53 protein-coding genes and 2 tRNA genes (2 of these 55 only partly in view) are annotated in these 57671 nt (G+C 36.0%); 30 read left to right on the plus strand and 25 right to left on the minus strand.

Annotated features, from left to right (window positions below):
* The 7 genes from IEW94_RS02015 to IEW94_RS02045 all read right to left on the minus strand — a co-directional run.
* Window positions 1-942: the 5' portion of a cytochrome c oxidase subunit II gene (locus IEW94_RS02015; protein ID WP_188649593.1), read on the minus strand. It extends 126 nt beyond the left edge of the window; only the first 942 of its 1068 coding nucleotides appear in the window; it begins with the start codon at window positions 940-942; the stop codon falls past the left edge of the window.
* Between the two features lie 30 nt (window positions 943-972).
* The gene (locus IEW94_RS02020; RefSeq protein ID WP_188649594.1) at window positions 973-2343 is read right to left on the minus strand and encodes a VIT1/CCC1 transporter family protein; all 1371 of its coding nucleotides are present in this window, start codon (window positions 2341-2343) and stop codon (window positions 973-975) included.
* Window positions 2344-2464: 121 nt separating this feature from the next.
* Window positions 2465-3031 (minus strand): c-type cytochrome, encoded by a 567-nt coding sequence (locus IEW94_RS02025; RefSeq protein WP_188649595.1) that lies wholly within the window; start codon window positions 3029-3031, stop codon window positions 2465-2467.
* Between the two features lie 8 nt (window positions 3032-3039).
* On the minus strand, window positions 3040-3573 hold the full coding sequence (locus IEW94_RS02030) for a DUF3341 domain-containing protein (protein ID WP_188649596.1): 534 nt from the start codon (window positions 3571-3573) through the stop codon (window positions 3040-3042).
* 4 nt (window positions 3574-3577) lie between these two features.
* Window positions 3578-5305 (minus strand): NrfD/PsrC family molybdoenzyme membrane anchor subunit, encoded by a 1728-nt coding sequence (gene nrfD, locus IEW94_RS02035; RefSeq protein ID WP_188649597.1) that lies wholly within the window; start codon window positions 5303-5305, stop codon window positions 3578-3580.
* A gap of 30 nt (window positions 5306-5335) precedes the next feature.
* Window positions 5336-8419: a TAT-variant-translocated molybdopterin oxidoreductase gene (locus IEW94_RS02040; protein WP_188649598.1), complete on the minus strand. Its 3084-nt coding sequence runs from the start codon at window positions 8417-8419 to the stop codon at window positions 5336-5338.
* 27 nt (window positions 8420-8446) lie between these two features.
* Complete coding sequence (locus IEW94_RS02045) at window positions 8447-9736, minus strand: cytochrome c3 family protein (protein WP_188649599.1); 1290 nt, start codon at window positions 9734-9736, stop codon at window positions 8447-8449.
* Between the two features lie 211 nt (window positions 9737-9947).
* Between IEW94_RS02045 and IEW94_RS02050 the strand changes: the two genes are divergently transcribed.
* A complete protein-coding gene (locus IEW94_RS02050) occupies window positions 9948-10340 on the plus strand; it encodes an SPOR domain-containing protein (RefSeq protein WP_188649600.1) in 393 nt (130 codons plus the stop codon).
* Window positions 10341-10413: 73 nt separating this feature from the next.
* On the opposite strand, the gene infB is transcribed toward IEW94_RS02050, so the two are convergent.
* Genes infB through rimP form a run of 3 tightly spaced genes read right to left on the minus strand, consistent with a single transcriptional unit; the run spans window position 10414 to window position 14914 of the window.
* Window positions 10414-13158 (minus strand): translation initiation factor IF-2, encoded by a 2745-nt coding sequence (infB, locus tag IEW94_RS02055; RefSeq protein WP_188649601.1) that lies wholly within the window; start codon window positions 13156-13158, stop codon window positions 10414-10416.
* 48 nt (window positions 13159-13206) lie between these two features.
* Complete coding sequence (nusA, locus tag IEW94_RS02060; protein WP_188649602.1) at window positions 13207-14439, minus strand: transcription termination factor NusA; 1233 nt, start codon at window positions 14437-14439, stop codon at window positions 13207-13209.
* A gap of 13 nt (window positions 14440-14452) precedes the next feature.
* Window positions 14453-14914 (minus strand): ribosome assembly cofactor RimP, encoded by a 462-nt coding sequence (gene rimP, locus IEW94_RS02065; RefSeq protein ID WP_188649603.1) that lies wholly within the window; start codon window positions 14912-14914, stop codon window positions 14453-14455.
* Between the two features lie 134 nt (window positions 14915-15048).
* Between rimP and IEW94_RS02070 the strand changes: the two genes are divergently transcribed.
* A complete protein-coding gene (locus IEW94_RS02070) occupies window positions 15049-15876 on the plus strand; it encodes a universal stress protein (protein WP_188649604.1) in 828 nt (275 codons plus the stop codon).
* A gap of 67 nt (window positions 15877-15943) precedes the next feature.
* On the opposite strand, the gene IEW94_RS02075 is transcribed toward IEW94_RS02070, so the two are convergent.
* Window positions 15944-16016 (minus strand) — tRNA-Gln (locus tag IEW94_RS02075).
* Window positions 16017-16254: 238 nt separating this feature from the next.
* Between IEW94_RS02075 and IEW94_RS02080 the strand changes: the two genes are divergently transcribed.
* Entirely contained in the window at window positions 16255-19575 is a 3321-nt protein-coding gene (locus IEW94_RS02080; protein WP_188649605.1) for a glycosyltransferase family 117 protein, read from the plus strand.
* Window positions 19576-19611: 36 nt separating this feature from the next.
* The gene (locus tag IEW94_RS02085; RefSeq protein WP_188649606.1) at window positions 19612-20274 is read left to right on the plus strand and encodes a polysaccharide deacetylase family protein; all 663 of its coding nucleotides are present in this window, start codon (window positions 19612-19614) and stop codon (window positions 20272-20274) included.
* On the opposite strand, the gene IEW94_RS02090 is transcribed toward IEW94_RS02085, so the two are convergent.
* Both IEW94_RS02090 and IEW94_RS02095 read right to left on the minus strand, forming a co-directional pair.
* Window positions 20271-20567, minus strand: coding sequence for a thioredoxin family protein (locus tag IEW94_RS02090; protein ID WP_188649607.1), 297 nt, complete (start codon window positions 20565-20567; stop codon window positions 20271-20273). The two genes, IEW94_RS02085 and IEW94_RS02090, sit on opposite strands and share 4 nt — an antisense overlap.
* 145 nt (window positions 20568-20712) lie before the next feature.
* Complete coding sequence (locus tag IEW94_RS02095; protein ID WP_188649608.1) at window positions 20713-21948, minus strand: metallophosphoesterase; 1236 nt, start codon at window positions 21946-21948, stop codon at window positions 20713-20715.
* Between the two features lie 227 nt (window positions 21949-22175).
* Between IEW94_RS02095 and polA the strand changes: the two genes are divergently transcribed.
* The 10 genes from polA to IEW94_RS02145 all read left to right on the plus strand — a co-directional run bounded on the left by polA (window position 22176) and on the right by IEW94_RS02145 (window position 31264).
* On the plus strand, window positions 22176-25031 hold the full coding sequence (gene polA, locus IEW94_RS02100) for a DNA polymerase I (RefSeq protein WP_188649609.1): 2856 nt from the start codon (window positions 22176-22178) through the stop codon (window positions 25029-25031).
* A 122-nt stretch (window positions 25032-25153) separates the two neighbouring features.
* Entirely contained in the window at window positions 25154-25981 is an 828-nt protein-coding gene (locus IEW94_RS02105) for a T9SS type A sorting domain-containing protein (protein WP_188649610.1), read from the plus strand.
* Window positions 25982-26076: 95 nt separating this feature from the next.
* Complete coding sequence (locus IEW94_RS02110) at window positions 26077-26193, plus strand: tyrosine-type recombinase/integrase (protein ID WP_373286588.1); 117 nt, start codon at window positions 26077-26079, stop codon at window positions 26191-26193.
* A gap of 321 nt (window positions 26194-26514) precedes the next feature.
* Complete coding sequence (locus IEW94_RS02115) at window positions 26515-27120, plus strand: hypothetical protein (protein WP_229669418.1); 606 nt, start codon at window positions 26515-26517, stop codon at window positions 27118-27120.
* 160 nt (window positions 27121-27280) lie between these two features.
* On the plus strand, window positions 27281-27637 hold the full coding sequence (locus tag IEW94_RS02120) for a hypothetical protein (protein WP_188649612.1): 357 nt from the start codon (window positions 27281-27283) through the stop codon (window positions 27635-27637).
* Window positions 27638-27789: 152 nt separating this feature from the next.
* A complete protein-coding gene (locus tag IEW94_RS02125) occupies window positions 27790-28557 on the plus strand; it encodes a DUF6090 family protein (protein WP_188649613.1) in 768 nt (255 codons plus the stop codon).
* 159 nt (window positions 28558-28716) lie between these two features.
* Window positions 28717-29268 carry a dihydrofolate reductase family protein gene (locus IEW94_RS02130; RefSeq protein WP_188649614.1) on the plus strand — a complete coding sequence of 184 codons (552 nt, stop codon included), beginning with the start codon at window positions 28717-28719 and terminating at the stop codon, window positions 29266-29268.
* Window positions 29265-29750 carry a GNAT family N-acetyltransferase gene (locus IEW94_RS02135; protein WP_188649615.1) on the plus strand — a complete coding sequence of 162 codons (486 nt, stop codon included), beginning with the start codon at window positions 29265-29267 and terminating at the stop codon, window positions 29748-29750. The genes IEW94_RS02130 and IEW94_RS02135 overlap by 4 nt, the downstream gene beginning before the upstream one ends.
* Before the next feature lie 161 nt (window positions 29751-29911).
* Window positions 29912-30652 carry a DUF6090 family protein gene (locus tag IEW94_RS02140; RefSeq protein ID WP_188649616.1) on the plus strand — a complete coding sequence of 247 codons (741 nt, stop codon included), beginning with the start codon at window positions 29912-29914 and terminating at the stop codon, window positions 30650-30652.
* A 237-nt stretch (window positions 30653-30889) separates the two neighbouring features.
* Window positions 30890-31264, plus strand: coding sequence for an iron chaperone (locus IEW94_RS02145; protein WP_188649617.1), 375 nt, complete (start codon window positions 30890-30892; stop codon window positions 31262-31264).
* Window positions 31265-31427: 163 nt separating this feature from the next.
* Here IEW94_RS02145 and IEW94_RS02150 read toward each other — a convergent pair whose 3' ends face one another.
* On the minus strand, window positions 31428-31988 hold the full coding sequence (locus IEW94_RS02150; RefSeq protein WP_188649618.1) for a type 1 glutamine amidotransferase domain-containing protein: 561 nt from the start codon (window positions 31986-31988) through the stop codon (window positions 31428-31430).
* Window positions 31989-32319: 331 nt separating this feature from the next.
* On the opposite strand from IEW94_RS02150, the gene rplM reads away from it, so the two are divergent.
* The 11 genes from rplM (at window position 32320) to IEW94_RS02210 (ending at window position 44411) form a co-directional block, all read left to right on the plus strand.
* Complete coding sequence (rplM, locus tag IEW94_RS02155; RefSeq protein ID WP_188649619.1) at window positions 32320-32775, plus strand: 50S ribosomal protein L13; 456 nt, start codon at window positions 32320-32322, stop codon at window positions 32773-32775.
* On the plus strand, window positions 32776-33162 hold the full coding sequence (gene rpsI / locus IEW94_RS02160; protein WP_188649620.1) for a 30S ribosomal protein S9: 387 nt from the start codon (window positions 32776-32778) through the stop codon (window positions 33160-33162).
* Between the two features lie 175 nt (window positions 33163-33337).
* Window positions 33338-34129 carry a 30S ribosomal protein S2 gene (gene rpsB, locus IEW94_RS02165; RefSeq protein WP_188649621.1) on the plus strand — a complete coding sequence of 264 codons (792 nt, stop codon included), beginning with the start codon at window positions 33338-33340 and terminating at the stop codon, window positions 34127-34129.
* A gap of 92 nt (window positions 34130-34221) precedes the next feature.
* A complete protein-coding gene (tsf, locus tag IEW94_RS02170) occupies window positions 34222-35046 on the plus strand; it encodes a translation elongation factor Ts (protein WP_188649622.1) in 825 nt (274 codons plus the stop codon).
* 108 nt (window positions 35047-35154) lie between these two features.
* Window positions 35155-35862 carry a UMP kinase gene (pyrH, locus tag IEW94_RS02175; RefSeq protein WP_188649623.1) on the plus strand — a complete coding sequence of 236 codons (708 nt, stop codon included), beginning with the start codon at window positions 35155-35157 and terminating at the stop codon, window positions 35860-35862.
* 41 nt (window positions 35863-35903) lie between these two features.
* A complete protein-coding gene (gene frr, locus IEW94_RS02180) occupies window positions 35904-36461 on the plus strand; it encodes a ribosome recycling factor (RefSeq protein ID WP_188649624.1) in 558 nt (185 codons plus the stop codon).
* A gap of 54 nt (window positions 36462-36515) precedes the next feature.
* A complete protein-coding gene (locus IEW94_RS02185; RefSeq protein ID WP_188649625.1) occupies window positions 36516-37787 on the plus strand; it encodes a DUF5686 family C-terminal domain-containing protein in 1272 nt (423 codons plus the stop codon).
* 60 nt (window positions 37788-37847) lie between these two features.
* On the plus strand, window positions 37848-40244 hold the full coding sequence (locus IEW94_RS02190; protein ID WP_188649626.1) for an efflux RND transporter permease subunit: 2397 nt from the start codon (window positions 37848-37850) through the stop codon (window positions 40242-40244).
* A gap of 90 nt (window positions 40245-40334) precedes the next feature.
* Window positions 40335-42236, plus strand: a complete 1902-nt coding sequence (gene asnS / locus IEW94_RS17010; RefSeq protein ID WP_373286585.1) for an asparagine--tRNA ligase — start codon at window positions 40335-40337, stop codon at window positions 42234-42236.
* A gap of 109 nt (window positions 42237-42345) precedes the next feature.
* Window positions 42346-43806 (plus strand): RNA polymerase factor sigma-54, encoded by a 1461-nt coding sequence (rpoN, locus tag IEW94_RS02205; protein ID WP_188649627.1) that lies wholly within the window; start codon window positions 42346-42348, stop codon window positions 43804-43806.
* Window positions 43806-44411 carry a hypothetical protein gene (locus IEW94_RS02210; protein WP_188649628.1) on the plus strand — a complete coding sequence of 202 codons (606 nt, stop codon included), beginning with the start codon at window positions 43806-43808 and terminating at the stop codon, window positions 44409-44411. The genes rpoN and IEW94_RS02210 overlap by 1 nt, the downstream gene beginning before the upstream one ends.
* Here the strand turns inward: IEW94_RS02210 and IEW94_RS02215 are convergent.
* The 8 genes from IEW94_RS02215 to IEW94_RS02250 all read right to left on the minus strand — a co-directional run bounded on the left by IEW94_RS02215 (window position 44406) and on the right by IEW94_RS02250 (window position 49642).
* A complete protein-coding gene (locus IEW94_RS02215; RefSeq protein WP_188649629.1) occupies window positions 44406-45098 on the minus strand; it encodes a porin family protein in 693 nt (230 codons plus the stop codon). The two genes, IEW94_RS02210 and IEW94_RS02215, sit on opposite strands and share 6 nt — an antisense overlap.
* Window positions 45099-45273: 175 nt before the next feature.
* Window positions 45274-45747, minus strand: a complete 474-nt coding sequence (locus tag IEW94_RS02220; RefSeq protein ID WP_188649630.1) for an ExbD/TolR family protein — start codon at window positions 45745-45747, stop codon at window positions 45274-45276.
* Between the two features lie 27 nt (window positions 45748-45774).
* On the minus strand, window positions 45775-46362 hold the full coding sequence (locus IEW94_RS02225) for an ExbD/TolR family protein (protein ID WP_188649631.1): 588 nt from the start codon (window positions 46360-46362) through the stop codon (window positions 45775-45777).
* A 4-nt stretch (window positions 46363-46366) separates the two neighbouring features.
* Window positions 46367-46810, minus strand: coding sequence for a hypothetical protein (locus IEW94_RS02230; protein WP_188649632.1), 444 nt, complete (start codon window positions 46808-46810; stop codon window positions 46367-46369).
* Window positions 46811-46831: 21 nt separating this feature from the next.
* Complete coding sequence (locus IEW94_RS02235) at window positions 46832-47602, minus strand: MotA/TolQ/ExbB proton channel family protein (RefSeq protein ID WP_188649633.1); 771 nt, start codon at window positions 47600-47602, stop codon at window positions 46832-46834.
* A gap of 73 nt (window positions 47603-47675) precedes the next feature.
* Window positions 47676-47763 (minus strand) — tRNA-Ser (locus tag IEW94_RS02240).
* Between the two features lie 76 nt (window positions 47764-47839).
* Entirely contained in the window at window positions 47840-48871 is a 1032-nt protein-coding gene (locus tag IEW94_RS02245) for an asparaginase (RefSeq protein ID WP_188649634.1), read from the minus strand.
* Between the two features lie 3 nt (window positions 48872-48874).
* The gene (locus tag IEW94_RS02250) at window positions 48875-49642 is read right to left on the minus strand and encodes a TatD family hydrolase (protein ID WP_188649635.1); all 768 of its coding nucleotides are present in this window, start codon (window positions 49640-49642) and stop codon (window positions 48875-48877) included.
* An 84-nt stretch (window positions 49643-49726) separates the two neighbouring features.
* On the opposite strand from IEW94_RS02250, the gene IEW94_RS02255 reads away from it, so the two are divergent.
* Together IEW94_RS02255 and IEW94_RS02260 are read left to right on the plus strand one after the other, a co-directional pair.
* Window positions 49727-50167 carry a retropepsin-like aspartic protease family protein gene (locus IEW94_RS02255; protein ID WP_188649636.1) on the plus strand — a complete coding sequence of 147 codons (441 nt, stop codon included), beginning with the start codon at window positions 49727-49729 and terminating at the stop codon, window positions 50165-50167.
* Between the two features lie 48 nt (window positions 50168-50215).
* Window positions 50216-50839 carry a response regulator gene (locus IEW94_RS02260; protein WP_308423677.1) on the plus strand — a complete coding sequence of 208 codons (624 nt, stop codon included), beginning with the start codon at window positions 50216-50218 and terminating at the stop codon, window positions 50837-50839.
* A gap of 351 nt (window positions 50840-51190) precedes the next feature.
* Here IEW94_RS02260 and odhB read toward each other — a convergent pair whose 3' ends face one another.
* Entirely contained in the window at window positions 51191-52408 is a 1218-nt protein-coding gene (gene odhB, locus IEW94_RS02265) for a 2-oxoglutarate dehydrogenase complex dihydrolipoyllysine-residue succinyltransferase (protein WP_188649637.1), read from the minus strand.
* 58 nt (window positions 52409-52466) lie between these two features.
* Window positions 52467-55208 (minus strand): 2-oxoglutarate dehydrogenase E1 component, encoded by a 2742-nt coding sequence (locus IEW94_RS02270; protein WP_188649638.1) that lies wholly within the window; start codon window positions 55206-55208, stop codon window positions 52467-52469.
* A 200-nt stretch (window positions 55209-55408) separates the two neighbouring features.
* On the opposite strand from IEW94_RS02270, the gene IEW94_RS02275 reads away from it, so the two are divergent.
* Window positions 55409-55906: a c-type cytochrome gene (locus IEW94_RS02275; protein ID WP_188649639.1), complete on the plus strand. Its 498-nt coding sequence runs from the start codon at window positions 55409-55411 to the stop codon at window positions 55904-55906.
* A 16-nt stretch (window positions 55907-55922) separates the two neighbouring features.
* Here IEW94_RS02275 and IEW94_RS02280 read toward each other — a convergent pair whose 3' ends face one another.
* Window positions 55923-56354 (minus strand): RrF2 family transcriptional regulator, encoded by a 432-nt coding sequence (locus tag IEW94_RS02280; protein WP_188649640.1) that lies wholly within the window; start codon window positions 56352-56354, stop codon window positions 55923-55925.
* A 151-nt stretch (window positions 56355-56505) separates the two neighbouring features.
* On the opposite strand from IEW94_RS02280, the gene IEW94_RS02285 reads away from it, so the two are divergent.
* Together IEW94_RS02285 and nosZ are read left to right on the plus strand one after the other, a co-directional pair.
* Window positions 56506-57000 (plus strand): c-type cytochrome, encoded by a 495-nt coding sequence (locus IEW94_RS02285; protein ID WP_188649641.1) that lies wholly within the window; start codon window positions 56506-56508, stop codon window positions 56998-57000.
* Window positions 57001-57017: 17 nt separating this feature from the next.
* A protein-coding gene (nosZ, locus tag IEW94_RS02290; protein ID WP_188649642.1) for a Sec-dependent nitrous-oxide reductase crosses the window boundary here: on the plus strand, window positions 57018-57671 show its 5' portion. It continues 1308 nt past the right edge of the window; only the first 654 of its 1962 coding nucleotides appear in the window; the start codon lies at window positions 57018-57020; the stop codon falls past the right edge of the window.

Here is a 57671-nt window from a genome sequence, read left to right on the forward strand (position 1 = left end):
TAGTAAGTAGTTAAATTCATAGCGATCTAAAGGTTGTTCTCCTTTTGCTACTAATTCTTTACTTTTTTCAACTCTAATTTCATTAATATGAGCAACTTTTTCTTGTATTTCTGGTCTTTGGCGCATTTCAGCAGTTGTTACTGTTGGCGTAAAACCAAATTGGGTAATCATACCAGGAACACAGTTCATTTGAGCCCTAAAATGTGGCATGTAAGCTGAGTGCAACACATCTTGCGAACGCATTTTAAATAGTATTGGTCTACCTACCGGTAAATGCAATTCTTTGGTAATGACATCATCTTGTCCATAAGGATCTGCTTCATCAATTCCCAGAACGTTTGCACGATCAATATCAATTAAACGCACATTGGATTTTCCCAAGGTATTATCTTCACCGGCATATCGAGCTGTCCAGTTGAATTGCTGAGCATATAGCTCAATAACCATAGGGTCATCATCTTGATTGACGCCCATAATACTTATCCAAGTATTTAAACCATAAATAATGAGTCCTGCTAATACAATTACAGGTATAATTGTCCAAATAGCTTCCAATTTATTGTTATCAGCAAAAAACAATGCTTTTTTACCTTTTTCACCTTTGTATTTATAGGCAAAATAATACAGTAAAAATTGAGTGACTGTTTGTACAATGAAAATAAGCACCAAAGAGATAATCATTAAATTATCAATTTGAGGACCATGTTCTGATGCAGAATTGGACAATAATGGCAAGTCCCCCCATTTAACGAATGACACTATTGTAATACCATAAATGAACAATAAGAAGCCCATCATTAGATATCCATTTATTTTGTTGTCCTTATCGGTGGCAACTTGTGCATTTTCTACTTTAGCTTGGGCCAGATCAAAAATCTTAACCATTTGCCAGATGGCAACTAAAATAAATACTAAAACTATAATTGTTAATAAAGCAGTCATTGTTATCGTTCGTCTTTATTTAAATCTTAATTAATAATGGTAATGTTCACTTTCCTTAATAAAAGGGTTTCCTTCAGGACGTAAGTTTACTTTTGAAAGACCTGTTCCTACAACATAAATAAACAGTCCTAAGAAAAAGGCTATACTTGCTATTTCAGTAATTCCAAAAGAGTAATTAACCCCAACTGTAGATGGCATTACCAATAAGTATATATCAATATAATGTCCTACTAAAATGGCTATTCCGGCAATAACAATAAACCAAGGCACCCGTTTAAAGTCGCTGTTCATGAGTATCAATATTGGGAATACAAAATTAAGCACTAACATTCCAAAGAACAATAGGTTATATTCTTGTATACGCATGACAAAGTAAACCACTTCCTCGGGCATGTTAGCGTACCAAATAAGCATGAATTGGTCAAACCATAAATACGTCCAGAAAATACTAAAGGCAAACATGAATTTTCCCAAATCGTGCAAATGGCTATCGTTTATAAAACTAACAAGGCCTTTGCTTTTTAGGTATATGGTCACTAATGCTATAACTGTTATGGCAGACACAAACATACTGGCAAAAACATACCAAGCAAATAAGGTACTATACCAATGTGGTGTCATGGACATAAACCAATCCCAAGACATTAACGATTCTGTAATGATAAAAAATATTAAGAAAAATACGGATATCTTGAAGTTTTTGCGGTATGGGTTTAAATCTGTAGCCGACTCGTTCAAAGAGTTTTTTCTAGAGAAATAACGGTATAAGTTCCATCCTAACAAGTATACTATGGCCCTGATTACAAAGAACGGAAAATTAAGGAATCCTGATTTTCCTTGTAAAATTTTATCTTCGGCAACCAACTCGTGATTTTGCCAAGGATAAAAATGAGTGCCTGCTAAGATAACAAGTAAGACAACTATAATTGAACCTGGCAGTAAATAGGAAGTAATCCCTTCCATTACCCTAAACAGTACAGGAGACCAACCAGCTTGTGCTGCATATTGTATGGCATAAAATACCAAGGCTCCTAAAGCTATCATAAAAAAGAAAAACGCTGAAACTAATGTAGCAGACCATGGTTTGGTTTGCAATTGATGTAAAACATGTTCTAAATGGTTACCATGATGTTCTTGGTCCATTTGTGCCTCATGCTGTTCCATTGCTGCTGCTGCATAACCTTCTTCGCCTCGGGCTTGATCTACAAATGCTTCTTTATGCGTCTCGTCGTTTTCAGATAAGGCTGATTCACCCTCGTGGTGGCTATTTTGAGCCGCCAAAATTTCCTTTACATCGTCAACCGTTTTCGGTGTATTTAAAAACCCATAAGTTAAGCCTACAAGTCCTAACACCATAAGAACGATAGAAAATAATTTTAATTTACCAGATAGCTTGTACATACTAAAAATATATAATGCAGGTTATTTCTTTATTCTTTTGAAACATCTTTTTAAACCCTCTTTTAATGAGTTGTTTTATGCAATGTTTCGTTATTAGTTATCAATTTCAATTATTAAAAGGCTACTTAGCCGATCCTTCAAGCTTTTGTTTTAAATCCAACACATAGGATACAACTTCCCAACGTTCTTTTTCACTAAGCTGATTTTTGTAAGATCCCATGGCATTTTTGCCGTAGTATATCACATGATAAATACTTCCTTCTGTGATTGCTCTTGCAGGATCATCATATCTTGGAACACCTAAGATTTTTTCTCGCTTTACCAAGTTTCCTTGTCCGTCACCTTTTACACCATGGCATATTGCACAGTAGATATCAAAAAGTACTTTAGTTTTTTCCAAATCAACTTGAGTTGAATCCAGTGGACTTTTCAATGTTTCTTTAGCTAAGTTGTATCCCTCAGTAGTGTTTTCATATTCAAATAGGCTATGGCCCCTTGCTATGGTCCCTTCTGGAGACACTTGCGCTTCAATACCGTTGGCAAATGCTTTTGATTCACTATATGCTTCATACCCAACTGGGGCATACATATTTGGCATGTACTGATAGTTAGGCACAGAGTCTTTTTTGCAAGATGCAAAAGACGTTAAAATAACTGTCAATACTAATATTTTAATTAAGCTTTTCATAGTATTCATTAATGGGCTTTATCAACTAAATTAACTTCTACGGCTCCTGTCCCGTTAAGCAACTTTAACAGTTCGCTTTCATTTCCATCTACAGCTACTTCCATTAAGAAGTGGTCGTCTGTTGTTCTTGGATCTGGATTTTGTGGCTTTCTAAATGGCCATATTTTACTTCTTAGATAAAATGTGATAACCATTAAATGGGCCGCGAAAAATACCGTCAATTCAAACATAATAGGAATAAAAGCTGGCATGTTGTGAAAATAGCTAAAACTTGGCTTTCCACCTATATTTTGTGGCCAATCCTCAATCATCATATAGTTCATCATCAAGATAGCCACGGTAAGACCTGTTAATCCATATAGAAAAGAGGCAATGGCAATACGTGTTGGAGCTAACCCCATGGCTTTGTCCAATCCATGTACAGGAAAAGGTGTAAAGACCTCTTCAATATGATATTTTTCAGCTTTAACTTTCTTAACAGCTGACATCAATGTATCATCATCAGTATAAATAGCGTGTACAACTTTTGAAGATTCTTCCATACTACTATTTGTTTATTAATTTTTTAGCCTGTCCTGCCCAATCATCACGTTCTGCTCTTCCACGCAACGAACCCGAAATGGAATCAAACAAGTCATATTCTCTTTTGGTCATTTTACTTATTTGCTGATAAGAATAAATCCCTATATCATTTAAATGCAATTCTGTTTTTGGACCGATACCATTAATTTCTTGTAAGTGATCCTTTTTCTGTGTTGTTGGATCAAATTCACCAACATTTTCCAATAACAGCATAATCTCACCAGAATGCTTTTCGTGCTCTATGGCATCAAAAGAATCTTTTTGTGATGTTCTTTTATCTGTTGCAGTTCCTTCTAAACTTTTTCCTGCTTCTCTTAATCTCTTATAGCGTTCTCCTGAAGATTTCAATATGGTTTTAACTTCAGCTTGAGCAATCACAGGGAAGGTTCTTGCATACAGTAGGAACAACACAAAGAAAAATCCAATGGTTCCCATAAATATTCCAATATCAACAAATGTTGGAGAGAACATGGTCCATCCTGATGGTGTTCTACCTTTACTTAAATCAACCACGATAATATTGAAACGTTCAAACCACATCCCAATGTTAATAACCAAGGCCACAACAAATGTCCACATAATATTACGTCTCCATTTCTTAACCCATAAAGTCAATGGCACGATAAAGTTACAGGTAATCAAGGCCCAAAATGCCCACCAATATGGTCCTGTGGCAGCGCCATAAGACAAGTATGTGTAATTTTCATAAGAGCTACCGGAATACCAACCTATAAAGTATTCAGTGATATAAGCGATACTTACTATACCTCCGGTTAATATGATAACCTTATTCATGTACTCTATATGCAGCAATGTAATATAATCTTCAAGATTAGATACTTTACGCATGACGATCAATAATGTTTGTACCATGGCAAATCCCGAGAAAATAGCTCCTGCCACAAAGTAAGGAGGGAAAATGGTACTATGCCATCCAGGAACAACCGAAGTAGCGAAGTCAAACGATACAATGGTGTGTACAGATAGTACTAATGGTGTTGCCAATCCTGCCAAAACCAATGATACTTCTTCAAATCGTTGCCAATCTTTGGCTCGACCAGACCATCCAAAACTTAATAAGGTATATATTTTCTTTTGAAACGGTTTAACGGCACGATCACGAATCATGGCGAAATCAGGCAATAATCCTGTCCACCAGAATACCAATGATACCGATAGATATGTTGAGATTGCGAACACGTCCCAAAGCAATGGTGAGTTAAAGTTAACCCAAAGCGATCCGAATTGGTTTGGAATTGGCAATACCCAATACGCCAACCATGGACGCCCCATGTGAATGATTGGGAATAACCCGGCTTGAACCACCGCAAAAATAGTCATGGCCTCAGCAGAACGGTTTACTGCCATTCTCCACTTTTGACGGAACAATAATAGTACTGCAGAAATAAGCGTACCGGCGTGACCAATACCTACCCACCATACAAAGTTGGTGATATCCCAAGCCCATCCAATGGTTTTGTTTAATCCCCAAACTCCAATACCTGTAGATATGGTGTAAATAATACATCCTAATCCCCATAAAAAGGCAACTAGTGCAATAGAGAATACAATCCACCAAGATTTATTGGCTTTTCCCAAAACAGGCGCTCCAACATCAACACTAATGTCATGATAGGACTTTTCCCCAGTAACTAAAGGTTCTCTTATAGGTGCTTCGTAATGTGACGACATATTTATAAATAATTATCTTAATTCAAACGTTTATGATTCTGTTGTGTTTTTTACTTTAACCTGATACATAACATTAGGTTTGGTTCCTACGCTTTCCAATAGATGGTACATTCTATCGTCTTGAACCATTTCCACTATTTTAGAATCTTTATTATTAACATCTCCAAATACCATGGCACCATTGTTACAAGCAGCAGAACATGCTGTTTGGAACTCGCCATCTTTGACTTCGCGTCCGTCTCGTTTGGCATCTAAAATGGTTTTTTGTGTCATTTGGATACACATAGAGCATTTTTCCATAACACCACGAGAACGTACTACAACATCTGGATTTAAAACCATACGGCCTAAATCATCATTCATGTAGTAATCAAACTCATCATTCTCGTTATATAAGAACCAGTTGAAACGACGTACTTTGTAAGGGCAGTTATTGGCACAGTAACGCGTTCCTACGCAACGGTTATACGCCATATGGTTTTGGCCTTGTCTACCATGAGACGTAGCCGCAACCGGACATACCGTTTCGCAAGGCGCATGGTTACAGTGTTGACACATAACTGGTTGAAAAGCAACCTCTGGATTTTCATAGGATTGTCTTTCTACTTTTGAATACGGTTCAAAAGCTCCTAAGTTTTCAAGATCTTCCTGCTCTTCCTTAAAAGTATCATTTGATGAATAGTATCGGTCAATACGCAACCAGTGCATATCCCTAAATTTGCGTACTTCACGTTTTCCAACTACTGGTACGTTGTTTTCTGAATGGCAAGCAATCACACAAGCACCACAACCTGTACAGGCATTTAAATCTATTGATAAATTAAAGTGGTGTCCAATACTGGTGTCGTATCCTACCCAAATATCAGCATTTTTATCGCTGGTTGGAATTTCTTGATGGTCATAACTTACACCTTCTTTTTCGTTCCAGTGCTCTTTGTCTTTGGTGTTAAATATTTCTAGTGTAGTTTCCTTAATGATATCAGCCCTACCAGCCATTGTGTTTTGTAACTGAATACAAGCAAATTCATGTTCACCCGAAGCCAGCTCAACAGTAACGTCTTGAATAGGATTAAAGTTTTGATATAACTTATACGCATTAACACCTGTTTTCATTTCATCCTTGATACCTTTGGCTGTTCTACCATAACCAAGCGCCAATCCTACCGATCCTTTTGCTTGACCAGGTTGAATAATCACTGGTACTTTAAGAGTTGTTCCGTTGACGGTTACATTGGCATAACTACCATTTAAAGCACCATTGGAAACATGGGTATTGACCAAATCCAAGGCATCAGCATCAAATTTAGAAACCGTCAAATAGTTGTCCCAAGAAGTTCTTGTGATTGGGTCTGGGAATTCTTGTAACCAAGGGTTGTTGGCTTGTTGACCATCTCCCATTCCTATTTTGGTATAAAGTGTCAATTCTAAGGCGCTAGGTTTTACAGACGCGGCCAAAGCTCTAGCCGCATCTCCTGAAGGCATTTCTGCATTTTCTATTGCTGCTGTAGTATCCTCAGTTTCTGTAGCAATGGCACCTACAAATACACCATCATGCAAGGCTTGGTTAAATGAACTTCCATTTAAAATACCGGTTCCCCAAGTATCTTTAATGTAATCATGGTAAGACATGTCGTTACCAGTCCATTTTAACAAGGCCTCTTGAAATTGTCTTGTATTGAATAACGGACGAATAGTAGGTTGTGTTAAACTATAATGTCCTTTTTTGATTTCGGCATCACCCCAAGATTCTAAATAATGAGGAGCTGCTGCGATATATTGTGTTTCAGAAGATGTTTCATCTTCTTTCATTGAAAACGCAACAGATAATTCTGTATTCTTTAAGCCTTCAGCAAAATCAGACGCATTTGGCAATGTGTAGATTGGGTTAACACCACTCATGATAATGGCTCCAATTTTTCCTGCTTTCATATCAGAAATTAAGTCCATCACCGCCTTGTCACTACCTTGTCTAGATTTGATTGGTGTTGATTTATCAAAAACCTGACTGTTTAAATAGTCATTGATTTCAAGAACAACAGTTTGTGCATTGACATCTTGAATACCTGTAACCACAACACCTTTGCTTCCAGCTCTTTTTAATTGAGAAGCCGCCTTTTTAACAGCCTCATCAATAGCTTCTGGTAAACTTCCAGAAACAGAACCTCCAACAACATAGCTATATAATTTGGCCAATGCCATTTTTTGTTCGCTTGGCGTTAACGGCACACGTTTGTCTGCATTAGCACCTGTTAAAGACATATTAGATTCAAACTGAATATGTCTTGACATTTTGCCATTTTGTGGTACCCTGCTTTTTGAATATCCAGAATCAAAACCACCACCTTGCCAGTTTCCTAAGAAATCGGCACCAATAGACACAATGGTTTCAGCCTTTGAAAAATCATAATTTGGTAAAGCACGCTCGCCGTATTTTGCTTGATAAGCATCTAATGTCGCAGACTCAGAAACAGCATCATAAACAACATGGCGCACATTTCCGTATTTTTCTTTGAATTCAGCAATCAATCTGCTTGTTGAAGGACTGGCAAAAGTTTGTGTCAACAAAACAACATCTTTACCTGAATCTTTTAAGCTATTCAGTTTTTGAATAACATCAGCATCCAATTCTTCCCAAGAAATAGGACTTCCTTCTTTTCTAGGGCTTTGTACCCGCAAGCTGTCATATAATCCTAAAACCGATGCGTTTACTCTTGCATTGGCACCACCGTTAGCTTTAGCTAAAGTGTTTCTTTGGATTTTAATTGGACGACCTTCACGGGTTTTTACTAAAACACTCGCAAAATCATACCCATCTGCAATAGTAGTTGCATAATAGTTTGCCACACCAGGAATAATTTCCTCTGGTTGCACAACATAAGGGATGGATTTGATGACAGGTCCTTCACATGCGGCCAATGTAGCTGCCGCCGTACTAAACCCAACATATTTTAAGAAATCGCGACGGGTTGTTGAAGACGCACCCAAATCTTTATTGCCTAAAAATTCATCGGTTGGTATTTCTTCTACAAACTCGTTTTGTTTTAGCGCCTCAACAATAGAGCTGTTTTCGTTAAGCTCCTCAACACTTTTCCAGTATTTCTTGTTTGATGACATATTATAATTGAATTACTTCTTAATAAATTAATAATGACACTTACCACATTCCAAACCACCCATTTGCGCTTCGGTCAGTTCTTCAACACCATACTTTTTAGATAACTCTTCGTGTATTTTTTTGTAATAGCCGTTATCTTTCATGTTTACGTTTGTTGTTCTGTGACAGTTAATACACCAACCCATAGTTAATGGCGCAAACTGGCTCACAACTTCCATTTCTTGAACAGGGCCATGACATGTTTGGCATTCTACACCAGCAACCGTAACGTGCTGTGAATGGTTAAAGTAAACAAAGTCTGGTAGATTATGGATTCTGACCCATTTTACAGGTTGCGATTCACCTGTATATTTTTGTTGCGCATCATCCCATCCTGCTGCTGCATATAATTTTTTGATTTCACCATCATAAAACTCTTTGGTGTATTCCAAAGATGTTTCCCCTTTGTATTCATAAATTGATTTATGACAGTTCATACACACATTTAATGATGGAATTCCTGATGTTTTACTGACCCTTGCAGAAGAGTGACAGTATTTACAATCTATACCATTATCTCCGGCATGAATTTTATGTGAAAAATGTATTGGCTGAACAGGCTGGTATCCTTGGTCAACACCTATTTGCATCATATATCCATATACATAATAAGCACTGGCCAACATAAGAAAAATAACGGTAACCAATACTAAAAATTGATTTTGTGCAAATGCTTTCCAAAGTGGAGTACGCTGTGTTTCTGGTAGCTCAATGTCTTTTGCTGCAGCAAAACGACGCAATGTTTTGTTAACCAAGTACAATCCAGAAGCCAACAATAAAAATAAAATAGCAAGTGCCCCTAAAATAATATTATTTGAAATACTTGATCCGTCTGTCTTTTGTGTTGTTGTGGTAGCCGTAGTTTGAGCTACAGCTGGCGCTGGCTTCTCTTGAGCTGTATAGGCTAAAATGTCATCAATATCCGCGTTGGATAATTGAGGAAATGCCGTCATGGCAGTTTGCCCATTCTCATTGTAAATTTTATTGGCATAGGCATCACCAGATTTAATGACACCCGCACTATTGTGAACCCAATCATAAATCCATTCCCTACCTAAACCGGCATCATTTGCTATGCGCTCTTCAATATTACGCAAGGCTGGCCCAGTCATCTTTTTATCTAACTGGTGGCAAGCTGCACAATTGGCATTAAATAATGTTTTTCCTTTTGCTGGATCTCCTTCCTGAGCTGAAAGTGAGGTTGAGAACGCTAATAAAATAATTAAACCTAAACACAAAATACTTGTGTTTAATCTACAGTGAGTCACCTGTCTCATATTATTGGTTGAATTAACATCTAAACTTTGGTATGATTTTTTCTATATAAAAGAAAAAAACACAGTTACAAAAACGTACGCAAAAGTAATATTTAATGTCGATTTGAGAAACGCCGTTAAGCGATAATTAATAATTTAGAGAGATTCTAAATAATAAATTGCAGGACATTTAAGTTAATAACTTTTACATTTGTAACAAATATAATTAAAAATGAAAACATTGAATTTGAAAATTAGCCTGTTAGCTTTATTTTGTTATGGTGCATTTGCAACCTATGGTTATGCACAACAAGGAATCGTTACCATAAATCAAGATAAAAATATTGAGACATTGTTGAACCTGAAAAAGGAAATTAACAAAAACTCAACAGATCGCTACAAAATACAAGTGTATTCTGGTAATCGATCCGAAGCGGAAACGACCCAATCCAAATTTAACTCTAGCTATCCCGATTGGCGTTCAACCATTGTTTATGAATATCCTAATTTTAAAATTTGGGCCGGCAGTTTTACAACACGATTAGAAGCAGACAGAGCCTTAAAAGAAGTCAAACACACATTTCCGGGCGCTTTTATTTTCAAACCCAAAAAAGACTTCAAATAATTTTCTTAGCTCATTATATTTCAAAAAAAATCCTCAATGCTATTGAGGATTTTTTTATCTATTAATTTAAACTCTATTTCAGTTTCTTTTTAACTTCAACTTCATGGAAGGCTTCTATAATATCACCTTCTTTAATGTCGTTGTAGTTTTTGATTTGCATACCGCAGTCATATCCTTTGGCCACTTCTTTAACATCATCTTTAAATCGTTTTAAAGAAGCCAACTCTCCGGTAAAGACAACCACACCATCTCTAATTAAACGAATGCCAGAATTTCTGAATATTTTTCCATTGGTTACCATACATCCTGCAATGGTACCAACTTTTGACACTTTAAAGATTTCCCTGATTTCAGCAGTACCCGTAATTTCTTCCTTGAGCTCTGGCGATAACATACCTTCCATAGCATCTTTAAGGTCGTTAATGGCATCATAGATAATGGAGTAAGTCCTAATGTCTATTTCTTCCTTATCAGCAATTGCCCTGGCATTTCCAACAGGACGCACATTGAATCCTACAATAATGGCATCTGAAGCTGAAGCCAGCAATACATCGCTTTCTGTAATGGCTCCAACACCTTTGTGTAAAATATTGACTTGTATTTCTTCGGTTGATAATTTCTGGAACGAGTCTGTCAACGCTTCAACAGAACCATCCACATCACCTTTAAGAATGATATTAAGCTCTTGGAAATCTCCTAGCGCAATACGTCGTCCAATTTCATCAAGGGTAATATGCCGTTGTGTACGTACGGATTGCTCACGTTGTAATTGGGCCCGTTTGGCAGCGATTTGTTTGGCTTCACGTTCATCTTGGAACACGTTAAACTTATCGCCCGCTTGTGGTGCGCCATCCAAACCTAAAATAGATACCGGTGTAGAAGGTCCAGCTTCGGCAACATTATTACCACGTTCATCTTGCATGGCTTTTACTTTACCGCTATTCTTACCTGCTAGCACATAATCGCCAATTCTAAGCGTTCCCGCTTGAACCAATATGGTAGAAATATAACCGCGTCCTTTATCTAAATAAGCCTCAACTACAGTACCACTTGCTGGTTTATCAGGATTTGCTTTAAGCTCTAACAACTCAGCCTCAAGCAACACTTTTTCAAGTAGTTCCTTAACGCCTGTTCCTTGTTTTGCTGAAATATCATGTGATTGGATTTTTCCGCCCCAATCCTCTACCAATAAATTCATTTGCGCCAATCCTTCTTTGATCTTATCAGGATTTGCATCAGGTTTGTCAATTTTATTGATAGCGAAAACAATTGGCACACTGGCAGCTTGCGCATGTGCAATGGCCTCTTTGGTTTGCGGCATAATATCATCATCTGCGGCAACCACAATAATGGCCAAATCGGTTACTTGGGCACCACGGGCACGCATAGCAGTAAACGCCTCGTGACCTGGTGTATCCAAAAATGCTATTTTTTGTCCGTTATCAAGTTCCACACCATAGGCACCAATGTGCTGGGTGATACCTCCTGATTCTCCGGCTATCACATTTTCTTTACGAATATAATCCAGAAGTGATGTTTTCCCATGATCTACGTGTCCCATAACGGTAACAATAGGTGCACGGGGTTTTAAATCTTCTTCTCTATCTTCCTCTTCTTCAATGGATTCTTCAATGTCGGCAGTAACAAACTCCACCTGATAACCAAACTCATCGGCTACAATGCTTAATGTTTCAGCATCTAAACGTTGGTTCATGGTTACCATCATACCCAGTGACATACAAGCCGAAATGATTTGCGTAACAGGTACGTCCATCATAGTTGCAACTTCACTAGCAGTAACAAATTCGGTTACTTTAAGGATTTTACTATCAGCTGCTTCTGCTTGAAGGTCTTTTTCTGTTTGCTCTCTATGGTGTTCGCGTTTTTCTCTTCGGTATTTTGCCCCTTTGCCTTTGCTGGATTTTCCTTGAAGTTTTTCAAGGGTCTCCCTTACTTGCTTTTGAACATCTTCCTCACTAGGCTCTTCTTTTATAATTGGACGCCTTCCGCCTCCTTTGTTTCCTTTAAACCTATCATTACCACGATTTGGTCCGTCAGATTTTGGAGAACCTGGTTTGTCGCTTCCCGGTTGGGCACCTCCAACTTTGCTGATACGACGACGTTTTCTTTTGTTGGTATTATCAGATGGTTTCCCATCTGCTTTCTTGTCCTCTTTCTTTTTCTTTGGCCTATTGAATTGTGATAAATCAATTTTATCTCCAGAAATTTTAGGCCCAGACAGTTTTTGATATTTAGTCTCTACCTTTTCTTCAGGAATTTGAACGCCATCGTCATTAACTATATTAGGCTCTGAAGGTTTTTTGCTTTCTTCAGTAGGCTTGTCTTGTTTGCTTACTTTAGGTTCCGGAGCAACAACATCTTCTTTAGGCTTAGCGTCATCTTGTATTTTTGCGACTTCCTCTTGAACCTCTTCTTTTTTTTCTGGAATTTTGGCTTCGGCTTTTTTTGGCTCTAAATCTATTTTCCCAACTTGCTTTGGTTTTGATATTGTCTTTGAAGCCTTTATGATTTCCTCTTTTTTTGCCTCCTCTTTCTGTTTTTCCTCAAGCTCTCGTTCACGTTGTTCACGTAGAATCTCTTTCTCTTTTTGTTTGGCTTCACCTACCTCTTTAGACGCCACTTTTTTACTGGCATCCGTTTCAAATTCATTGGACAGTATATCGTATACTTCCTCAGAAATTTTTGTAGTAGGTCGCTTATCGATTTCAATACCTTTGGATTCCAAAAAATCCACAGCACGATCGATAGAGATGTTTAATTCACGTAATACTTTATTTAATCTAATTGTTTCAGCCATAAATTGCCTTTAATATATCAAATATAAGCGTTATTCCAAATATATGTCTTATTCTTCAAATTCTTCTCTCAGAATTCTTATAACGTCTTTTATTGTTTCTTCTTCTAAATCTGTTCTTTTTACTAAATCATCCACATCCTGTTCCAAAATACTTTTTGCAGTATCAAGGCCAGCCTTGCTAAATTCTTCTATAATCCAACCTTCTATTTCATCGGTGAATTCTGATAATTCAACATCCTCTTCGGCGCCTTCTCTAAACACATCAATTTCGTATCCTGTCAATTGGCCTGCCAAACGAATGTTATGACCGCCTCTACCAATGGCCTTACTAACTTCTTCTGGTTTTAAAATAACCTCAGCACGTTTGGTGTCTTCATTGATTTTTATGGAAGTCACTCTCGCTGGGCTCAAAGCTCTTGTGATGTACAATTGCAAATTGTTGGTATAATTAATAACATCAATGTTTTCATTGCCCAATTCGCGAACAATACCATGAATTCTAGATCCTTTCATCCCTACACAAGCACCGACAGGGTCTATTCTATCATCATAAGAGTCTACGGCTACTTTTGCTTTTTCACCGGGAATTCTTACCACGTTTTTAATAGTAATCAATCCATCAAAAACTTCTGGGATTTCTTGTTCAAACAGTTTCTCTAAAAACACAGGGGAGCTTCTTGACATGATGATAGCCGGTTTGGCTCCTTTAAGTTCCACACTGTCAATAACACCTCTTACGTTGTCTCCTTTTCTGAAAAAGTCTGACGGGATTTGTTTGTCTTTTGGCAAGATAATCTCATTGCCCTCATCGTCCAACAAAATAACTGCTCTATGACGAATATGGTGAACCTCTGCGGTGTAAATCTCTCCTACTAAATCCTTAAATTGTTTGTAGATTATGGTATTGTCGTGTTCGTGGATTTTAGAGATCAAATTTTGACGCAACGCTAAAATAGCACGTCGCCCTAAATCAGCCAGTTTCACTTCTTCAGACACATCTTCGCCAACTTCAAAATCAGGCTCTATTTTACGTGCTTCAGACAATGAAATTTCTTGATTGGGCTCTTCAACTTCACCATCAGCAACCACAACACGGTTTCTCCAAATTTCTAAATCGCCTTTATCTGGATTTACAATAATATCAAAATTATCATCATCGCCAAACTTCTTTTTTAGGGCACTTCTAAAGACATCCTCTAAAATAGCCATTAACGTTACACGATCAATTAACTTATCGTCTTTGAATTCTGAAAACGATTCAATTAACGCAATATTCTCCATAACTCTTTTTGAATTAAAATTTAATCATCACTTTTGCTTCTACAATATCACTGTAAGCTATCACAGCTTCCTTTTTCACGGTTACCTTACCTTTACCTACAGGTTTTGGCTCCCTAACTTTCCATTCCAATGAAATACCTTCATCTGAGGTATCTTTAAGGATTCCTTCTATGTTATCTGAAGTTGTTTTTACTTCAAGGGTTCTTCCTATATTTTTGTTGTACTGTCTGTTATTGACTATTGGCGAGGTTGCTCCTGCTGAGGCCACTTCTAGGGCAAAATCTGTTTCTTCCCTGTCCAGATTGTGCTCAATGGCTCTACTTACAAACATACAGTCCTCAACACTTACGCCTTTGTCTCCGTCAATAATAATTTTTATTCGGTTGTCTTCAGAAATGGTCATTTCTATCAGAAACAAATCGGTTCGTTCTTCCAGTGCCTTATTGAGTAACTCTTTTACTGTGGTTTTAAACATTTTTATTATGAAAAGAGGGGACTTTTTGTCCCCTCATATTTCTTTTTTGCCTTACAACGCCGCAAATATATAAAATTTTTAATTGATTTTTAAAGTAATATTCATAAATTTATGATTGATATACCACGAAAAATATGAAAAAAATACTTGTCCCAACAGATTTTTCCGAACAAGCCGAAAACGCCTTGAAAGTGGCCGCTCAATTGGCAATAAAGCACAAATGTGATCTTTATTTGCTTCATACATTAGAAATGCCTTTACACAAAGTTGACCCTTTGAGCTCCTATCAAAATCTGCCAGAAGCCATGTACTTTATGAAACTGGCCCATAAACATTTTGAAGGCTTATTAGCAAAAGACTATCTTAAAGGCATCAATGTCCATGAAATTGTAGAGTTTCACGAACCCTTTAAAGGTGTATATCAAGTATGCAAAAAGCACAAAATTGATTTAATTGTCATGGGGTCTCACGGTGCCAACGGGTTTAGGGAATTGCTCATCGGCTCCAATACTGAAAAAGTAGTACGTACCTCAGAAGTCCCTGTACTGGTCATTAAAAAGGAACATCCTGTTTTTAATGTTGACCATTTTGTGTTTGCATCCAATTTTAAGGACAAGTACAAAGCTCCTTTTGAAAAAGCAATAGCCATTTCAAAACTATTAAACGCTAAAATACATTTGCTCTTTGTGAACACGGCTAGTGATTTTATGACCACAGAAGAAGCAGAAACCCTAATAAAAACATTTGTAAAAGGTTTTGGTTTTGAAAACTACACAGTTAACATATACAATGACATTAGCGTAGAAAAAGGGATTATGAATTTCTCACAAGGTATAGCCGCAGATTTAATTGGCATGTGCACCCATGGCAGACAAGGTCTGTCCCATTTTTTTAATGGCAGCATAAGCGAGGATTTGGTTAACCATGCCAAACGCCCTGTAATAACCTTTAAAATTGAATGATTTTTGAATTAATTTATAATAAAACAAAAAGTCTCAACTCCAAAAATGAAGAATTGAGACTTTTTTGTTGGCCTACTAGGGCTCGAACCTAGACTCTTCTGGACCAAAACCAGACGTGTTGCCAGTTACACCATAGGCCAATGTGTAATTGAGGGTGCAAATTTAGCACAAAGTTTTATTTGCACAAGTATTTTTTTGAAAATAATTATGCGAATCATGGGGTTTTCTTGAAAAACCAAAGGGGGTTATTAGGCACCTGCTTGCCAATTAGGCAATAAACAATGTTCTATTTCTGTTCAATTATGTTAACACAAACTAAATACTTATACCTCATTTCATATTTATTGTTAAATTCGCCATTGTAAAAAACATGAACAGATGACATATTTCAACTTTAAAAAATGGAACACCTTAACGGGGTGGTTCACTTTTTTAATAGCTTTTATAGTATATGGCTCAACTATTGAACCTACAGTGAGTTTTTGGGACTGTGGAGAGTTTATTGTTACCTCCTCGAAATTAGAGGTTGGCCATCCACCTGGAGCACCATTGTTTCAAATGTTTGGGGCGTTTTTCTCGTTATTTGCTTTTGGCAACAATCAACTCATTGCCACAATGATCAACCTAATGAGTGCAATGGCCAGCGCCTTTACCATCATGTTTATGTTTTGGTCCATTACCTTATTATTAAAAAAATTGGTCATTCAAAAAAAGGAATTGACCCAACAAAAAGCATTGGCTATCCTTGGTAGCGGTTTAGTAGGCAGTTTAGCGTTTACATTTACAGATTCTTTTTGGTTTAATGCTGTTGAGGCCGAAGTGTATGCCATGGCCACTTTAATTATGGCCGTACTATTTTGGGCTGCATTACGCTGGGAACAAGATATGAACAAACCAAGGGGAAACCGGTGGCTTATTTTCATTTCCTTTATCATTGGTTTGTCATTTGGCGTCCATTTTATGGGATTGTTGACCATTCCGGCTATTGGACTTATTTACTTCTTTAAAAATTACAAGACCATTACCGTTAAAAACTTCATTATCGCCAATGTGGTTTCTGTGGCCATTCTATTGTTTATTTTTAAGTTATTGGCTCCAAACTTATTGCGCTATTTTAGTGCGTTTGAAATCTTTTTTGTGAATTCCATTGGGCTTCCTTTTAATTCAGGTTCCATTATCGCAGGATTGCTTTTGGTTGCCCTTATTTACTACGGAATAAAATATACTCGCAAAAAAAATTATGTACATCTCAATACTGCCATTCTTTGTATTACCTTCATTATAATAGGATTTTCTTCTTGGACGCTATTGCCCATTCGTGCCAATGCCAATGTAGTGATTAATGAAAATAATCCGTCCAGTGCCCGGGAATTGTTAGCGTATTACAATTTAGAGCAATATCCCGAAACCCATTTGTTTTATGGTCCTTTGTTCACTGATCAATATGCGTATCTAGATGAAAAAAATCCGTATGTTGATGATAAACCCAAATATGAAAAAGACGAGAAAAAAGGGGAATACGTTATTGTAAACGATTATAAAAACGCCAAACAAAATTACAACTCCAAGCAGTCGGCCATTCTTCCGCGTATGTGGAGCACGGAACATGCTGCCAATTACATGATGTTTTCTGGGTATTTGGATTTTAAATTAAAACCGGAATATCAAATGCAGAATGAGCTTAGAACAGCCGTTTCGCAATTTAAAAACGATGTTGCCAAAGGCAATGTGGATTATGACGATTATAATAATTTTTTAAAGCGCTACAAAAACTACATCGATGTTGAAAAACCGTCACTTGGCAGTAATATAGCCTTTATGTTGGAATACCAATTGGGATATATGTACTGGCGTTATTTTATGTGGAATTTTGTAGGCCGTCAAGATGATATACAAGGGCGGATGGACAACCACGGCAATTGGATAAGCGGCATCAAACCCATTGATGAATGGCATTTGGGACTCTCCCAAGATAATTTGCCAAGCGATGTTAAAAACAACAAGGCCAGGAACACCTATTACTTTTTACCACTTATTCTTGGTTTGATCGGTTTGTTCTTTTTGTTTAACAAAGACAAAAAACTATTTTGGACCATGTTGGTGTTCTTCCTGTTTACAGGACTTGCCATACAGTTTTACACCAATGTCCGTCCATTTGAACCACGTGAACGGGATTACTCAGTGGTAGGCTCCTTTTATGTGTTTGCCCTTTGGATAGGGTTTGGGGTTTATGCCATTTTTGACAGTTTAAAAAAATACACCTCAACAAAAATGTTGGCGCCAGCCATAACCATTGTTTGTTTGGTATTAGTACCGGGAATTTTAGCGGCCAATAACTGGGATGACCATGACCGATCTGATAAATATACCGCCAAATCCATGGCAAAAATGTATCTAGACTCCTGTGCTAAAGACGGCATTTTATTTTCCATAGGTGATAATGATACCTTCGCGCTCTGGTATGCCCAAGAAATTGAAGGCTACAGAACCGATGTAAGGGTGGTTAATACCAGCTTGTTCCAAACCGATTGGTATATTGACCAAATGAAACGCAAGTCTTACGATAGCGACCCTATTCCTTCGCAACTCACACATGACCAATACAAATATGGAACACGGGATTATATTATCAAAGAACCTATTGTTAAGGATACTATTGACGTCAAGGAGTTTTTAAATTTTATTACTAGCGATAATCCCAGAACAAAATATAAATATGTGTTGGAGCAACAAGGCGTTGATGTTAGTTCCATTAGGAGACAAGATTTAAATGCCAATTATCTGCCTACAGAAAATGTGCGGATTCCAGTTAATAAAGAAAATGCTTTAGAATCTGGTATTGTAAAACCTAAAGATGCCGACAAAATCGTGCCTTACATTGATATCAAAATTAAAGAAGGCGCGCTCTACAAAAACCGATTACTCATGTTGGATATAGTAGCCAATAACGATTGGAAACGCCCTATATATTTCACTGGGGGAAGCTTTGGGGATGACGATTATCTGTGGATGAAAGATTACTTACAGTTGGATGGTATGTGCTATAAATTGGTGCCCATTAAAACACCTGTTGACAAAGCCAATCCATTTGATATGGGCCGCGTAGACTCAGACCTTATGTACAACAAAGTCATCCATTGGGATTGGGGCAACAGCGGAAAAGACATTTATCATGATCCTGAAACACGCAAAAACTCCATTTCTTACAGAGGTAATCTTGCTAGATTAATGGAGCAGTTAATCAATGAGAAGAAACTTGATAAAGCTGAAGAAATTGCTGATATAGCCATGAAAAACATGCCTGTAGATTACTATGGTTACTACACACTTTTAGAACCTTATATCAGTGCCTATTATGAAGTGGGTGCTAAAGAAAAAGCCCAGGCATTATTTAAAGATGTGGCTAAAAAATATCAAGAAAACCTAACGTATTACAGCGGTTTGACAAAAGATAATCAAGAACGATTGTTTGAAGATATTTATACCGATATACAACGCTATAAAAGTTTAGTGGATGTCCTTATAGAATATGATAGGGACTTTGCCAAAACCGAAAGCGAAGTGTTTAATAATTATTTAAGATTATTCAGACATTTTTATGATAGTGAAGGCTCGGATGAAGAACAGGTAGACAAAGACATTCCAGATACAACTACCATTATGCCAGACGCTGGTTTGATGCCTGAAAATGGGCAATAATCTTAAAACTGTGTTAGTTAAGCGATAGAACAAAACATGAGTTTAGTTCCTGTAAAAACCCCTTTGATGGTTAAAAAAATGTTCCCAAACTATGTTTGGGACATCAACACTCATGACAAGGTTATTTACCTGACTTTTGATGACGGTCCCACACCGGACATTACAGAATGGACCCTTGAGACCTTAAAAAAGTATGATGCCAAAGCCACTTTTTTTTGTATAGGCAATAATATAGAAAATCACCCAAATATTGTCCGAGAAATCGTAAAAGAAGGGCATTCCATAGGCAACCATACTTATAACCATTTAAAAGGCTGGAAAACCAAAACTTCAGACTATTTAAGCAATGTTAACCTTTGCCAGTCTGTTCTCAAATCCCAAATCTCAAATCCTAAAAACCACCATTCAACAACTGTTAATCTATTCCGCCCACCTTACGGACGCATAAAACCCAAACAAGCCAAAAAACTAATGGCATTAGGCTATCGTATCGTTATGTGGGACGTGTTATCATTTGATTGGGACAAAAACATATCGCAAGAAACTTGTTTTGAAAATATTAAAGAAAATGCCACAAACGGAAGTATCATTGTATTTCACGACAGCATAAAAGCTTCCAAAAACATGATGTATGCCTTACCAAAAGTCTTGGATTATTACGGCAAACAGGGATATGCGTTTAAGCCGCTTGCAGTTTAAAGATACTGCTTAATGATGCCTATCAAGGTATTGGCATCTTGCTCACCACTTTGGCGCCATTTCATTTCACCGTTTTTATAAATAATCAATGTGGGCAGGCCTTTAACTCTAAGAGCTTCGGCTAGCTCTTGGTTCTTCTCAACGTCAATTTTAATTACCTTAGCCTTATCACCCAGCGCCGCTGCCACATCTCTTAATACCGGATGCATAGCTGTAGATTGGTCATTCCATTCCGTAAAAAAATCCAACAAAACAGGAATGTCTATATCTATTAGTTCCCCAAATTTTGACATACTTTATTGTTTATTAGTCAAATGTACTTATACAAACCTACGTTTTTTTTTAATATTATAAATACACAAGCTATTTATAATACAATCATCAATCCATTATTATAAAAATACACAATTTCTTTATAACTACAACACGCACGCAATATTATGCAACCCTAGGCTTTTTTTTAAGTTGAATAACCGTTATTTCTGGCCATATACCAACACGCCCAGGAAAGGCGTGGTAGCCAAAGCCCCTGTTCACATTAATGTACCTGCCAAACTCAGAATACAACCCTGCCCATTGTTTGTATACGTACTTGGAAGGACTCCATCTAAAATACCCTGGTATTTCAATACCCATCTGCAAGCCATGGGTATGACCACTCAACGTTAAATGGTAATTAAAATCATCTTTTTTTACTTTTAATTCCCAATGCGACGGGTCATGCGACATGAGTATTTTAAAATCGTCTTTATTGACGCCTTCTGAAGCTTTCTTTAAATCACCGGCTTTATTAAAGCCTTTTCCCCAGTTTTCTATCCCTATCAATGCGATTTTTTGTCCGTCTTTTTCAATATAACGGTGTTCGTTCAACAATAAGTCAAATCCTATTTTTGGATGAATATCCTTTACTGCCTGGAAATTTTTTGCTTTATCTGCTTCGTTCTTCCATTCAACATAATCACCATAATCATGATTTCCTAAAATTGAAAATTTTCCGTAAGGTGCTTCAAAATTACCAAAGGCCTCCATCCATGCATCCATTTCATCGGCTTTGTTGTTTACAATGTCGCCTGTAAAAAGCAAAAGATCGGATTGCTGTTCCTTTATTAAATCAATACCATACTGGATTTTTTCGCGGTTGGTAAAACTTCCAGAATGGATGTCTGATATTTGCGTGATGGTAAAGCCATCAAACGCTTCGGGCAGATCCTCAAACTCCAATTGATACTTCAACACCTTGTAATTGTATCGCCCTTGAATGATTCCGTAGATAAATGAAGCAAACGGAATAGCTGCCAACCCTAAGGCCAATCTGGATACAAACAAGCGCCTGCTGGCTATGGGCTGAGTAGGACCAGAAGACACATATGAAAACAGTTTTTGAATAACACGTACAACGTCTTCTCCAAACATGACCAACAGCATAACTACTTTAGGAACAAAAAATGTCAACACCAACCCCAAAGCCATTTGAAAAGCTTTGGTTTGCCCGGCGGATCTTGGCGTTGTAAGCAACACGTAAAACAAATTGATATAGATAGCAAGCGCAACCAGTATCCAAATAATTCGTATGTATCTGTTCTTTGTAATGGTTTTTAATGCCTGAAACGCATAAAACTCAACAATAAGAAATAATAAAGAAAATATGATAAGCGCCACAATAAAACGAGACATAGACTTTTTTGTCAAATTTAAAAACTAAAGAACACAATTTTGTACAATTTAATGTAAGATTAACAATTTATTTTCATGGAAAAACACCTCTTATCTTTCACAATATCAAAAAGAAACCAATATTTAAAAAATGATTGGTATCAATTTATCAGATTATTTAGCGTTTGAATTAATTTCTATTCGCCAGATAAGTTTTGTAGATTTATACACTCAATAAAAAAACATCCATGTCAGACCAAAAACGCCTTTTTTTAGTAGATGCCTATGCATTGATTTTCCGCGGATATTACGCCTTTATAAAAAATCCCAGAATAAACTCCAAAGGAACAGATACCTCAGCCATTATGGGCTTTATGAATTCTCTTTTGGATGTCATAAAACGCGAACGCCCAGACCACTTGGCTGTTTGTTTTGATAAGGGTGGCAGTGTAGATCGCGTTGAAATGTTTGAAGCTTACAAAGCTAACCGAGATGAAACCCCCGAAGCCATTAAAATAGCCGTGCCCTACATTCATGATATTTTAGAGGCCATGCACATCCCCATTATGGTCAAGGAAGGTTTCGAGGCCGATGATGTTATAGGCACCCTATCCAAGCAGGCTGAAAAAGAAGGCTATCAAACCTTTATGGTAACACCTGACAAGGATTTTGCGCAGTTAGTGACCGAAAACGTGTTTATGTACCGCCCCAAATCGTTTGGTGGTGGTTATGAAACTTGGGGCATTGAAGAAGTAAAAAAGAAATTTGAAGTAGAAAACCCCTTACAGGTCATTGACTTTTTGGGCATGATGGGCGATTCCAGTGATAATATACCAGGATTGCCAGGTGTAGGCGAAAAAACAGCAAAAAAGTTTATTGCCCAATATGGCAGTATGGAAAATTTGTTGGCCAATACCCATGAGCTAAAAGGCAAAATGAAAGAGAACATTGAAGCCAATAAAGAGCTTGGTATGCTTTCAAAAAAATTGGCAACCATTATGCTGGATGTCCCTGTTGAATTTGATGCCAAGGATTTTGAATTGAACCATCCTGATATTCAAAAAGTAACCGAGATTTTTGAGGAACTGGAGTTTAGGCAACTGCTTGCCAATTTTCAAAAAACATTTGCAGTGGAAGCAGAACCGTCTTCGCAAGAGCAATCCGATGTTGCACCAACCTCAGAAAAACAAAAAACCGATGCTAAAGGATCTTCTGCCAAAGCAGGTGCCGGTCAATTTTCGCTGTTTGGAGACGACAATGATGATGGAACAACAACACCATACAGCTCAAGAAAAACCGCTGAGACCACGTCACATTTTTATCAAAGTGTAGCTATTGGTATGGCCACCAAACTATTCATTCAAAATTTACTCAAGCAGAGCAGTGTGTGTTTCGATACAGAAACCACCAGTATCAATCCCATCTCTGCCGAATTGGTTGGCATTGCCTTTTCTTGGGAAGTTGGCAAGGGGTTTTACCTACCGTTTCCTGAAAACAGAGATGAGGCGCAAGACTTGATAGAACAATTACGTCCGTTTTTTGAAAATGAGAACATTCAAAAAATTGGTCAGAATTTAAAGTACGATATCAAAGTCCTTCGTAAATACAATATAAAAGTCAAAGGAAAATTATTTGATACTATGCTGGCGCATTACCTCATTAACCCTGATATGCGCCATAATATGGATGTGCTTTCTGAAACCTATTTAAACTACACGCCTATTTCCATAGAAACCCTGATTGGTAAAAAGGGCAAAAACCAGCTCACCATGCGTGAGGTGCCTTTCGAACAACAAACCGAATATGCCGTTGAGGATGCCGATATCACTTTACAACTCAAGGAACATTTTGAAAAAGAACTGGGCGAGGCCAACACCCAAAAGCTGTTTGACGAGATTGAAATTCCGTTGTTGCGCGTTTTGGCCGATATGGAACTGGAAGGCATTAATCTTGATAAGGACTTCCTGAATTCGCTTTCAGAACAATTGGACAATGACATCAAATCATTGGAAAAACTGATTTACAAAGAAGCAGGAGAAGTATTCAACATCGCTTCACCAAAACAATTAGGCGACATTTTATTTGATAAATTAAAACTGGTTGACAAGCCCAAAAAGACCAAAACAGGGCAATACGCCACTTCTGAAGATATTTTAAGTTATTTGGCCAAGGACCATGACATTATCCAGCATATATTGGATTTTAGAGGGCTTTCAAAATTAAAAAGCACCTATGTTGATGCCCTGCCAAACCAGATAGAACCGTCAACAGGACGCGTACATACCGATTATATGCAAACCGTTGCCGCCACGGGACGATTGAGCAGTAACAATCCCAATCTACAAAATATACCCATTAGAACCGAACGAGGCAGGCAAGTAAGAAAAGCGTTTATTCCCAGAAACAACGACTTTACTTTACTGTCCGCCGATTATTCACAAATAGAATTGCGCATTATTGCCGCCTTGAGTGATGAGGACACCATGATTGAAGCATTTAAAAACGGGGAGGATATTCACGCCTCAACCGCTTCCAAAGTATTTAATGTGCCACTAGCCGAAGTCACCAGGGAACAACGAAGCAATGCCAAAACTGTTAATTTTGGAATTATCTATGGGGTATCTGCCTTTGGTTTGAGCAACCAAACCAGCTTGAGCCGAAGTGAAGCAAAAGAATTGATTGACACCTACTATGCCACCTACCCAAAATTAAAACAGTATATCAATGACCAAATCCATTTCGCAAGGGAAAACGGGTATGTGCAAACTGTTTTGGGCAGGCGCCGTTATTTAAACGATATCAATTCCAGAAATGCTGTGGTACGCGGTGCTGCCGAGCGCAATGCCGTTAACGCACCCATTCAAGGTAGTGCGGCCGACATCATAAAAATAGCCATGATTCACATTCACGATAAACTGGAAGCCAGCAATTTTAAAACCAAAATGCTTCTTCAAGTGCATGACGAACTGGTTTTTGATGTATTCAAACCAGAATTGGAAACCATAAAAACCCTAGTAAAAAACGAAATGGAACAGGCCTATAAACTAAAGGTTCCCTTGGATGTCGATTTGGGTGTTGGCGATGATTGGTTGGAGGCACATTGATCTCACCAAATCACGCTAATTACTTGAACAAAAGTGTTTTAATTGATTTTTATATGACTATTATCATATATTAATTCGTGAAAAATTTGTCATTTTGGAGAAATTCTAAAATGATAATACCCATGAAATCAAAAATACTTCTTTTTTTAGGCCTTTTTTGGAGCTTATCTACCTTTTTACAAGCACAAACAGACGGCACAATGACTTTTACTTTTACACAAGGATCTCCAATAAATACTGCTGACGGTGGATGTGTGATGGCGGTTTGGATTCAAAACGGAACAACCTTTACTAAAACCAAGATACGGTATTTGTCAAATGGCACGAAAGACCATTTACCAATCTTTGGCGCAAAAGCAGGTTGGACTACTGTAAATAATGCCATGACTGCCAATGTTGTAGATGCTGTTACTGGAGCTACACGCACGGGAAGCTCTTCTCCAGCTGCGTTAGATACTTATTCAGTTAGTTGGGACGGTAAAGACGTTTCAGGTAACATTGTGCCAGATGGCACATATACCGTATGGTATGAATCCACTTGGATAGATGGCTCAAGAAATTCTGATAATTTTGTTAATAGTCCTGGTTTTGCTTTTACAAAAGGGCCATCAATAACTACAACAAATCCTGCCAATGTAGGCCCATTAAAAACAATGACAATCACTTGGACGCCTACTGCCTTGAGTCTTGATAACGTTTATAAAACCAAAGTTTCTCTTTATCCTAATCCTAGCAATGGATTTATAAATGTTAAATACAACGATATTCCCGTTAGTAAAATAGACGTGGTAAACATCTTGGGACAAGTAGTGAAATCCATACAATTGGATCCCTTAAAATCAAAAACCATTGAGAGTATTGATTTATCGGGCAATCCTAATGGCCTTTATATTATACATGTTTCAACAAACGAAACATCCTCTAACTATAAAATAATTTTAGAACAGTAAATCACTGGTTTTCCAATTTAAATATTAAGCATCCTATAACTAATGTAGGATGCTTTTTTTAAACAGAAGTTGCAAAAACAATAAGATTACTAAGCATATTACACCATAACTTAATACACAGTTATGCCACACATTTCCTTGAAAATGGTACTGAGATGAGATACATTCAAGAATTTTTGGGGCATTCAAAATCCGAAACCACCATAATTTAAACCCATGTTACAAACAGGATTTACTGCGAATTAAGAGTTCTTTAAACATAGCCATCAAATCAATTATTGATCAAAATGCATCACCAACAGGTTTATTGAATGATAAATTATAAAAATAAGAACAGAATTTTATTACAAAAATGTTTATATTTAATTTATAAAAAAGCAAACGCAAACATTTGTTTATTCGGAATTTTAAACCAAAAAAAGCAATATATTGTTTGGATATAACCAGTTACAGCACATATGAGAACACAACCAACTTTCCTACTAATTTCAATGATTCTGGTTTTGTTCAGCTGTGAAAAAAAACAATCTGAATTGGAATTTGAGCAGTCTGTTCTTTATGAAATATTTCCAGCTTTAATGGATTCGTTACATTTTGACTTTCGAATTAAACCACCGCCACCACCAAGACCAATTTTTAACGAAAAAGGAGAAATAATCGGAACTGACACAACCGGAATTGGAAAAGCGTTAGCCGGTTATGAAGAAAGAAAAGCGGAATTAAATGCAGATTCTGTAAAATTAGTTGTTGCAATTAGGGATTCCGTTTATCCATTAAAAACAGAAGAAAGAAATCAACTTTTAAAACATTTTCAAAACCAAAACTTAAAACTTGATTCAACCGACTTATCAACTGAATATAAAATTGAATTAAATAAATTAATCGCGGACAAAAAATTACGATTTAAATATCTTTCCGAATTTCCAGAAGGCAAGGACATTTGGAAAAAAGAATATTCATTTCATCTAGGAGGATTAACAAATTTGACTAGAATTCAATTTGACACAACCAAATCCTTTGGGATTTTAGAATGTGGTATGGGTTGCGGTCGAAATTGTGGATATGGAGTTCGAGTTTTTATTATGAAAGTAAATGGAAAATGGCTAATTGACAAGTTAGAAGAAACATGGATTGTATAAAATACGTGCTGTAACACCGTGTATAATTCATTGCTAGTACTCGCCTACTTACGAAAATCCTCGCGGATTTTCTATTCGGTTTGTATTTGCTAAATTAGTTGCTGAAACACGCAACGAAATCATACACAAACACGTTGTGTACCATTAAAAGAAACAAGTTTTGAAATATATATTCATCGGATTATTATTAGTTTTTCTTTTATACCCAATCATATGGGCTAAAACCCAACTGAATGATGACAATAAGAAAAAAGCGCTTACTTCAGTTACTGCTTTGATGTCTCTGGCAATTTTTATGTCAATAGTTTTCTCCGTAGTAATTGCTTTAAATGCGGATATGCCCGCAAATATTGGCCACGGAGGATTTATGTATATTATCGGACCCAGTTTCTATGGATTATTGGTTCTGATTTTTTATTTGGTGTCTCTTGGGGTCAGACCTGATTTTAAATTTGCTTTAGGTATTATTAGCATCCTAATTAATTTGTTGATTGGCTTTATATATTTTTTAAATTAAATTTTAAAACGGCACCTAACACCGGCTATAATTCAGCGTGGCAACAGTGCGAAAACCAAAAGTAAAAACTTATATTTATCTGATTTTATCTGTGAAATTACAAACATACTAGCTAAACATGTTGCGCTTCATTATGACCAACCAATAACCAAATGATAAAATTCTTTAGAAAAATTAGGCAAAGTTTAGTTTCAGAAGGAAAAGCTGTAAACTATCTAAAATATGCAATTGGGGAAATAATTCTTGTTGTAATTGGTATTTTTTTAGCAATCCAGCTTAACGATTTAAACGAAAAAAGAAAAGATCATGACAAGGAATTATCTTTTCTTTCAAAATTAAAAGATGACATCAATTTAGATATTATAAATTTAAATCAAAGCGATTCTCTGTTTACCTCATACCAATCTTATTCAGAAAGATCACTACAAATATTTTATAGGGCAAAAACAGTGGGGGATATTATTGCTTGCGATACCTTATTTAGGACTGCTTGGACCAATTTAAAAATAAATAGAAAAACGTATGATGAAATCCTCAACACCAGCGGCATTTACATTTTAAAAAACAAGAAATTACTAAATCATGTAACTGATTATTATGCTCTAATAGAAACTACCCAACAAGATATAATAGCTCTTAATAGTACCTCACAAAGCTTTTTCTCAAGCCCAGATTTGATTCCTCACATTGTGTTGACTAAAAGTTACAAGTCACCATGGTTCGATATCAATAAGATTGATACCACATGGATTGGTGATTTTAATGCTCCCACCACTTTGGCTTTGTACAGATATTATGGCAATGCGCAATATGGCGTTAACTATTTAAGGAAGGAATGGAATAAAGGCATTATAAAAAGTGGCAAGGAATTAATTAACGAAATTGAGCAAGAATTGAAGGATAAAAATTACAAACAATAAATAACGAAAGACAAACTTAAGTCGTATAAAATTAATTGCTAGTGTAAGCCTGCTTACAAAAACCCTCGCAGATTTTCCCGCAACGGAATTTTATAAAACACGTTGGTGGTCATTTAAGAAAAACCGTTCCCAATTCAGTAGTTGATCAGACAAAATAATATGAGGAAAATAATTGCAGCATTAAATATGACTCTTGACGGAATTTGCGACCATACAGCAGGAATTCCAGATTCAGAAATACATCAGCATTATACGGAATTATTAGGTCAAGGAGACGCAATCTTGTATGGCAGAACTACCTACAAACTTATGGAATTTTGGCGAACTGTTTTGGAAAATCCTTCCGAAGAACAATCAATGAACGACTTTGCCAGGGCTATTGACAAAATTCAAAAAATTGTTTTCTCTCATACGCTTGAAAATATAGATTGGGAAAGTGCAACCATAGCAAAAAGAGACTTAAAAGATGAAGTTTTAGAACTCAAGCAACAACCGGGCAAAGATATTTTTGTTGGTAGCCGAAGTTTAATAATACAACTACTAAAACTTAACTTGATTGATGAATTCCAACTTTGCATTCACCCAATGGTTGAAGGAAAAGGTTTGTACCTATTTGAAGACATAAACAACAGAATTATTTTTAAACTCGTTAAGACTAAAACCTTTAATAATGGAGCTATAATCCTGTATTATCAACAAAAAAAAGAATGACAAGCAACAAACTTAATATAAAACTCAAGCCAACAAAAATTGAAGACTTGGATACTTTATTTGAATTTCAACTTGACGAAGAAGGAGGATATTTAGCTGCATTTATGCCAAAAGACCACACTGACAAAGCAGCTTACATAAACAAATACACAAAATTGTTAGCCAACCCGACAGTTAACAACCAAACAATCTTTCTTGACAATACTATTGTAGGAAGTATTGCCAAATTCGTTTTGGAAGGTGACACCGAAATTACTTATTGGATAGACAGAAAATTTTGGGGATTAGGCATTGCAACAAAAGCACTAAAAGAACTTCTTACAATGGAAACCGCCAGACCAATTGTTGGACGAGTTGCATTTGACAATTTCGGTTCACAGAAAGTATTGGAAAAATGTGGTTTTGTAAAAATAGGAGTCGACAAAGGTTTTGCCAATGCTCGTGGAACCGAAATAGAAGAATATACTTATGAACTGAAATAAACAATGGAAAAATTAAAACGAACCGCCAACACCGGCAATAATCCAACGTGGCGACAGTGCAAAAAATGAAAGTAAAAACTTATATTTATCTGATTTTATGTGTGAAATCACAAACATACGAGCCAAACACGTTGCGCTTCATTATGACCAACCAATAGCCAATGATAAAATTCTTTAGAAAAATTAGACAAAATTTAGTTTCAGAAGGAAAAGCTGTAAACTATCTAAAATATGCAATTGGGGAAATAATTCTTGTTGTTATCGGGATTTTAATTGCCCTATCAATAAACAATTGGAATCAAGAGCGGCAACAAAAAAAGGTGTTGAATAATATCTATGCAACCATAAAAGCAGATTTACAACAGGACATATTAAATATTGATAAAATTGTCAATTCTTCACAATCTATAAAAAAAGATTATTTGGCAATTATTAATAAAACAAGAAAAAAAGAAGACTTTTTAAACTGTATAAATTGTAGATATGTAAATTTCGGATTCCCAAATATTAAATTAAGAAAAAACGGCAGTGAACTATTACAAAACTACAATCAACAAAACAACACATCTAGTGATTCTTTATCAATTAAACTAAATAATTTGTATTTAGATTTGTCTAATAACATTTATGTTGATTTAGATGAATTAGCTACGAACTCAAATTCCTTTTTAGAAATTGTAAAATACACACAACCTTGGTTTGCTGATTTTAACTTTAGAGGTACTGATACTTATAGTGATGCTTTCATAGAATATGCCTTAACCGATTTTGGTTATAGAAATACAGCTAAAGTAATCTATGAAATGTATTTCAATAATTATATCCCACACTTAAAAGAGTACAGAACCAAAAGTTTGGAAATCATCGCCCTGATAGATGAAAAATTAGTAGTGGATGAATAAATCATCAAAAATAACGAAAGCACCACAACGTATAACCGCAATTTGCTCCGCCCGTTCGCACTTTGTGCTCGGGTCTGCAGATTCCGACTGTGTCCGACACGAGCAAAGCGAACTGGCTTTAGCAATCCACTCGGAATTGCTAAGGCCAGGACTAAACCGAAAAATAACACATATTAATCCGTAACCGACGGTTATACGTGATGGTTGGTAACATGCCAAAAGAGATTGAAAAACAAAATGGAAAAAAAGAAACCAGCAAGTGTAGAGGAATATATTGAACAGTTGCCTGACATCGCTCAAAGTAAATTTAAAGAAATGCGCTCTATTTTAAAAAATGTTGTTCCTGACGCAAGAGAAGGATTGAAATGGGGTAAACCCGTATTTGAATCGGTAACAATACTCTTTGTGTACTCTGCCCATACATCCCATTTAAGTTTCATTCCAACTGGCCCGGCATTAAAACCATTTGAAAAAGAACTATCAGGATATGATGTCAAAAAAGACTCCATTCAATTTTCCTATAACAAACCTTTACCAAAACAACTCATTAAAAAAATTGCTGAATACAGAAAAGATGATGCTGAAAAAAGAGGGGCAAAATGGAAATATTGAATAAAAAACGTTTGCCAACATGAGGACAAACAAAGAACTCATTTTACCATGTAGCTTTTGAGCATAAAAAAGTCAGAATTCTGTAGAATTCTGACTTTTTTAATAATGAATCAAACGTTACTTAAATATATGTAACGTAAAAAAATTTCTCGGAGTCTCCGAATTACGCCATTTGCATTTTATGTTTACCCTCATAAACTTCTTCCACTAGTTTAGAATTAAATGCCGGTAAATCTTTTGGTGAACGGCTTGTAACCAGCCCTTCATCTACAACAACGGCTTCATCTACCCAATTGGCACCAGCATTCATTATATCCGTTTTAATGGAACTGAAAGAGGTTACTTTGCGTCCTTTTAAAACATCAGCCTCTGCCAGTAACCATGGTCCATGGCATATGGCTCCTACGGGTTTTTTATTTTCAAAAAAGGATTTAACAAACTTGACCGCTTTTTCATCTCGTCTTAATAAATCGGGATTGATAACGCCGCCTGGCAGCATTAAAGCATTATAGTCAGAGTGGGAGACTTCATCTAAAGTTTTGTCTACTTTATAAGAATTACTCCAATTTCCATCTGACCATCCTTTAATCTCTCCAGATTTTAGAGATACTATATGTACATCGGCACCAGCTTGTTCTAGCGCTTTTTTTGGTTCTGTTAATTCACTTTCTTCAAATCCATTGGTTGCTAAGATAGCAACGGTCTTTCTGTCTAAGTTCTTCATTTTTCTGTTTTTGATTAGTAATTATTTGTATTTAATATAAGAAAAATGATGCGTTAACACGAATGTTATCATGGTTTTAACCCAATATTAACAGATATGTTAACGAATCTTAAAGAACTCTATCATGTATTTATTCTTCTTAAAAAAAGCTAAAAAACTGATCATGATTGACCTCGCAGATAATAATTTTTTGCCTTAGCCTTGAGGCCTGAAATTTTTATCAAAAACAACCCTGAAAAAACACATCACACTATTTGGTAATCAAATATATAATCGTAAATTTGCAAACTCTTTTTGGGAGAGGAATGTTTAATTAGAAAAAATAATACGTGTGGACACATTAAGCTACAAAACAATTTCAGCAAACAAAGCTACTGTAAACAAGGAGTGGGTTTTGGTTGATGCTGAGTCGCAAAGCTTAGGCCGTTTAGCTTCAAAAGTTGCAAAACTTTTAAGAGGCAAGCACAAGCCTAACTTCACACCACATGTTGATTGCGGCGATAACGTGATTGTTATCAATGCCGAGAAAGTCAACTTAACTGGAAACAAGTGGAACGATAAAACATACATTCGTCACACAGGATATCCAGGTGGTCAAAGAAGCTTAACAGCTTCAGAAATGTTTGGAAAAGATCCAGCAAGACTAGTAGAAAAGTCAATTAAAGGAATGTTGCCTAAAAATAAATTAGGTGCCGATTTATTCCGTAATTTAAATGTTGTGGTTGGTTCAGCGCATACTCACGAAGCGCAAAAGCCAAAAACAATTAACTTAAACGAATTCAAGTAAATGGAAGTAATTCACAAAATTGGCCGTAGAAAAACGGCTGTTGCTCGCGTGTATGTTGCCAAAGGTAAAGGTGACATCACAATTAATAAAAAAGACATAGCGGCTTATTTTACCACTGCAACCTTGCAGTACAAAGTAAAACAGCCATTGGTTATGACTAACAATGATAGCAACTTTGATATTACTGTAAATGTATTCGGAGGTGGTATTACTGGTCAGGCAGAAGCTGTTCGTTTGGCAATCTCTCGCGCTATGTGCGAACTGGATGCTGAAAACAGAGCAATCTTAAAACCAGAAGGATTATTAACAAGAGACCCAAGAATGGTTGAGCGTAAAAAATTCGGTCAGAAAAAAGCGCGTAAGAAATTCCAGTTCTCTAAACGTTAATATCAAACTAGCTGCTTTACTCTATGAAGTATTCAGCAAAACAAAAAAATTAAACCAGTTATTGTTGTCCTAGTTGTAAAAAACAGGATTTAGTTTAGCATCTAAATGGTTAAGGCGAATTTAAAAAATGACCACTTAATCATTGCTAATTCAACAGAACGTAAACTATTACAAAATGGCAAAAGTAGAAGTAAAAGAATTACTTGAAGCAGGTGTACACTTTGGTCACCTAACCCGTAAGTGGGATCCAAACATGGCCCCTTACGTATATATGGAACGCAACGGTATCCATATTATCAACCTTTATAAAACAGCAGCTAAAATAGAAGAAGCCGGTGCAGCGTTAAGCAAAATTGCTAACTCTGGTCGTAAGATTTTATTTGTGGCTACTAAAAAACAAGCAAAAGACATTGTAGCTGAAAAAGCCGGTGAAATCAACATGCCTTACATCACTGAAAGATGGCCAGGTGGTATGTTAACTAACTTTGTTACTATTAGAAAAGCCGTTAAAAAAATGGCTTCTATTGATAGAATGAAAAAAGACGGAACGTTTAACACACTTTCTAAAAAAGAGCGTTTACAAGTAGACCGTTTAAGAGCTAAGTTAGAAAAAAACCTAGGTTCTATTAGTGATATGACACGTTTACCAGGTGCTTTATTTGTGGTTGACATCAAACGTGAGCACATCGCTATCAAAGAAGCACAAAAATTAAACATTCCAATTTTTGCAATGGTTGATACCAACTCAGACCCACGTCAGGTTGATTATGTAATCCCTGCAAATGATGATGCTTCAAAATCCATTGATAAAATATTATCATACGTTACAACATCCATTAGTGAAGGATTATTAGAACGTAAAGCAGAAAAAGAAGCTACTGATGAAGATGATGATACTGTAGTAGAAACAACTGCAAAAACATCAAAAGCAAAAACTAAGAAAGTTGTTGCTGACGAAGAAGAATAAATAATATTAATAAGCATACATTAAGTCGTTTAATTATTTTCTTCATCGAAACCAATTGAACGACTTTTTAAATTTAAAAAATTATGGAATCTATGGTAAAAATAACAGCCGCAGAAGTTAATAAATTAAGACAAACTACGGGTGCAGGTATGATGGACTGCAAAAAAGCCTTAGTAGAAGCTGAAGGTGATTTTGATAAAGCTATTGAAATTTTACGTAAAAAAGGTCAAAAAGTTGCTGCTAACAGAGCAGATAGAGAATCAACTGAAGGTGCTGCCATTGCAAAAGTAAACGATGCCAAAACTGTTGGTGTTGCTATTGTTTTAGGGTGTGAAACTGACTTTGTTGGTAAAAACGAAAGTTTTGTTGAGTTGGCAAATCAACTTGCTGACCTAGCATTTAACTACAACTCACAAGATGCATTTTTAGCTGCTGACTTTGGAGGCATGACAGTTGCCGATAAATTAATTGAGCAAACTGGTGTTATCGGTGAAAAATTACAAATCAATGCTTTTGAGAAAATTGAAGCACCTTTTGTAGGATCTTACATCCACGCTGGAAACAAAATCGCTACATTAGTTGGTTTATCTGCTAATGTAGATGGTGCTGAAGTAGTTGCTAAAGATGTTGCTATGCAAGTAGCAGCCATGAACCCAATCGCGTTGGATCAAGATGGTGTTGACCAATCTGTTATTGATAAGGAAATTGAAATCGCTAAAGACCAATTACGTCAAGAAGGTAAACCAGAAGCTATGCTAGACAACATTGCCAAAGGTAAACTGAATCGTTTCTTTAAAGACAACACCTTGGTAAACCAAGATTTTATAAAAGACAGCAAACTAAGTGTTGCCAACTATGTAAAATCTATTGGTAACGATGTGAAAGTTGTAAACTTTAAAAGAGTTGCTTTAGGATAACCTAATAGCAAATCATGATATAAAAGAGCTTCTCATTAATTTGGGGAGCTTTTTTTATAATCTAAAAACAAAAAAATTATGTAGTTTTGCTAAACTTTTAAGCACATTATGAAGTACAAAAGAATCCTCCTCAAACTATCCGGTGAAGCCTTAATGGGTAATCGCCAATATGGTATAGACCCTGAACGTTTGGCAGAATATGCCCAAGACATTAAAGCCATTACCGATCAAGGCGTTGAAGTAGCCATAGTGATTGGTGGAGGCAATATTTTTAGAGGAGTTGCCGGAGCCAGTAAAGGGATGGACAGAGTGCAAGGTGACCACATGGGCATGCTGGCAACAGTCATTAATGGACTTGCGCTACAGAGTGCACTTGAAAATGCCGATATTCCAACTAGGTTGCAATCAGCCATAAAAATAAATGAGGTGGCTGAACCTTTTATCCGTAGACGTGCCATTCGACATCTTGAAAAAGGCCGTGTGGTCATTTTTGGGGGCGGCACTGGAAATCCTTATTTCACTACAGATTCCGCAGCCGTTTTAAGAGCCATAGAAATAGAAGCCGATGTTATTTTAAAAGGAACTCGTGTTGACGGCATTTATAATGTAGACCCAGAGAAAGACTCAAAAGCCATTAAGTTTGACAATATTTCTTTTGATGATGTTATTAGAAAAGGCTTGAAAGTAATGGACACCACAGCTTTTACCTTGAGCCAGGAAAACGATTTGCCGATTATTGTATTTGATATGAACAAAAAAGGAAACCTCTTTAAAGTAGTTTCAGGTGAAAATATTGGAACAGAGGTTAAATGCTAAATCCATATTTTTTAAATTAGTTGAAATTAAAGTTTATTGCCATGAATGAAGACGTACAATTCATATTAGACACTGCCAAAGAAGCCATGGATAATGCTATTAAGCATTTAGAAAAACAATTAGCAAATATACGAGCTGGAAAAGCAAGTCCAGCCATGTTAGGGAGTGTTATGGTTGATTATTATGGATCACAAACACCGCTCAACCAAGTTGCCAATGTTAACACCCCAGATGGTAGAACCATTACTGTTCAGCCTTGGGAAAAAAGCATGCTTCAAGAAATTGAGCGTGGTATATTGATGGCCAATCTTGGCTTTAACCCTATGAATAATGGTGAAAGTGTGATTATAAATGTACCACCGTTAACCGAAGAGCGCCGTCGTAATCTGGCAAAGCAAGCAAAAGCTGAAGCCGAAGATGCCAAAATCGGGGTGAGAAGCGCCAGAAAAGATGCCAATAATGAGATTAAAAAAGCAGATGATATTTCTGAAGACCTTAAAAACAATGCTGAAATTGACATACAAACCATGACTGATAAGTATGTTAAAAAAATTGATGATATTCTTGAAGTAAAAGAGAAAGAAATCATGACCGTATAATTTGAGAAGCGACTTAAATGTCGCTTTTTTTAACTCTAACTTTTTGTTCAATTAATGTCTAAGCTCAGCACCTTTATTTACATTGCGTTGTTTTCATGTGTGCTGCATTCTCAAACTGTCTCAGAAAACACAGTTACCACCCAGCAAGACACCATCAAAAAAAGTGAGTTTATAAAACAATTGGGCAATGGTTACTTCCCTACCAAATATTTCAATTTTGATTTAAGGTATCTTATAAAATATAATCAATACGAAGCACTAAGAACTGGCCTTGGCGGTATCACCAATGATGCCTTTTCTGATAAACTAAGGTTAAACACCTATGTGGTTTATGGTTTTAGGGACCATAGGTTTAAATATAGTTTTGGTACGGGTTTAAGATTGGACGAAAAAACGAGCACTTGGATTCATGCCTCATACACAGATGATTTGCAGGAATCGGGAAGCTCAGCCTTTCTAACCGATAAACGCATTTTTCAGTTTTTTGAACCCAGATTATTGAATATCAGTTTATTTCATAAGCATACCACAAGAGCTGTATCAATTGAACACCAACTAAGCCCTAAACTACAAACGGAAACCCAGTTGGCGTTCAGCTATATTGTTCCAACCTATGATTATGAATTTGTAGTAAATGGAGCCAGTTATACCACATTCCACATAAGCACATTTAAAACGTGCATGCAATGGAGCCCATTTAGTGGCTTCGAGTTATCAGACAATAGGTATGTTGAAACAAAAAACGGATATCCTAAACTCACATTGCAATACACTAAAAGCATTAAAAATTTAGGAAAGGGTGATTTTAATTTTTCCAAGCTCGATTTCAGACTCATTCAAGAATTTGATTACCATAACGATTCTAAATCTGAGATTACGCTGGTATCTGGGATTACAAGCGGAGAAACGCCTTTAACCCACCTATATCACGCTTATCCTAACAATATCAATAAAGAAACCATTATGCAACGGTTTTCAGTAGCCGGTATCAATAGTTTTGAAACCATGTACTTCAATGAATTCTTTTCTGATAAATTTACAACCATGCAGTTCAAGCATTTTTTCAAACCATTTAATATTTCTGCTTGTTTCAAACCTCAATTGGTTTTAATTTCCAGATATGCCATTGGTGATATAAGCCATATAGAACGTCATCAAAACGTGACCTTTAAATCTTTAAAACACGGTTATACTGAGTCTGGTTTTGAAATCAATAAATTAATCTTTGGATTTGGCACGAGTCTTACTTATAGATATGGTGCTTATCATCTTCCCAATTTTGGGGATAATGTTGCTTTTAAATTCACATTTAACGTAACATTATAACGTTATAAACATATCTAATACATTGTTTTTTCTACCTTTGCCGAACTTTTTAATGAATTTATGTTTAAACTTTTTACAAAAGATTTTTGGGACATCATTGCTAGACTTATTTTACGCAATAAAATAGGTATTCTTATTGCTATTGTAATAGCAACCATATTCTTTAGTTTTCAGTGGAAAAATATGCGATTCACGTATACTGAAGCCAACCTATTGCCCGATGATCATGAAGTAAACATTACCTATAACAACTTTTTAAAACGGTTTGGTGAAGAAGGCAACCTGATTGTATTGGGCATTAAAGACTCTACCCTTTTTACAGTAGAAAAGCTAAATGCCTGGAATAAACTGGCCGATGATTTTAAACACTATAAGGAAGTTGAAACGGTCCTGTCTGTTAAAGATCTTCAAAAGCTTGTAAAAGATACGGTACATCAACGCTTTGTTTTAGAACCCTTTATTAAAGATTCTGTTTCGTCATTAAAAGAAATTGATACGCTTCAATATGAGCTTTTTCATAAGTATCCGTTTTATGACAACTTTTTGTTTAATAAGAATACAAAAACCATAAGAACTGCTATTTATCTTAAAAAAGATATTGTAAATACAGCTGCTAGAAAAGACTTTGTCCTTGACGTTTTACAACCTAAAATTGAGGCTTTTGAGAAAGCCACCAATTTAGATGTGCGGGTTTCCGGAATGCCTTATATCAGAACGCTGAACTCACAAAACATCGTTGACGAAATAGGGTTATTCATTGGAGCCGCCTTATTGGTTACATCGCTTATTTTCTTTTTCTTTTTCAGGTCTATCAGAGCTACATTGATTTCGCTTATTGTAGTTTGTACGGGCGTGATGTGGACTTTTGGTATTTTAGGTTTGCTCAATTATGAAATTACTGTTTTAACGGCACTTATTCCGCCACTGATTATTGTTATAGGCATTCCAAACTGCATTTTTTTAATCAACAAATACCAGCACGAGGTTAAACTGCACGGGAATAAAGTAAAGTCGTTGCAACGGGTCATCACCAAAATTGGAAATGCCACGTTAATGACTAATGTTACCACGGCTTCGGGATTTGCAACCTTTATTTTAACCGAGAGTAAATTACTAAAGGAATTTGGTATTGTGGCCTCCTTGAGTATTTTGGCCATTTTTATTTTATGTATCCTTATCATTCCTATTTTATATTCCTTTTTACCCTATCCTAAAGAACGTCATCTTGAGCATTTAAACAGGCGTTGGGTGACTTATTTTGTAAGTTGGATAGAACGTATGGTAAGGCAAAAACGCATCACCATTTATGCTACTGCAGTTGGGCTTCTTATCTTGAGTTTTATTGGTATTTATCAAATAAAGATTTCGGGCAGTTTGATTGAGGACATGCCAAAAAATGCCCAATTCTTTAAGGATATTCGCTTTTTTGAAAAAGAGTTTAATGGCATAATGCCGTTGGAAATCATGGTAGATACCAAACGCAAAAAAGGCGTGATGAAGCTCTCTACCTTAAAGCGTATGGATGAGCTTGAAAAGCTGATTGTTGAGACTCCTGAATTATCCAGACCCATCTCTGTGGTCAGTTTGGTAAAATATTCCAAACAAGCTTATTATAACGGCAATCCAAAACATTACCAGCTGCCAACATCTCAGGAAAACAGTTTTATCCTTTCGTATGCAAAAAATTCAACCTCTAATGTAGATTTGTTTAAAAACTTTGTGGACAGTACCGGCCAATATGCGCGAATTACAACCTTTATGAAAGATATTGGCACCGATAAAATGGAACACATTGAAGACAATTTAAAAAATAAAATAAAAAATGTCTTCCCTAAAAACCAATACAACGTAACCATAACCGGAAAGGCCTTGGTGTTCCAAAAAGGAACCAATTATTTGGTCAAGAATTTGGCCATATCCTTAACGCTTGCTATTCTGTTAATATCGTTGTTCATGGCCTATATGTTCAGGTCTTTCAAGATGATCGTGGTATCGCTTATCCCAAACTTGCTGCCACTTTTAATAACAGCTGGCATCATGGGCTATTTCGGTGTTCCTATTAAACCGTCAACCATTTTGGTATTTAGTATTGCTTTTGGAATTTCGGTGGATGATACCATTCACTTTCTGGCCAAATACAGACAAGAACTTCAGGCAAATCATTGGAAAATCAAAAAGTCGGTTTATGCGGCCTTGCAAGAAACCGGTGTGAGCATGTTTTACACATCCATCGTGTTGTTTTTTGGATTCTCGGTATTTACCATATCAAGCTTTGGCGGCACGGTAGCTTTGGGTGCTTTAGTATCCATAACACTCTTGTTTGCTATGCTTTCAAACTTAATTTTGCTGCCTTCATTACTACTGTCATTAGAGCGCAGCATAGCGAATAAAAATGTATTGAGAGAACCAGCTATCAATATTATTCCTGAAGAAGACGCTGAGGATGAAGATTTCTAGTTTTATTGCCTAAATACATTGATTTAAGAATTTGGAATTTGATAATTCATCATTGAAAACTTTATATTTGCAATTTAAAATTCAATACTAATGACATCATATACCGTTTCAGAATTATTATCAAACAATCAAATACTTCCTGAAGTTGAAATCAAGGGTTGGGTAAGAACCTTTAGGGCCAATCGATTTATTGCTTTAAATGACGGTTCTACCATAAATAATATTCAGTGTGTTGTTGATTTTGAAAACACAGACGAAGCGCTTTTAAAACGCATTACAACCGGAGCGGCCGTTCATATTAAAGGCGAATTGGTTGAAAGCCAAGGTAAGGGACAAAAGGTTGAAATCATTGTAAGTTCCATTCAAATTTTAGGCGATTCCAATCCTGAAACGTTTCCTATTCAACCTAAAAAACACTCCTTGGAATTCTTGCGTGAAAACGCCCATTTACGTACCAGAACCAACACCTTTAGTGCCGTTATGAGGTTGCGTTCAGCTTTGTCGTTTGCTATTCACAGCTATTTTAACAAGAACGGTTTTTACTATATGCATGCGCCAATTATCACTGGAAGTGATGCTGAAGGTGCTGGTGAAATGTTTAGGGTTAGTACTTTGCCGGCTATAAATCCTCCTATTAAAATTATTGATGAAAAAAAATCTAAAATTGATTATTCAAAATTTGATCATTTAGCAAATGAATATTATAAAGTAATTTTAGAATATGTCATAAAAAGTAATGATTTAGGACTAGAAGAAGTTAAAAGCCTTATTTCATCTACTTTAACCCATGAAAAATTTGATTTAAAAAAATTAATTCTTTTAAAACCTGAGCAGCTCGAAAAATTAAAAAATCGAATTGATAAGGATATAGCTTTTAAAAATAGATTAAAAAAGCTCTTTAAATCGTTTAGCTCATTGCACACTAGATTCAGGGAAGGAAGAATTAATACAATGGACAAAAAAGATTTGGTTTTGAAAATCAAAGCTATTTGTAGAGAAAATGGATGGAGGCTTGATAATATTGCAGGGAAAACAATTAGAAGAATTTATAGTCCAAACGAATACCCAAGTCTTTCTTTGTGCTTTTACAATCTTTTTTCGATAACAAATTTAAATGAAGTTGATTATTCTCAAGATTTCTTTGGAAAGGAGACCAACCTAACCGTTTCTGGTCAATTAGAAGCCGAAACCTATGCCATGTCGCTTGGTAAAGTCTATACCTTTGGGCCAACGTTTAGAGCCGAAAACTCAAACACATCAAGACATTTGGCTGAATTTTGGATGATTGAACCCGAAGTGGCCTTTATGGATTTGGCCGGTAACATGGATTTAGCCGAAGACTTTCTAAAATATGTTTTGGGTTATGTTTTAACCAACAATCGTGAGGATTTAGAGTTTTTAGAAAAACGCTTGTTGGATGAAGAAAAGTCAAAACCACAAGCTGAGCGTAGTGAGTTGAGCTTAATTGAAAAACTAAACTTTGTTATTGATAATAACTTTAAGCGCGTAAGCTACACAGAAGCTATAGATATTTTACGTAACAGTACACCTAATAAGAAAAAGAAATTTAAATACATTATCAATGAATGGGGTGCCGACTTACAAAGTGAACACGAGCGTTTTCTGGTAGAAAAACACTTTAAATGCCCTGTTATCTTGTTTGATTACCCAGCCAACATCAAAGCCTTTTATATGCGCTTAAATGAGGATGGCAAAACCGTTAGGGCCATGGATATTTTATTCCCAGGAATTGGCGAAATAGTTGGCGGTTCCCAACGTGAAGAACGTTTAGATGTCCTTAAAGAAAAAATGGCTGCCCTTGGTATTGATGAAAACGAATTATGGTGGTATTTAGACTTGCGTAAATATGGTACTGCTGTGCATTCCGGTTTTGGGCTTGGTTTTGAACGTTTGGTTATGTTTGCTACTGGAATGGGCAATATAAGGGACGTTATTCCTTACCCAAGAACACCACAAAATGCCGAATTTTAATAGTTCTTTTCGTAACAAAATTATAATTCCGTCGTTTATCTAATACAAATCTCTTTTAACAGATAGTTAATGGATTTTTTATACTTTTATCTTAAACTAGTTTTATTACATGCTTAAGCAACAATTACAGTTTAAATTATCACAAAAGTTATCACCGCAACAAATCCAATTAATGAAATTGATTCAGTTGCCCACGCAAGCTTTTGAACAACGCTTAAAGCAAGAATTAGAAGAGAATCCAGCGCTTGAAGGTGGTAAAGAAGAGATTGAAAACGACTATGACTCTGATTTGGATAATACCACTGATGATTTTGATGATAGCGATTCCATTAATGCCGAAGACATTAATGTTGATGAATATTTAAGTGACGACGAAATTCCCGATTACAGAACACGAACGAACAACTACAGTGCCGATGATGAGGAAAAAACCATGCCTTATGCAGCAGGCATGTCTTTTACACAACATTTAATCAGTCAGTTAAATACCTACAGGCTATCCGATGAGGAACGGGAGATTGCTGAATTTTTAGTTGGAAGTGTGGATGACAGCGGTTACATCCGCCGTTCATTATCAGATATTATGGATGATTTGGCGTTTACTCAAAACATCTACACCACCGAAGACAAAATTGAACACGTTTTAAAACTGGTCCATCAGTTAGACCCAGCTGGTGTTGGCGCCCGAAATCTTCAAGAATGCTTAAGTATCCAGTTACACAGAAAAACAAAAACCCAGAGTGTAGAGTTGGCCATAAACATTATTGACCATGCTTTTGATCAGTTTACAAAAAAACATTACGATAAATTACTCCAAAAATTTGATGTTACCGAACTACAGTTAAAGGGTGCCATTCATGAAATTGAACACTTAAATCCAAAGCCAGGAGGGTCTTACGCTGGAAACAATAGAATAGTAGAACATATTGTACCAGATTTTGCCATTAAAATTGTAGATGGGGAGTTGGAATTAACCCTTAATGGAAGAAATGCCCCTGAGTTGCATGTCTCCAGAGAGTATCACAATATGCTGAAAAGCTATAAAGACTCAAAGGACAAATCAAGCTCTCAAAAAGATGCTGTTGTTTTTATCAAACAAAAACTGGATGCCGCCAAATGGTTTATAGAAGCTATTAAACAACGCCAGCAAACCTTATTTATTACCATGAGTGCCATCATGCATTATCAAAAAGAATACTTTTTAACTGGTGATGAGCGTAATTTAAAACCCATGATTTTAAAAGATATTGCTGATGAGATTGATATGGACGTATCCACGGTTTCGCGTGTGGCCAACAGCAAATATGTTGACACACCTTACGGAACCAAGCTCATCAAGGAGTTCTTTTCTGAATCCATGAAAAATGATCAAGGAGAAGATGTTTCAACTCGGGAAATAAAAACAATTCTTGAAACTGTTATTGAGGAAGAAGATAAACGCAAACCTTTAACCGATGAAACTTTAGCTGCCATCTTAAAAGAAAAAGGCTATCCCATTGCGCGCAGAACCGTTGCAAAATACCGGGAACAATTGGATATTCCCGTGGCTCGATTACGAAAAAAAATGTAATGAATAAAATCTTAAAAAGTATCTCATTTATTTTTCATCCATTAATCATCCCCATACTTGGTGTTATATTCTATTTTTCAAAATCGCCTCGATATATCCCAAAGGAAATTATAGAGGCCAAATTAATTTCAGTCTTTATATTGACGGTTGTATTACCAATTTTATTGTTTTTTCTGTTGAAAACGATCGGTAAAGTAAAATCAATTTATTTAGAGACTACTAAAGAACGTGTATTCCCTTTATTGCTTAATTGTATTGTCGTGCTTTTGGTGCTGGATAGAATATTAACGGCCAATCAAATCATTGAATTGTATTACTTTTTTGTAGGTATTTTAATCTCTACTCTTGCATGTTTGTTTCTGGTGATTTTAAAATTTAAAGCCAGCATCCATATGATATCCATAGCAGGTTTATTAATGTTTTGTATTGCTTTAAGTATTCATTTTAGCATTAACATTAATGGCACATTAGCTTTGTTGTTCATTATTATTGGAGCCGTTGCAACATCCAGATTGCACCTAAAGGCTCATTCATTTGTGGAATTGGTCATTGGCTTTTTTATTGGACTGCTTCCGCAGTTGATTCTTTTGAATTACTGGCTATAAGATATAAAACATAAGCCCAATTTTTACCGCATTCATGTCCATTGATTGCCCATCTAGCTTTGCGTTATTTGAGAAGATGGGGTTCAATGCGTAATAAACATAAAAATTCCATGTGTTATATCCAGCTGCGAGTGTCAATCCGTATTGAAAATCATTAAAATCTGGAATGTTCTTATATTTTAAATTGCCTAAATCGCCTACATATTTACTGGTACTTGCAAACACATAACCTATTTTAAAACCTGAATAGATACGCCAAAATTTATAATCTGTAGCATTTGAAGTGCGCCATCTAAATTCAAAAGGCATCTCGATGAGATGCTCTGAAAATTTGTTTTTGGAATAAGTATACACATCATTCAAAATACTATAATTAAACGTTCCCATAGCATCTTTATTGATCAATAAGTTTTGATTAAAGGAATTGTAGGAATAACCAAGCCCCAAAGCAAGTGCCACATTTCTTTTTTTGTTGATGGGCATATCTTTAATAAACCCGAGATGAAACCCAAAAGAAAAACCTCTTTGGGAAAGTCCAGCAGGCTGTTTCCCTATTAAATTATAAGTTATCCCAGCATAAAACTGATCTTCTTTATATAAAGAATCAACTGCTTTAACTTCAGTTTCCTGAGAAAAAGAACAATATAATCCGAGAAAAAATATTCCGATAAAAACTAAACTTTTCATCTGTATAAATTTATTTGTTTTCAATGGCCGTATGGAATGCCCCTTTAGATTATTTAGGTTGTTTTGAAATTTATCAATAGGCATTTCATAGTATCAATATAATCATAAAGGTATAAAAAAAGGGTATTTTGAAATATCAAAATACCCTTCTAAATATAAAATTAAGATTTAAATTTTAATGGCTAAAAACATCACCCTTTTTAGTGGTGTAATTAATTTTTAACGCATTTACTTTTCGCAATTCTTGTTTAATGTCCATGATGGTTCCCATACTGGCATCTTTATCAACTTTTAAAGCGGTTGTTAAAAACGGTACCAACTCTTCTCTTTTTGAAGCACGTTCAGCAGCAATAAATGCAGCTATATCACTTACATCAGCAAATTTGTCGTTAAGCTGTATTTTGGTTTCTGTACCGTATTGCTTGTATTGCTCGCTAGGTTTCCCAGCATAAATGTACATTACTAAATCTTTTTTGTCCAGTTTCTCTACCTGGTCAGCGTATGGCAAATTATTCTTGATCATCAAGGTATTTTCTCTCATCACCGTTGCAACCATAAAGAAGAATAATAGCATAAATACAATATCTGGTAAAGATGCTGTTGAAATAGCTGGCAATTCGCCTCCTTTTTTCTTTTTGAATTTTGACATATTATATCAACGTATTAACTTTTTAAATTATTGTACTTCAGATAGTTTTTGAGGATACTCCTCTTTTATTTTTTCTATCTTTTCCTTTAATCGTTCTTTATTTCCAACCCAGTTAACATTATCATAGTCGGCTTGCATTTCTGTAAATGTCTTTCCGTATAATGACATGGCACGCTTGTCTCTTAACTCATTATAAGCTGCCACCAATTCATTTTGAACAGACACATACATTTTATAAGATGTTTCCCTTGCATTTTTAAGCGAGATAATGGCTTTGTCTGGATTGTCGGAAGACGCTGGATCTTTTTTACCATGACAATAATCACAGGTTCCGTCGCCTCCGTTATCCAAAAATTCTACGGCTGCTTTTCTTAAATCCTTAAGGTTCATCCTTTCATCTTCAACAAGCAATTCATCTTTACCATTAACTAATACTGTAAAAATATTTTTTTGCTTAATGATAACGTCCTCTTGGTTGTCATCCATTGGAGGCAGTTTACGGTTTATTCCCGTATCTGTTTCAATGGTAGTGGTTACCAAGAAAAATATCAATAATAGAAACGCAATGTCGGCCATGGAGCCTGCATTAACTTCTGGTGCTGCTCTTTTTGCCATAATGTTATTTATTAAATAATTTTTTTACTCCTGATAAAAGCATGGCAATTATAGATCCAGCCATCAAAATGTAAAATGCTACAATACCAGCTCCCACCATATGAGATTCTCCTTCGGTTGCTGGAATGCCATTATATAAATAGTCTCTAGTGTCTCCACCTGTAACAGCATATGATATGACCAAAACTATAATAAAAGCGCCAGCTCCCAGTAAGGTACTTTTTAATGAAGCTGTATTTGTAAACAGTCCTTTCAAGGTAAATATAACTACCAATGCAAGTGTTACCAAGAAAATGGCATAAGCTACATACATGAAGTTATTAACTGTGCCGCTTGATTCTCCTGCTTTAATAGCTTCATCTCCCGCTCCAATTATCATGGCAAGAAAGACAATTGAAAGAATACCTACAATTCCAACGAATATAGTTGCTAATTTTTTTGTATTCATAATGTTTTTATTTGAATATTATTACTTTTTTTGTCTGATCAGTAAATCCATTAATGTAATGGAAGCATCTTCCATGTCATTAACGATACTATCAATTTTAGCAATAATATAATTGTAAAATACTTGAAGTATAATAGCAACAACCAAACCAAATACGGTTGTTAAAAGTGCTACTTTAATACCTCCGGCCACAAGTGATGGTTGCATATCACCAGCTGCCTCAATTTTATCAAATGCCTGGATCATACCAATTACTGTTCCCATGAACCCTAACATAGGAGCCAATGCGATAAATAATGATATCCAAGACACGTTTTTCTCTAATTGACCCATTTGAACGCCTCCGTAAGCTACAACAGCTTTTTCAACAGCATCCAACCCTTCATCTGTTCTATCCAATCCTTGATAGTAAATAGAAGCCACAGGACCTTTTGTGTTTCTGCAAACTTCTTTTGCGGCATCAATACCTCCAGAAGACAATGCTTCTTCAACATCAGAAGTTAATTTTTTTGTGTTTGTTGTAGAAAGGTTTAAAAAGATAATTCTTTCAATGGCAATTGCCAATCCAAGTATTAAACATAATAGTACAATTCCCATGAAGCCTGGACCACCTTCAATAAAACGTTTTTTCAATTCTTGATGAAATCCAAGTTCTTCAGCAGGTGCTGCCGCATCATCTTGGGTTGCACTAACTACTGTGGTAGTTGTTGTTGTGTTTGCAGTTGTAGTTGCATTAACAGTTCCGAAAGCCATCATTCCTGCAATGGCTAGGATAGAAAATAATCTTTTCATGTTCTAGATCTTAATTTTATTAGTTAAAGTGTTAAAGATATAAAAAAAAAGTAATTAAAAATAAAAATAACAGCAGAGAGGAAGGGATTCGAACCCTCGATACGCTTTTGGCGTATACACACTTTCCAGGCGTGCGCCTTCGACCACTCGGCCACCTCTCTGTATTTCAAATAGCTTAATTACAGGGGGCACAAATAACAAAAAAAAAATTGAAGATTAAAACTTTAACCGTTAATTTTAAGTCATTTCTCCGCGTAAATCCGTTTCATATATGGTTTTGAACACGTTAGATGAAATTTTACACCCCAACATGTACATTAATTTACTGGTTGCAGCTTCTGTTGTTATGTCTTTGCCCGAAATAACGCCTATTTTTATTAGTTTTTCACTGGTTTCATAGTGCCCCATGATGACACTTCCGCCAGAACATTGCGTAATGTTAATAATATGTATACCTTTTTTTATTGTGTCTTCAAGTAAGTTAATAAACCATTCTTCTGTTGTACAATTTCCTGCACCGTAAGTTTCTAAAACCACACCTTTTAATTTTGGTGTACTGAAAATATTTTTTAATAACCCTTCTGAAATGCCTGGAAATAGTTTTACCAAAGCAATATTGGTATCTAATGCTTTATGAACTACCAAGCTCTTTTTTAAATTGGGCTTAAACAAATAATCATAATTTATTTTTAAATGCACCCCAGATTCTGCTAAATCCGGATAGTTTAAGGAGGCAAAAGCTTCAAAATGCTCTGCATTAATTTTGGTGGTTCGATTGGCCCTGTACAATTTGTATTCAAAATATAAACAGACTTCCTTTATCACCGGTTTGTTCTTATATTGCAAAGAAGCCATTTGAATGGACGTGATTAAATTTTCCTTGGCGTCAGTTCGTAGATCTCCAATGGGCAATTGTGAGCCCGTAAAAATCACTGGCTTTGCCAGATTTTCAAGCATAAAACTCAATGCCGATGCCGTGTAGCTCATGGTATCGCTTCCGTGAAGCACCACAAATCCATCAAACAACTTATAGTTTGTTTCTATGATTTCTGCTATCTGGACCCAATACGTAGGATTCATATTACTGGAATCAATGGGTGTTTCAAAAGAAACCGTATCAATCTCACAGTCCAACAAATGGAGTTCTGGAATTCGTTTCAAAAGATTTTTAAAATCAAACACCCGCAACGCACCTGTTTTAAAATCTTTTATCATACCAATAGTCCCGCCTGTGTAGATGAGAAGTATGTTTGGTGTTGATTTGCCCATTGTTTATATGTTAAAAACGTGTTTTGAGTTTTGTGTGGTTATATGTGCGATGTCTTCTGTTGACATATTATAGAGTTCCGATAGTTTTTCCATTACCTTTAATATATAGATACTTTCATTGCGTTTGCCCCGGTAAGGTACAGGAGCCAAATATGGGGAATCAGTTTCTAAAACGATATGGTCTAAATCAATTTTGTTCAAAAACTGATCTATTTTCCCATTTTTAAAAGTGACCACGCCACCGATTCCCAATTTCATATTATAGGATATGGCTTGTTGGGCTTGTTCAAAAGTTCCCGTAAAGCAATGAAATATCCCAAACAAATCATCTGCTTTTTCATGTTCAAGAATTTCGAAGATTTCATCAAAAGCGTCCCTGCAATGAATGACTATTGGTAATTTATATTGTTTTGCCAATTTTATTTGATGCCTAAACGCTTCTTGCTGTATGGTAAGTGTGCTTTTATCCCAATACAAATCAATTCCTATTTCACCAACAGCATAAAACTTTCGCTTAGCAAGCATATTTTCAACGTGTTGTAATTCTTCTTTATAACTATCCTTAACATGTGTTGGATGCAAACCCGACATTAAAAACATATTGTCAGGATAATCGCTTTCCAATTGCAGCATGGATTCTGTGTAAGTAGAATCTATGGCTGGTATAAAAAATCGGGATATGCCTGCTTCTATGGCACGATTGATCACATCATGTCTATCCTCGTCAAAGGCTTCACTGTATAAATGGGTGTGGGTATCTGTGAGTATCAAACTGGACAACTTAAAATTTTAAACCTATTTCCAATTGTAAAAATAATTGTTTTACATGAGTATCTTTGTCTAAAATTAATTTAGATGCAATCACTTAACGATTTTCTTATTGAAAAAGGCTATACCAAAATAAAGCTTAAACTTGCAAAGACCAACCACTTTGAGCTTAAGGCAACCATTAATGGGGTAAAAGGGCATTTTATTTTGGATACGGGCGCTTCCAGTTCCTGCATAGGATTAAATGCCATTGAAACATTTAAACTTGATGCTGAAGAATCTCTTGTAAAAGCTGCAGGGGCAGGTGCTATAGACATGGAAACTCAAATATCAAAAAAAAATGCCATTAAAATAGGGAAATGGCAAAAAAAGAATGTTGTCCTGATTTTGTTCAACCTCACACATGTAAACACAGCCTTAATAAACCATAACGCAAACCCTGTGGATGGAATCATTGGGGCCGATATTTTAAAGAAAGGAAAGGCCATTATAGATTATGAAAAGAAATATTTGTATTTAAAACCATAATAAGTCTTTAAATTCTTACATTTATACTGTTTTTAATCCCTAAAAATAATGAGTTCAATAGTAATTGCCGATGATCATCCTCTGCTACTTAGAGGGTTGAGTGATTTTTTAACTTCAAAAGGTTTCAATATTATAGGTATGGCTGAAGATGGAAACACAGCTTATAACATGATTGTGAAATTAAAGCCAGAACTTGCTATTCTTGATATCAGGATGCCCCATAAGACCGGTTTGGAAATTGCCGAAGATTGTTACAAAAACCAAATCAAAACAAAAATCATCTTAATTACCTTTGACCAAGAAGAAAGTTTGTATGAACAAGCAAAAGCCTTTAACGTTTACGGTTATATTCTAAAGGAATTTGCCATAGAAGAAATTGAAATTTGTATTGAACATGTTCTTAAAAACGAGCACTATTTTAGTGAAGAAATAGAAGCCCACTTAAAAACCGGAAAACCAAGTGACGAATCGCTGGAAGACCTTACTAAAACCGAAAAAAAGATTTTATCGCTCATTGCTGATAATAAAACCAGCCAAGACATTGCAGAAGAACTATCGGTTTCTATAAAAACCATCCATAAGCACCGAAGCAACATCATTGCCAAGTTAAAATTAGATAATAAACCTTCATCACTTTTGGTTTGGGCCAATCTCAATAAAAATCTCTTTTAGACCAAAAAATACGCATTACTGCGTATTTTTTTTTACACTTCTTAGACTTACCTTTACAGTGCTATTAATTAGTTCTTAGGGAGAATTTACGAAAACTCTGTGTTGTAATGATACAGAGTTTTCAATTAAAAAAATTTAAAATATTAGCGTTCCAAAACTACCTATCCATTATATCATGAATCATAAATTAGATAAATACTTTACAGTTAGTTTGATTGTCATTGTTATTCTAGTTATTTGCATCAACATTATTGTTTACTTTTTTTAGTTTTTAATTCCATAATTAGTTAAAAAAAGAGCGCCACTTTATTCAAGTGGCGCTCTTTTTTTACGACTTATATTCCTGAATAATTAAAGTTCCAATGCCTTTTTTACATCATTATCCATTAATAACTCAACTGGGTTTTCCAGCGCTTCTTTTACTGCCACTAAAAAGCCCACACTTTCTTTTCCATCAATAATTCTGTGGTCATAGGACAATGCTACGTACATAATAGGGCGTATTTCAACTTTTCCATCAATAGCAACAGGGCGTTCCACAATATTGTGCATACCTAAAATACCACTTTGTGGCGGATTGATAATAGGAGTGGACAACATACTGCCAAAAACACCTCCATTAGAAATGGTAAACGTTCCACCGGTCATTTCATCAACTGTAATTTGGCCGTCACGCGCACGAAGCGCCAAACGTTTAACCTCAGCTTCAACACCTCTAAAAGACATATTCTCAACATTTCGCATAACGGGAACCATTAATCCTTTAGGGCCTGAAACAGCAATACTGATATCACAAAAATCATAAGTAATCATATCCTTATCATCAATCATGGAATTGACCGCGGGATACATTTTCAAAGCCCTTACCACAGCCAATGAAAAGAAACTCATAAACCCTAAACCAACACCATGTTTAGATTTAAACTCTTCCTTATATTTATTTCGAAGTTCAAAAATTGGAGACATGTCCACCTCATTAAATGTGGTCAACATGGCCGTTGTGTTTTTTGCTTCCACTAAACGTTCAGCCACTTTACGGCGTAACATGGACATTTTACTTCTGGAACTTCCTCTGTTTCCTCCTGTTGGAGTTCCCATAGAAGGTTTAGCGTTTACAGCGTCATCTTTGGTCACTCTTCCATCTTTTCCGGTACCTTTCACTTCAGAAGCTGCAATTCCTTTTTCAGATAAAATCTTTTTAGCAGCTGGACTTGCCGTTCCTGTAGCATATGTTTTTGATTCTGTTTCTTTTTGAGCTGGTTTTGAAGTTTCCTCTTTAGGGGCTTCTTCTTTCTTATCTTCTTTGGACGAATCTTTTCCTTCTGGTTTTTCCGCACTGGTATCAATTAAGCAAACAATAGCTCCAACTGCCACAGCGTCTCCTTCTTCAGCTTTCAAAGTAATGATACCACTGGCTTCTGCAGGAAGTTCTAGTGTTGCTTTATCACTGTCAACCTCTGCAATGGCTTGATCTTTTTCAACATAATCACCATCTTCAACCAACCATGTTGCAATTTCCACCTCTGTTATGGATTCCCCTGGTGAAGGGACTTTCATTTCTAAAATCATTCGTTATAATTTTAATTGTCTTTTTGGATTTAATTCCAATTGTTTTAAGCTATCATTTTTATTTTGTCTCAAAAACAGCATCAATAACCCGCTGTTGCCTTCGTTTGTCTCGCGTACTGGAACCCGGTGCTGGAACCGAACTGTAAGGTCTTGACATAACTTGTAGTTTTACCAAATCCATACGTTGGGCCATATAAGTCCAGGCTCCCATATTTTTGGGTTCTTCTTGTGCCCAAATATATTCTTTCACATTCGGATACTTATCTATAATCTGTTGTATTTTTTCAAAATGCAATGGGAATAATTGCTCTATCCGTATCAAGGCTACATCATTTCTTTCCAGTTCCTCACGTGCTGCCAATAAATCATAATAGAATTTTCCTGTACAGAATACCAATCGTTTTATGTTTTTAGGTTCTAAAACGTCATCAATGACTTCGTTGAACTGTCCATTGACCAGCTCATCTAAAGATGAAACAGCTTTTGGATGACGTAATAAACTCTTTGGAGTGAAAACTATGAGTGGTTTTCTGAAATCACGCTTCATTTGTCTGCGTAACAAATGAAAAATACTTGCTGGTGTTGAACAATTTGCGACGGTCATGTTGTCATCACCACACAATTGCAAATAACGTTCTATTCTGGCAGATGAATGTTCAGAGCCTTGGCCTTCATATCCATGCGGTAACAAGACTACAATGCCATTTTGAGATTTCCATTTATCCTCAGCTGCTGATAGATATTGGTCAAAAATAATTTGGGCTCCATTACTAAAATCGCCAAACTGGGCTTCCCAAAGCGTTAAAGTGTTTGGGTTTGCCATGGCGTATCCATAATCAAAACCAAGAACGGCATATTCTGACAACAACGAATTGTAAATGTACATTTCGCCTTTATTGGCCGGATTGGTATTTAATAAATTGATGCGTTCTTCTGAAATTTCATCACGCAAAATAGCATGTCTGTGGCTAAAGGTTCCGCGCTCCACATCTTGACCAGACATACGAACATTAAATCCTTCTTCCAACAAACTACCATACGCCAATGTTTCGGCCATGCCCCAATCCAGTGAATCACTTTCAAAGACCATATTGGCCCTGCCGTCTAAAATCTTTTCTGCCTTTCTTAAGAACTTAACACCTTTTGGAACGGTTGAAACTATTTTGGCTATTGCCTCCAATTTGTCTTTAGGGTAACTTGTATCTACTGTTTCAAGCATTTCAGTCAAGCCTTTACGTTGGAAACCAGTCCAACGCTCTTCCATAAACTCCCTTACTTTAGAAGATTCTTCTTCTTTTGATTTGGCATATTCTGTTTCCAACATGTCCTTGAATTCTTCAACAATAGAATCTATGTAGTCTTGGTCAACTGTTTTATCAGAAATTAATTTATCAGAATATAGTTTAAACGGATTAGCGTGTTTGGCTATTTCTTTATAAAGCTTAGGTTGTGTAAACCTAGGTTCGTCACCTTCATTGTGTCCGTACTTTCTGTACCCCAATAAATCAATATACACATCTCGCTTATATCGCATTCGATAATCCAATGCCAACTCAACGGCATGTACAACGGCTTCGGCATCATCAGCATTAATATGTAGCACAGGAGACAACGTGACTTTTCCTACATCGGTACAATAGGTACTGGATCGTGCATCCAAATAGTTGGTAGTAAACCCTATTTGGTTATTGACTACTATGTGAATGGTTCCGCCTGTTTTGTACCCTTTTAATTGGCTCATTTGTGCAACTTCATAAACAATACCCTGTCCGGCTATGGCAGCATCACCATGTACAACAATAGGAAGTATTTTTGAGTCATCACCATTGTAATCATTATCTATTTTTGCTCTTGTAATCCCTTCAGCAACAGACGCTACTGTTTCAAGATGTGACGGATTGGGCACCAAGTTCATCTTGATGGTTTTTCCGTTTTGATAGGTTTTATCAAGCGTCAGCCCCAAATGGTATTTAACATCGCCATCTATATCCTCATCCTCAAAATCTTTACCTTCAAATTCACTGAAGAGTTCTTTTATTGGTTTCCTGAAAATATTTACTAGCGTATTTAAGCGTCCGCGATGTGCCATTCCCAACACACATTCTTTTACATCATATATATCTGCTGCATTAAAAAGTGCCACACTTATGGCGGGAATTAATGATTCACCACCTTCCAGGGAAAAACGTTTTTGACCTACATATTTTGTTTGCAAAAAGTTTTCAAATGATACCGCTTGATTGAGTTTTGAAAGGATATATTTTTTTGCAGGTACTGAATAACTTGGGTGGTTATCATTGACGTTCAACTTTTCTTGCCACCATGCAATGACTTCTGGATTACGAATATACATATACTCCACTCCTATAGAGCTACAGTATATTCTATTTAAGTGAACAAGAATATTTCGCAGTGATTGCGCTCCTATTCCTAAAACGTCTCCAGCATTAAAAACGGTGTCTAAATCACTATCTGAAAGTCCAAAATTTTCTAAATCCAGAGTGGGTTCGTAGGTTCTTCTGCTTCTAACCGGGTTGGTGCGCGTAAATAAATGTCCACGGGTCCTATACCCGTCAATGAGTCTTAAAACCTGAAATTCTTTTTGAACATTTTCAGGCATTTGCATGGAAACGCCTTCTATAATTTCTCCGTTAAACCCATAATTTTCAGTTCCAAAATCATAACCTTGGAAAAAAGCTCTCCAACTAGGTTCAACAGAATCTGGGTTTTGTAAGTATTGGTCATATAATTCAGCAAAATATGACGTATGGGCTGCATTAAGGAAGGAAAATTTATCCATTATATTATTGTGGCAATCTTTTGTTTACAAATTTCCCCCAAAAATACAACTTTTACTAAAACTAGATATTGTTTTATAATATTTATATAAATACATTTTTTTAACTAAACCGTTACATAAATATACTTGTTGGATAATATTTTGATGCATTTTTTACAACCTATCATTTTTATTAGCTTTGCAACTTTAAATATAAATAGATGTCAAAATCCCTAAAATACGTATCCCTGTTTTTAATAGTATTATTGATAAGCTGCGGCGACAATGAAAAAAATGAAAAAGAAGGCTTTTCGTATGAAAAAAAGACCGAAAGCAAATCATCTGTTTCTGAAACAACCTTATTGGCATCACAAAAAACAGATTTAAATAACAAAGGTACTGGCCCAATTACCTCTATGGAGTTACCTGAAACCATAGACCAAGACATGGCCAGAAACGGAGAGCGCTTGTTTATGAAACTGTGTACGGCCTGCCATAGACCCGATAAAAAATTTATAGGTCCAGAACCAAAGGGAATCATGGACAGACGCACTCCTGAATGGATCATGAACATGATTTTGAATCCGGAAGAAATGCTAAGAAAAGATCCGCTGGCAAAGGAATTACTTGTTGAATTCAATTATGCCCCCATGATTAAACAAGAGGTAACGCAGGAAGATGCCAGAGCCATTTTGGAATATTACAGAACATTAAACTAATTTACTGCTTTTCAAATTAAAGTGGGAGTTTCCCTTTACCATTTTTAACATCCAAAACCAAATCCTTTATAAGCTTGCCTTTTAGGTTTTTCATCATAGTTGCCCTTGAGGCATTGATGAGGTGATGAACTGGGCAAGGATTTTTTTCGTTGCAATGCTCCAAGCTTAAAAAACAAGCGTTTAATTTTTTTTCGCCATCAATAACATGGACTATCTCCATGATATTTCTATTGACATCTGCTTCACTCAAATAAAAGCCTCCCTTTGGTCCCCTAGTTGAGGATATTAGTTTTCTTTTAGCAAGTTCCTGTAATAATTTGGCTATATATGGTTGTGGCACATTGATAGGCTCTGCAATATCCTTCACCATTATTTTATTCTCTTCACTAGAATGCACTGCCAAGAACAAGACAGCTTTTATGGCGTATTTGGATGAATTTGAAATCATTTGTTAAACTGTATTAAAGATTATTCAAAATAAAAAAGACTTTTTTGTCTTAAATATGATTTTTATCATATTTCATGACTTCATTGCTTTATATTTTTGCCTTGTAACATAATTATTAGCTAAATATAATATTAAAATGAACACGAAAACAATGTCAAAATTAGTCTCACTTGTATTAATCGGTTTACTTATTGGTTGCGGTGGGAAAGACGAGAAAAAGAAAGCCTCTTTTTCTTATGAGAAAAAAGCAACTACAACAACACAACAGGCACCCCCTGAAACTAAAGTGCCTGCATCTAAAAAAGTCAATCTTACAGATAAAGGTGTTGGGCCTATTACTTCGGTTGAACTTAACGCAGAAATCGACCAAGCCATGGTAGCACACGGACAAGAAATTTACAATAAAATGTGTACCGCATGCCACAGACCTACTAAAAAATTCATTGGTCCAGCCCAAGCAGGCGTTATGGAAAGACGAACACCAGAATGGGTCATGAACATGATATTGAACCCAGAAGGCATGTTGCAAAATGATCCATTGGCCAAAGAGTTATTGGCTGAATTTAATGGCGCTCCTATGGCCAATCAAAATCTTACCCAAGAAGAAGCCAGAGCTGTATTGGAGTATTTCAGAACTTTAAAATAAACTAACACCTATTAATAATGAAAAACACAATTAAAATAACATTAGGATTTATTGCCATTGCCCTTACATTTAGCAGTTGCAATAATTCAAAATCCTCAGAATCAAAAGGAGGATTGTCATCAAGCGCAGCCGAACAGGTGTATGTTAAGCCTGGTGACCATGACGAATTCTATGCCTTTTTATCAGGTGGTTTTAGTGGCCAATTATCCGTTTACGGACTGCCTTCAGGAAGACTGTTCAAGGTCATTCCCGTGTTTTCCCAAGACCCTGAAAAAGCATATGGGTATAATGAGGAAACCAAACCTATGTTAATGACTTCTTATGGCGAAATTCCTTGGGGAGATGCCCACCATCCAGACATTTCACAAACCAATGGAGTGTTGGATGGCCGTTGGATTTTTATCAATGAAAACAACACGCCTAGAATTGCCAGAATTGACCTTTCAAATTTTGAAACTTCAGAAATTATTGAAATCCCCAATTCTGCAGGAAACCACAGTTCGTCTTACGTTACAGACAACACAGAATATGTCATTGCAGGAACTAGATTTGGAATCCCAATCCCACAACGGGATATATCAATAAAGGATTATAAAGGGAATTTTAAAGGCGCTCTTTCCTTTATTAAAGTAGATAAAGACAGTGGCCAAATGGATTTATCGTTTCAGATT

Source organism: Yeosuana aromativorans, from assembly GCF_014646655.1.
GTDB lineage: Bacteria > Bacteroidota > Bacteroidia > Flavobacteriales > Flavobacteriaceae > Yeosuana > Yeosuana aromativorans.

Coding starts and splice junctions, on each gene's coding strand:
- nrfD (WP_188649597.1), bottom strand. CDS start 5,305: ATGTCGTCACATTACGAAGCACCTATAAGAGAACCTTTAGTTACTGGG.
- rpsI (WP_188649620.1), top strand. CDS start 32,776: ATGGAAGTAATTCACAAAATTGGCCGTAGAAAAACGGCTGTTGCTCGC.
- IEW94_RS02255 (WP_188649636.1), top strand. CDS start 49,727: ATGCAATCACTTAACGATTTTCTTATTGAAAAAGGCTATACCAAAATA.
- IEW94_RS02080 (WP_188649605.1), top strand. CDS start 16,255: ATGACATATTTCAACTTTAAAAAATGGAACACCTTAACGGGGTGGTTC.
- IEW94_RS02185 (WP_188649625.1), top strand. CDS start 36,516: ATGTCTAAGCTCAGCACCTTTATTTACATTGCGTTGTTTTCATGTGTG.
- tsf (WP_188649622.1), top strand. CDS start 34,222: ATGGTAAAAATAACAGCCGCAGAAGTTAATAAATTAAGACAAACTACG.
- IEW94_RS02225 (WP_188649631.1), bottom strand. CDS start 46,362: ATGGCAAAAAGAGCAGCACCAGAAGTTAATGCAGGCTCCATGGCCGAC.
- IEW94_RS02025 (WP_188649595.1), bottom strand. CDS start 3,031: ATGAAAAGCTTAATTAAAATATTAGTATTGACAGTTATTTTAACGTCT.
- frr (WP_188649624.1), top strand. CDS start 35,904: ATGAATGAAGACGTACAATTCATATTAGACACTGCCAAAGAAGCCATG.
- IEW94_RS02190 (WP_188649626.1), top strand. CDS start 37,848: ATGTTTAAACTTTTTACAAAAGATTTTTGGGACATCATTGCTAGACTT.
- polA (WP_188649609.1), top strand. CDS start 22,176: ATGTCAGACCAAAAACGCCTTTTTTTAGTAGATGCCTATGCATTGATT.
- IEW94_RS02090 (WP_188649607.1), bottom strand. CDS start 20,567: ATGTCAAAATTTGGGGAACTAATAGATATAGACATTCCTGTTTTGTTG.
- infB (WP_188649601.1), bottom strand. CDS start 13,158: ATGGCTGAAACAATTAGATTAAATAAAGTATTACGTGAATTAAACATC.
- IEW94_RS02230 (WP_188649632.1), bottom strand. CDS start 46,810: ATGAATACAAAAAAATTAGCAACTATATTCGTTGGAATTGTAGGTATT.
- IEW94_RS02210 (WP_188649628.1), top strand. CDS start 43,806: ATGAATAAAATCTTAAAAAGTATCTCATTTATTTTTCATCCATTAATC.
- IEW94_RS02270 (WP_188649638.1), bottom strand. CDS start 55,208: ATGGATAAATTTTCCTTCCTTAATGCAGCCCATACGTCATATTTTGCT.
- IEW94_RS02235 (WP_188649633.1), bottom strand. CDS start 47,602: ATGAAAAGATTATTTTCTATCCTAGCCATTGCAGGAATGATGGCTTTC.
- IEW94_RS02135 (WP_188649615.1), top strand. CDS start 29,265: ATGACAAGCAACAAACTTAATATAAAACTCAAGCCAACAAAAATTGAA.
- IEW94_RS02280 (WP_188649640.1), bottom strand. CDS start 56,354: ATGATTTCAAATTCATCCAAATACGCCATAAAAGCTGTCTTGTTCTTG.
- IEW94_RS02095 (WP_188649608.1), bottom strand. CDS start 21,948: ATGTCTCGTTTTATTGTGGCGCTTATCATATTTTCTTTATTATTTCTT.
- rimP (WP_188649603.1), bottom strand. CDS start 14,914: ATGTTTAAAACCACAGTAAAAGAGTTACTCAATAAGGCACTGGAAGAA.
- IEW94_RS02030 (WP_188649596.1), bottom strand. CDS start 3,573: ATGGAAGAATCTTCAAAAGTTGTACACGCTATTTATACTGATGATGAT.
- nusA (WP_188649602.1), bottom strand. CDS start 14,439: ATGGAGAATATTGCGTTAATTGAATCGTTTTCAGAATTCAAAGACGAT.
- odhB (WP_188649637.1), bottom strand. CDS start 52,408: ATGATTTTAGAAATGAAAGTCCCTTCACCAGGGGAATCCATAACAGAG.
- IEW94_RS02275 (WP_188649639.1), top strand. CDS start 55,409: ATGTCAAAATCCCTAAAATACGTATCCCTGTTTTTAATAGTATTATTG.
- IEW94_RS02130 (WP_188649614.1), top strand. CDS start 28,717: ATGAGGAAAATAATTGCAGCATTAAATATGACTCTTGACGGAATTTGC.
- IEW94_RS02150 (WP_188649618.1), bottom strand. CDS start 31,988: ATGAAGAACTTAGACAGAAAGACCGTTGCTATCTTAGCAACCAATGGA.
- IEW94_RS02245 (WP_188649634.1), bottom strand. CDS start 48,871: ATGGGCAAATCAACACCAAACATACTTCTCATCTACACAGGCGGGACT.
- IEW94_RS02285 (WP_188649641.1), top strand. CDS start 56,506: ATGTCAAAATTAGTCTCACTTGTATTAATCGGTTTACTTATTGGTTGC.
- IEW94_RS02260 (WP_308423677.1), top strand. CDS start 50,216: ATGAGTTCAATAGTAATTGCCGATGATCATCCTCTGCTACTTAGAGGG.
- IEW94_RS02085 (WP_188649606.1), top strand. CDS start 19,612: ATGAGTTTAGTTCCTGTAAAAACCCCTTTGATGGTTAAAAAAATGTTC.
- IEW94_RS02050 (WP_188649600.1), top strand. CDS start 9,948: ATGAAAACATTGAATTTGAAAATTAGCCTGTTAGCTTTATTTTGTTAT.
- IEW94_RS02215 (WP_188649629.1), bottom strand. CDS start 45,098: ATGAAAAGTTTAGTTTTTATCGGAATATTTTTTCTCGGATTATATTGT.
- IEW94_RS02040 (WP_188649598.1), bottom strand. CDS start 8,419: ATGTCATCAAACAAGAAATACTGGAAAAGTGTTGAGGAGCTTAACGAA.
- IEW94_RS02220 (WP_188649630.1), bottom strand. CDS start 45,747: ATGTCAAAATTCAAAAAGAAAAAAGGAGGCGAATTGCCAGCTATTTCA.
- rpoN (WP_188649627.1), top strand. CDS start 42,346: ATGCTTAAGCAACAATTACAGTTTAAATTATCACAAAAGTTATCACCG.
- pyrH (WP_188649623.1), top strand. CDS start 35,155: ATGAAGTACAAAAGAATCCTCCTCAAACTATCCGGTGAAGCCTTAATG.
- IEW94_RS02145 (WP_188649617.1), top strand. CDS start 30,890: ATGGAAAAAAAGAAACCAGCAAGTGTAGAGGAATATATTGAACAGTTG.
- IEW94_RS02070 (WP_188649604.1), top strand. CDS start 15,049: ATGAAAAAAATACTTGTCCCAACAGATTTTTCCGAACAAGCCGAAAAC.
- IEW94_RS02045 (WP_188649599.1), bottom strand. CDS start 9,736: ATGAGACAGGTGACTCACTGTAGATTAAACACAAGTATTTTGTGTTTA.
- rpsB (WP_188649621.1), top strand. CDS start 33,338: ATGGCAAAAGTAGAAGTAAAAGAATTACTTGAAGCAGGTGTACACTTT.
- IEW94_RS02105 (WP_188649610.1), top strand. CDS start 25,154: ATGAAATCAAAAATACTTCTTTTTTTAGGCCTTTTTTGGAGCTTATCT.
- IEW94_RS02140 (WP_188649616.1), top strand. CDS start 29,912: ATGATAAAATTCTTTAGAAAAATTAGACAAAATTTAGTTTCAGAAGGA.
- IEW94_RS02125 (WP_188649613.1), top strand. CDS start 27,790: ATGATAAAATTCTTTAGAAAAATTAGGCAAAGTTTAGTTTCAGAAGGA.
- asnS (WP_373286585.1), top strand. CDS start 40,335: ATGACATCATATACCGTTTCAGAATTATTATCAAACAATCAAATACTT.
- IEW94_RS02020 (WP_188649594.1), bottom strand. CDS start 2,343: ATGTACAAGCTATCTGGTAAATTAAAATTATTTTCTATCGTTCTTATG.